Origin of the sequence: Janthinobacterium sp. SUN176, from assembly GCF_030587335.1 — a bacterium.
Lineage (GTDB): Bacteria > Pseudomonadota > Gammaproteobacteria > Burkholderiales > Burkholderiaceae_D > Janthinobacterium > Janthinobacterium kumbetense.
The window spans coordinates 453,795-511,465 of sequence record NZ_JAPWIA010000001.1 but is presented as its reverse complement, the minus strand read 5'-3'; the positions used below and the strand labels follow the sequence as shown (position 1 = coordinate 511,465).

General features: G+C 63.3%; 48 protein-coding genes and 4 tRNA genes (2 of these 52 cut by a window edge). 20 read left to right on the top strand and 32 right to left on the bottom strand.

Features of this window, described 5'->3' with window-relative positions:
• The 3 genes in view from O3299_RS02445 to O3299_RS02435 are tightly spaced (at most 28 nt apart) and all read left to right on the top strand, a layout consistent with a single transcriptional unit that may run on beyond the window.
• A protein-coding gene (locus tag O3299_RS02445; RefSeq protein ID WP_305053346.1) for a TolC family protein crosses the window boundary here: on the top strand, nt 1-672 show its 3' portion. The gene continues 597 nt to the left of window position 1, outside the view; only the last 672 of its 1,269 coding nucleotides appear in the window; its start codon lies beyond the left edge, outside the window; it ends in the stop codon at nt 670-672.
• Between the two features lie 28 nt (nt 673-700).
• Nucleotides 701-2,848 (top strand): ATP-binding cassette domain-containing protein, encoded by a 2,148-nt coding sequence (locus O3299_RS02440; protein ID WP_305061411.1) that lies wholly within the window; start codon nt 701-703, stop codon nt 2,846-2,848.
• Nucleotides 2,845-4,014: an HlyD family type I secretion periplasmic adaptor subunit gene (locus tag O3299_RS02435; protein ID WP_305061410.1), complete on the top strand. Its 1,170-nt coding sequence runs from the start codon at nt 2,845-2,847 to the stop codon at nt 4,012-4,014. The genes O3299_RS02440 and O3299_RS02435 overlap by 4 nt, the downstream gene beginning before the upstream one ends.
• Before the next feature lie 27 nt (nt 4,015-4,041).
• On the opposite strand, the gene udk is transcribed toward O3299_RS02435, so the two are convergent.
• Together udk and O3299_RS02425 are read right to left on the bottom strand one after the other, a co-directional pair.
• A complete protein-coding gene (gene udk / locus O3299_RS02430; protein WP_305061409.1) occupies nt 4,042-4,686 on the bottom strand; it encodes a uridine kinase in 645 nt (214 codons plus the stop codon).
• 59 nt (nt 4,687-4,745) lie between these two features.
• Nucleotides 4,746-5,249, bottom strand: a complete 504-nt coding sequence (locus O3299_RS02425; protein WP_305061408.1) for a DUF2199 domain-containing protein — start codon at nt 5,247-5,249, stop codon at nt 4,746-4,748.
• Nucleotides 5,250-5,441: 192 nt separating this feature from the next.
• Between O3299_RS02425 and O3299_RS02420 the strand changes: the two genes are divergently transcribed.
• Together O3299_RS02420 and O3299_RS02415 are read left to right on the top strand one after the other, a co-directional pair.
• A complete protein-coding gene (locus O3299_RS02420; protein WP_305061407.1) occupies nt 5,442-5,891 on the top strand; it encodes a DUF4240 domain-containing protein in 450 nt (149 codons plus the stop codon).
• 7 nt (nt 5,892-5,898) lie between these two features.
• Nucleotides 5,899-6,267 carry a tetratricopeptide repeat protein gene (locus O3299_RS02415; protein ID WP_305061406.1) on the top strand — a complete coding sequence of 123 codons (369 nt, stop codon included), beginning with the start codon at nt 5,899-5,901 and terminating at the stop codon, nt 6,265-6,267.
• A 16-nt stretch (nt 6,268-6,283) separates the two neighbouring features.
• Here O3299_RS02415 and O3299_RS02410 read toward each other — a convergent pair whose 3' ends face one another.
• The 4 genes from O3299_RS02410 to rnr form a co-directional block, all read right to left on the bottom strand.
• Nucleotides 6,284-6,982, bottom strand: a complete 699-nt coding sequence (locus O3299_RS02410) for a YceH family protein (RefSeq protein WP_070260269.1) — start codon at nt 6,980-6,982, stop codon at nt 6,284-6,286.
• Between the two features lie 10 nt (nt 6,983-6,992).
• Nucleotides 6,993-7,742 carry a serine O-acetyltransferase gene (gene cysE, locus O3299_RS02405; RefSeq protein ID WP_099664693.1) on the bottom strand — a complete coding sequence of 250 codons (750 nt, stop codon included), beginning with the start codon at nt 7,740-7,742 and terminating at the stop codon, nt 6,993-6,995.
• A 132-nt stretch (nt 7,743-7,874) separates the two neighbouring features.
• Nucleotides 7,875-8,618, bottom strand: a complete 744-nt coding sequence (gene rlmB / locus O3299_RS02400) for a 23S rRNA (guanosine(2251)-2'-O)-methyltransferase RlmB (RefSeq protein WP_034756912.1) — start codon at nt 8,616-8,618, stop codon at nt 7,875-7,877.
• A 3-nt stretch (nt 8,619-8,621) separates the two neighbouring features.
• Entirely contained in the window at nt 8,622-11,192 is a 2,571-nt protein-coding gene (gene rnr, locus O3299_RS02395; protein WP_289916005.1) for a ribonuclease R, read from the bottom strand.
• A gap of 409 nt (nt 11,193-11,601) precedes the next feature.
• Between rnr and O3299_RS02390 the strand changes: the two genes are divergently transcribed.
• The 4 genes from O3299_RS02390 to O3299_RS02375 all read left to right on the top strand — a co-directional run bounded on the left by O3299_RS02390 (nt 11,602) and on the right by O3299_RS02375 (nt 12,404).
• A tRNA-Leu gene (locus tag O3299_RS02390) sits at nt 11,602-11,686 on the top strand.
• A gap of 329 nt (nt 11,687-12,015) precedes the next feature.
• A tRNA-Leu gene (locus O3299_RS02385) sits at nt 12,016-12,100 on the top strand.
• 67 nt (nt 12,101-12,167) lie between these two features.
• Nucleotides 12,168-12,252: transfer RNA gene (locus O3299_RS02380), tRNA-Leu, on the top strand.
• Between the two features lie 67 nt (nt 12,253-12,319).
• Nucleotides 12,320-12,404 (top strand) — tRNA-Leu (locus O3299_RS02375).
• 98 nt (nt 12,405-12,502) lie between these two features.
• Here the strand turns inward: O3299_RS02375 and O3299_RS02370 are convergent.
• A complete protein-coding gene (locus O3299_RS02370; protein ID WP_305061405.1) occupies nt 12,503-13,354 on the bottom strand; it encodes an SDR family oxidoreductase in 852 nt (283 codons plus the stop codon).
• Between the two features lie 115 nt (nt 13,355-13,469).
• On the opposite strand from O3299_RS02370, the gene O3299_RS02365 reads away from it, so the two are divergent.
• The 4 genes from O3299_RS02365 to phaP all read left to right on the top strand — a co-directional run bounded on the left by O3299_RS02365 (nt 13,470) and on the right by phaP (nt 17,191).
• The gene (locus O3299_RS02365; protein WP_099664696.1) at nt 13,470-13,898 is read left to right on the top strand and encodes a helix-turn-helix domain-containing protein; all 429 of its coding nucleotides are present in this window, start codon (nt 13,470-13,472) and stop codon (nt 13,896-13,898) included.
• Nucleotides 13,899-13,989: 91 nt separating this feature from the next.
• Nucleotides 13,990-16,230 (top strand): ATP-binding protein, encoded by a 2,241-nt coding sequence (locus O3299_RS02360; protein WP_251351788.1) that lies wholly within the window; start codon nt 13,990-13,992, stop codon nt 16,228-16,230.
• A 47-nt stretch (nt 16,231-16,277) separates the two neighbouring features.
• Entirely contained in the window at nt 16,278-16,472 is a 195-nt protein-coding gene (locus O3299_RS02355) for a hypothetical protein (protein ID WP_099664698.1), read from the top strand.
• Between the two features lie 107 nt (nt 16,473-16,579).
• Entirely contained in the window at nt 16,580-17,191 is a 612-nt protein-coding gene (gene phaP, locus O3299_RS02350; protein WP_077402186.1) for a TIGR01841 family phasin, read from the top strand.
• Nucleotides 17,192-17,232: 41 nt separating this feature from the next.
• Here phaP and O3299_RS02345 read toward each other — a convergent pair whose 3' ends face one another.
• Both O3299_RS02345 and O3299_RS02340 read right to left on the bottom strand, forming a co-directional pair.
• Entirely contained in the window at nt 17,233-17,859 is a 627-nt protein-coding gene (locus O3299_RS02345) for a metalloregulator ArsR/SmtB family transcription factor (RefSeq protein ID WP_289906636.1), read from the bottom strand.
• A complete protein-coding gene (locus O3299_RS02340; protein ID WP_305061404.1) occupies nt 17,856-19,073 on the bottom strand; it encodes an MFS transporter in 1,218 nt (405 codons plus the stop codon). The genes O3299_RS02345 and O3299_RS02340 overlap by 4 nt, the downstream gene beginning before the upstream one ends.
• A gap of 160 nt (nt 19,074-19,233) precedes the next feature.
• Between O3299_RS02340 and O3299_RS02335 the strand changes: the two genes are divergently transcribed.
• The 3 genes from O3299_RS02335 to O3299_RS02325 all read left to right on the top strand — a co-directional run bounded on the left by O3299_RS02335 (nt 19,234) and on the right by O3299_RS02325 (nt 23,940).
• Nucleotides 19,234-19,938, top strand: a complete 705-nt coding sequence (locus O3299_RS02335; RefSeq protein ID WP_305061403.1) for an SMI1/KNR4 family protein — start codon at nt 19,234-19,236, stop codon at nt 19,936-19,938.
• A gap of 85 nt (nt 19,939-20,023) precedes the next feature.
• Nucleotides 20,024-21,676: a VRR-NUC domain-containing protein gene (locus tag O3299_RS02330; RefSeq protein ID WP_305061402.1), complete on the top strand. Its 1,653-nt coding sequence runs from the start codon at nt 20,024-20,026 to the stop codon at nt 21,674-21,676.
• On the top strand, nt 21,673-23,940 hold the full coding sequence (locus O3299_RS02325; protein WP_305061401.1) for an ATP-dependent DNA helicase: 2,268 nt from the start codon (nt 21,673-21,675) through the stop codon (nt 23,938-23,940). The genes O3299_RS02330 and O3299_RS02325 overlap by 4 nt, the downstream gene beginning before the upstream one ends.
• A gap of 155 nt (nt 23,941-24,095) precedes the next feature.
• Here O3299_RS02325 and O3299_RS02320 read toward each other — a convergent pair whose 3' ends face one another.
• From O3299_RS02320 to pstS, 14 genes are all read right to left on the bottom strand, one after another.
• Complete coding sequence (locus O3299_RS02320; protein WP_305053592.1) at nt 24,096-24,824, bottom strand: LytTR family DNA-binding domain-containing protein; 729 nt, start codon at nt 24,822-24,824, stop codon at nt 24,096-24,098.
• Between the two features lie 11 nt (nt 24,825-24,835).
• Entirely contained in the window at nt 24,836-25,912 is a 1,077-nt protein-coding gene (locus tag O3299_RS02315) for a sensor histidine kinase (protein WP_305061400.1), read from the bottom strand.
• Between the two features lie 6 nt (nt 25,913-25,918).
• The gene (locus O3299_RS02310) at nt 25,919-26,734 is read right to left on the bottom strand and encodes a LiaI-LiaF-like domain-containing protein (protein WP_251351797.1); all 816 of its coding nucleotides are present in this window, start codon (nt 26,732-26,734) and stop codon (nt 25,919-25,921) included.
• Entirely contained in the window at nt 26,724-27,107 is a 384-nt protein-coding gene (locus O3299_RS02305) for a LiaI-LiaF-like domain-containing protein (protein ID WP_099668154.1), read from the bottom strand. The genes O3299_RS02310 and O3299_RS02305 overlap by 11 nt, the downstream gene beginning before the upstream one ends.
• A gap of 382 nt (nt 27,108-27,489) precedes the next feature.
• The gene (locus tag O3299_RS02300; protein ID WP_305061399.1) at nt 27,490-28,404 is read right to left on the bottom strand and encodes an NAD-dependent epimerase/dehydratase family protein; all 915 of its coding nucleotides are present in this window, start codon (nt 28,402-28,404) and stop codon (nt 27,490-27,492) included.
• A 94-nt stretch (nt 28,405-28,498) separates the two neighbouring features.
• A complete protein-coding gene (locus O3299_RS02295; protein WP_305061398.1) occupies nt 28,499-30,445 on the bottom strand; it encodes a UvrD-helicase domain-containing protein in 1,947 nt (648 codons plus the stop codon).
• Between the two features lie 40 nt (nt 30,446-30,485).
• The gene (gene senA / locus O3299_RS02290) at nt 30,486-31,682 is read right to left on the bottom strand and encodes a selenoneine synthase SenA (RefSeq protein WP_305061397.1); all 1,197 of its coding nucleotides are present in this window, start codon (nt 31,680-31,682) and stop codon (nt 30,486-30,488) included.
• A 72-nt stretch (nt 31,683-31,754) separates the two neighbouring features.
• Complete coding sequence (gene phoR / locus O3299_RS02285; protein ID WP_034778134.1) at nt 31,755-33,071, bottom strand: phosphate regulon sensor histidine kinase PhoR; 1,317 nt, start codon at nt 33,069-33,071, stop codon at nt 31,755-31,757.
• Between the two features lie 11 nt (nt 33,072-33,082).
• Nucleotides 33,083-33,772 (bottom strand): response regulator, encoded by a 690-nt coding sequence (locus O3299_RS02280; RefSeq protein WP_034755074.1) that lies wholly within the window; start codon nt 33,770-33,772, stop codon nt 33,083-33,085.
• Nucleotides 33,773-33,777: 5 nt separating this feature from the next.
• The gene (phoU, locus tag O3299_RS02275; RefSeq protein ID WP_034778131.1) at nt 33,778-34,488 is read right to left on the bottom strand and encodes a phosphate signaling complex protein PhoU; all 711 of its coding nucleotides are present in this window, start codon (nt 34,486-34,488) and stop codon (nt 33,778-33,780) included.
• A 42-nt stretch (nt 34,489-34,530) separates the two neighbouring features.
• Complete coding sequence (pstB, locus tag O3299_RS02270) at nt 34,531-35,313, bottom strand: phosphate ABC transporter ATP-binding protein PstB (RefSeq protein ID WP_010396817.1); 783 nt, start codon at nt 35,311-35,313, stop codon at nt 34,531-34,533.
• Nucleotides 35,314-35,351: 38 nt separating this feature from the next.
• A complete protein-coding gene (gene pstA, locus O3299_RS02265) occupies nt 35,352-36,239 on the bottom strand; it encodes a phosphate ABC transporter permease PstA (protein WP_077402151.1) in 888 nt (295 codons plus the stop codon).
• Nucleotides 36,236-37,207: a phosphate ABC transporter permease subunit PstC gene (pstC, locus tag O3299_RS02260; RefSeq protein ID WP_099664709.1), complete on the bottom strand. Its 972-nt coding sequence runs from the start codon at nt 37,205-37,207 to the stop codon at nt 36,236-36,238. Before pstC ends, pstA begins: the two co-directional genes overlap by 4 nt.
• 229 nt (nt 37,208-37,436) lie before the next feature.
• On the bottom strand, nt 37,437-38,486 hold the full coding sequence (pstS, locus tag O3299_RS02255; protein WP_099664710.1) for a phosphate ABC transporter substrate-binding protein PstS: 1,050 nt from the start codon (nt 38,484-38,486) through the stop codon (nt 37,437-37,439).
• A gap of 271 nt (nt 38,487-38,757) precedes the next feature.
• Here pstS and ppk1 point away from each other — a divergent pair, with 271 nt between their 5' ends.
• The 3 genes from ppk1 (at nt 38,758) to O3299_RS02240 (ending at nt 41,759) form a co-directional block, all read left to right on the top strand.
• On the top strand, nt 38,758-40,851 hold the full coding sequence (gene ppk1 / locus O3299_RS02250; protein WP_099664711.1) for a polyphosphate kinase 1: 2,094 nt from the start codon (nt 38,758-38,760) through the stop codon (nt 40,849-40,851).
• A 25-nt stretch (nt 40,852-40,876) separates the two neighbouring features.
• Nucleotides 40,877-41,335 (top strand): phosphohistidine phosphatase SixA, encoded by a 459-nt coding sequence (gene sixA / locus O3299_RS02245; protein WP_070254143.1) that lies wholly within the window; start codon nt 40,877-40,879, stop codon nt 41,333-41,335.
• Between the two features lie 298 nt (nt 41,336-41,633).
• Nucleotides 41,634-41,759, top strand: a complete 126-nt coding sequence (locus O3299_RS02240) for a hypothetical protein (RefSeq protein WP_257218666.1) — start codon at nt 41,634-41,636, stop codon at nt 41,757-41,759.
• 83 nt (nt 41,760-41,842) lie between these two features.
• On the opposite strand, the gene O3299_RS02235 is transcribed toward O3299_RS02240, so the two are convergent.
• The 9 genes from O3299_RS02235 to O3299_RS02195 all read right to left on the bottom strand — a co-directional run bounded on the left by O3299_RS02235 (nt 41,843) and on the right by O3299_RS02195 (nt 56,313).
• Entirely contained in the window at nt 41,843-42,964 is a 1,122-nt protein-coding gene (locus tag O3299_RS02235) for a polyamine ABC transporter substrate-binding protein (RefSeq protein ID WP_077402136.1), read from the bottom strand.
• 114 nt (nt 42,965-43,078) lie between these two features.
• Nucleotides 43,079-45,685 (bottom strand): ATP-dependent chaperone ClpB, encoded by a 2,607-nt coding sequence (gene clpB / locus O3299_RS02230; protein WP_305061396.1) that lies wholly within the window; start codon nt 45,683-45,685, stop codon nt 43,079-43,081.
• A 121-nt stretch (nt 45,686-45,806) separates the two neighbouring features.
• On the bottom strand, nt 45,807-46,280 hold the full coding sequence (moaE, locus tag O3299_RS02225; RefSeq protein WP_289906625.1) for a molybdopterin synthase catalytic subunit MoaE: 474 nt from the start codon (nt 46,278-46,280) through the stop codon (nt 45,807-45,809).
• Nucleotides 46,277-48,856 (bottom strand): DUF349 domain-containing protein, encoded by a 2,580-nt coding sequence (locus O3299_RS02220; protein WP_305061395.1) that lies wholly within the window; start codon nt 48,854-48,856, stop codon nt 46,277-46,279. Before O3299_RS02220 ends, moaE begins: the two co-directional genes overlap by 4 nt.
• Before the next feature lie 214 nt (nt 48,857-49,070).
• Complete coding sequence (locus O3299_RS02215; RefSeq protein WP_289899117.1) at nt 49,071-49,724, bottom strand: hypothetical protein; 654 nt, start codon at nt 49,722-49,724, stop codon at nt 49,071-49,073.
• A gap of 116 nt (nt 49,725-49,840) precedes the next feature.
• Nucleotides 49,841-52,507 carry a bifunctional acetate--CoA ligase family protein/GNAT family N-acetyltransferase gene (locus O3299_RS02210; RefSeq protein ID WP_305061394.1) on the bottom strand — a complete coding sequence of 889 codons (2,667 nt, stop codon included), beginning with the start codon at nt 52,505-52,507 and terminating at the stop codon, nt 49,841-49,843.
• Between the two features lie 118 nt (nt 52,508-52,625).
• The gene (locus O3299_RS02205) at nt 52,626-53,618 is read right to left on the bottom strand and encodes a DUF2804 domain-containing protein (RefSeq protein WP_305053367.1); all 993 of its coding nucleotides are present in this window, start codon (nt 53,616-53,618) and stop codon (nt 52,626-52,628) included.
• Nucleotides 53,615-54,898, bottom strand: coding sequence for a winged helix-turn-helix domain-containing protein (locus O3299_RS02200; RefSeq protein ID WP_305061393.1), 1,284 nt, complete (start codon nt 54,896-54,898; stop codon nt 53,615-53,617). The genes O3299_RS02205 and O3299_RS02200 overlap by 4 nt, the downstream gene beginning before the upstream one ends.
• Before the next feature lie 62 nt (nt 54,899-54,960).
• Nucleotides 54,961-56,313: an ATP-binding protein gene (locus tag O3299_RS02195; protein WP_305061392.1), complete on the bottom strand. Its 1,353-nt coding sequence runs from the start codon at nt 56,311-56,313 to the stop codon at nt 54,961-54,963.
• Nucleotides 56,314-56,478: 165 nt separating this feature from the next.
• Between O3299_RS02195 and O3299_RS02190 the strand changes: the two genes are divergently transcribed.
• Nucleotides 56,479-57,671 carry the 5' portion of a TonB-dependent receptor domain-containing protein gene (locus tag O3299_RS02190; RefSeq protein WP_305061391.1) on the top strand. The gene runs 952 nt beyond the window's last position, so 1,193 of the gene's 2,145 nt are visible here — the first part of the coding sequence; it begins with the start codon at nt 56,479-56,481; the stop codon falls past the right edge of the window.

The window sequence follows — 57,671 nt, the reverse complement described above, 5'->3', positions numbered from 1 at the left end:
CAGCTGTCGCAACTGGCGGGCAAGCCCGTGCGCCTCGTCAGCACCACCGGCATCGGCGTGGGCGAACCGCTGCCCGACGCCAGCCTGGAACGGGTCATGCGCCAGGCCATCGACTATTCCCCCACCCTGCATCGCCTCGATTTCGAGGCGCAGGCCGCCGATTCCGAAATCGCCATGCAGCGCTCGGCCTACATGCCGAAAGTCGTGCTGCGCATGGAAAAGCCGACGGGCGGCATCAATGCCGACAACCGCACGCGCGCCATGCTGGTGCTGCAGGCGCAGCCGGGCGCCGGCCTGTCGGCCAAGGCTGGCGTGGATGCCGCCGTGGCCCGCCGCGAAGGCGCGCGCGCCGCGCACGACGTGGCCGAACGCGAGGTGCGCGAGCGTTTCACGCTGGACTGGAACGAGGCCGAGGCGAGCCGCCAGCGCCTGGGCAACGCGGGCGAGGCCAGCACCACCTCGACGCAGGTATTCGAATCGTATGCGCGCCAGTACGTGATCGGCCGCAAGAGCTGGAACGACGTGCTCAACGCCGTGCGCGAAGCGACCCAGGCGCAATTTTCGCTGGAAGACACGCGCGCGCAGGCGATCGCCGCCAGCCTGCGCCTGGCCGCGCAAACGGGCACCCTGGCCGGGCGCACGGCGCCGGCCGCGTCGGTGCGCGCCAATTGACCGCCACAGAACACGAACAGGAGACAGCGTGGATACCTCCATCAAACATGGCTTGCTGACACTCATCGAGCGGGCCGCCCGCCTGACGGGACAGCACGTACCCGCCGCCCGCCTGGCCGACCTGCAACGCCAGCTCGATGACGTCGACGACAACGGCGCCCCCGGCGTGGTGTTGACCGCCATCTGGCAAGCGGCCGGGCTGGAAGGCGCGGCGCGCGCGCTGCACGAGCCGACGCCGGGCGAGCTGCCGTTCGCCGTCTACAGCGCCAGCACGGGCTGGGGCTTGCTGCAGTCGCGCGGTGCCGACGGCGCCTGGCGCGGCGAAGGCATCGACGGGCGCGCCCTGCAACTGGCCTCGCTGGCCGGCCTGGCTTGCGTGGGGCTGCCGCGCCGCAGCGAAAAAAGCGGCGCCCGCCCCGGCGCCCTGGGCCTGGTGCGCAACGCCCTGTGGTTGAAGAAAAGCGTGTTTGTCGACGCCGTGCTGGCCACCGCGCTGGTGACCCTGCTGACCATGGCCACCTCGCTGTTTTCCATGCAGGTGTACGACCGCGTGATCCCGAACCAGAGCTTCAGCACCCTGTGGGTACTGGTGGTGGGCGTGGCCCTGTCGATCGGCCTGGAATTCATCCTCAAGCAGGTGCGCAGCCGCATCGTCGACCACTCGTGCAATGACGTCGACCATGAACTGTCCGAGTGGTTTTTCCAGCGCATGCTGGGCATCCGCATGGAGGCGCGCCCCGCTTCCGTCGGCACCCTGGCGGCGCAGGTGAAAGGCTTTGAGATGGTGCGCGGCGTGCTCACGTCGACATCGCTGTTCGTGCTGACGGACGTGCCCTTCGCCGTGATTTTTCTCGCCATGATCACCATCATCGGCGGCTGGCTGGTGGTGGTGCCGCTGGTGGCCCTGCCGCTGGCCCTCGCGTGCGGGCTGATGTTCCAGCGCGCCATCGAAAGCCATACGCGCAAGAACCTCAACGCCAGCAACCGCAAGGCCGGCTTGCTGGTGGAAGCCGTCGACGGCGTCGAAACGCTCAAGGGCAGCAGCGCCGAATGGATGATGCAGGCGCGCTGGGCCGAACTGGTGGCCGAGAGCAGCCACGCGGAGCAGAATATCCGCGACTATGCGGCCCTGTCGCAAAACATCACGGCCGCCTTCCAGCAACTGACCAATGTGGCGCTGATCTCCATGGGCGCCTGGTTCGTGGCCGAAAACCAGATGACCATGGGCGCCCTGATGGCCTGCACCATCATCAGCAACCGCGCCCTGATGCCCATCGTGCAGCTGCCCGCCGTGATGGTGCAATGGGCGCATGCGCGCGCTTCGATCGACGGCCTGGAACAGGTCATCAGCCTGCCCAACGAAGCCGACAATGCGCAATTCGCGCTGACGCCGCGCAGCCTCGACACGGGCTTGCGCTTCGAACGCATCCGCTTTACGTATGGCGGCGCGCAAAAGGTGGCGCTGGAAGTGGAAAACCTCGCCATCCGCCCCGGCGAGCGCGTCGGCCTGGTGGGCGCCATCGGCTCGGGCAAGAGCACCCTGCTGAAACTGGCCTCGGGCCTGTACCTGCCTGCCGAGGGAAAAGCCTACCTGGGCGACGTCGACATGGCCCTGCTGGCGCCGGCCGTGGTGCGCGAAATGGTCGGCTACCTGCCGCAGGAAACGCGGCTGTTCAGCGGCACCCTGCGCGACAACCTGTTATTGGGACTGGCCGACCCGGGCGAGGAAGCGATCCTGGCCGCCGCCAAACGCACGGGCCTGATCGAGCTGATACTGGGCCAGCCACGGGGCCTCGCACTGGGCATCACCGAAGGCGGACGGGGCGTGTCGGGCGGCCAGCGGCAATTGATCGCCGTCACGCGCCTGCTGCTGGCCAAGCCGCGCATCTGGCTGCTCGACGAGCCGACGGGCGCCATGGATGCGAAGACGGAAGCGCGCATCGTCGGGCTATTGGGCGAACTGGCGGCCGAAGGCGTGACCATGGTCGCCACCACGCACAAGAATGCCCTCCTGCCCCTGCTCGACCGCCTGGTGGTGCTGCAGGCGGGACGGCTGCTGCTGGACGGCCCGCGCGATGCCGTGCTGGCCAAGCTGTCGGGCAAACCGCAAGCCGTTCCCGCTTCCGCGCCCGCGCCGGTGGTCCAGGCAGCGGCAGCGCAAGGAGCCGTCGCATGAAACTGGCCAAGGTCGAAACGAGGGAGGAAGCGAAACGGGGCCGGGTGCTGATCTGGAGCTGCACGGCGGCGCTGGCGGGCGTCATCGCCTGGGCTTCGTGGGCGGAGCTGGACCAGGTCACGCGCGCCAACGGCCAGGTGATCGCCAGCTCGCGCAACCAGATCATCCAGGTGGCCGATGGCGGCGTGCTGGCCGAGTTGCGCGTGCATGAAGGCAGCGTCGTGAAAAAGGGCGAATTGCTGGCCCGTTTCGACCGCACGCGGGCCGAGACGAGCTACCTGGAAAGCACGGCCAAGGCGGCGGGGCTGAAGGCGGCGGTGGCGCGCCTGCAGGCGGAAGTGTTTGGCGGCGCGCCGAAGTTCCCGCCCGAACTGCAGGCGTTTCCGGAATTTCGCGCCAACCAGCTGGCCCTGTTCAGCAAGCGCCAGGGCGCCGTGCAGGCGGAAGTGAGTTCGCTGGAAAGCGCCATGAAACTGATCAAGGAAGAGCTGGAAATGAATCTGCCGCTGCTGGAAACGGGTGACGTCAGCCGCGCAGAAGTGCTGAAACTGCGGCGGCAAGTGGTCGACATCCAGGCGCAGATCACCAACCGCCGCAACAAATACCTGCAAGACAGCCAGACGGACCTGGTGAAAGCCCAGGAAGACCTGGCCGGCGTGCTGCAAACGGTGACCCAGCGCAAGGAGCAGCTGGGTTCGACGGACATTTACGCGCCCACCGACGGCATCGTGCGCAACGTGCGCCTCACTACCCTGGGCGGCATAGCCAAGCCGGGCGAGGAAATCCTGCAGATCGTGCCCACGGACGATGACCTGATCATCGAAGCGAAAGTCAAACCGGCCGACATCGCCTTCATCAAGCCCGGCCTGCCCACGGCCGTGAAACTGGACGCCTATGACTACGGCATCTACGGCCGCCTGCGCGGCACCGTCAGCTACATCAGCGCGGACACTTTAAGCGAAGACAACAAGGGCAACGAGCAGCCGTACTACCGCGTGCAGATCAAGACCAGCGGGCGCAACCTGATGGGCAAGAATGGCGAGCCGATTCTGATCCAGCCCGGCATGACGGCCACCGTGGAAATCAACACGGGCCGCAAGACGGTGTTGCGCTACCTGACGAAACCGATCACCAAGACATTCTCGGAGTCGATGGGAGAGCGGTGACGCAGCGGGCTGCGTCACCGGCAGGCTTCAAACGGCCGGCTTCAATCGACCGATGACGCTGGCCACCTTGGCCGTGATCATGTCGACCGCGGGGCCATTGGCGCCGTGCGGCAAAATGACGTCGGCATTGCGCTTGGTTGGTTCGATGAATTGCTTGTGCATCGGGCGCACGGTTTCCAGGTATTGCTCGATGACGCTTTCCACCGAACGGCCACGTTCCGTGATATCGCGTTGCATGCGGCGGATGAAGCGCACGTCGGAGGCCGTGTCGACAAAGATCTTCAGCGACATCATGTCGCGCAAGTCTTCGTCATACAGGGCAAACAGGCCTTCGATGACGATCACCGGCGCCGGCTTGACCAAGATGGTCCTGTCGGAGCGGTTGTGCAGCGTGAAGTCGTACTCGGGCATCTCGATCGATTCGCCATTGCGCAAGGCCTGGATGTGCTGCACCAGCAATGGCCACTCGAACGCCTGCGGATGGTCGTAATTCTGCTGCCTGCGCACTTCAGGGGAGAGATGGGTTTGGTCGCAGTAGTAATCGTCCTGCATCACGACCGAGACCATGTCGGCGCCGAACGACGCCAGCACTTGTTGGGATACGGTGGACTTGCCACTGCCGCTTCCGCCAGCGACACCAATAACAAACGGTTGGAAGGAAATAGTATTCATGCCGAATGATACCGGAAACATGAGCGGTCCGACAGGGAGCGGCTGCAACGCCGGGCCTGTCACGCGCCATGCATCAGTCGCGCATACAGCTCGGCCACCCGCTCTGCCGTGATGCCGTCGCGCTGTTCCACGGCCAGCGGGTGATCCGTCGGTTCCAGCTCGATGGACGGACGTATGCCATCGTCGCGCAGGTGCACGCGGGTTTTCAGGTTCAGGGTGTCCGGATACACGGGAAGCTGCGTGCTGAGCCAGCCGAAGAAAGGGCCGATGTGCGCCCGTTTGGCATCGTTGAAGCAGGCGTCCCAGGCGTCGAAGCTGTCTCCGCTCAGCGATATCCACACGCCCCAGCTGAACGGCTCGTCAAAGCCATGCACGGGGATGTCGATGGTGGCGCGCACGAAGCAGTGCGCTTCGTCGACGATGCAGGCGTCGCTGTCGAGCTGGCAGCGTGCTGCGCGTTCGGCGGGCGTCATCTGCTCGTACAGCCACGGCGCATCGGCGCCGAAGCTGGGCATGCCCGTATGGGTCTCGCCGCAGGAGCGGCACAGGAAGAAAAAAGTCATGTGGGAGGTACGCTTGGTCGAATTGTTTGTGGTGTTGCATGCAAAAAGTTACGTGGGGAAACTGTGCGCTTGGCATTCTGGCAAGATGATATTCTAAACAAGCCCAAGATGCACAGACGGGACGCATCGCGCCACGGGCATTGCATGCCTGGCCTCTTTCAGTATCGATGGACTATTTACCTGGAATGAACAATGAACGAAGAAAAATTTTGGCAGCTGATAGAGCAAATCGACCGTGAAGCCCTGCAAGACGGCGACGCCGATGCTGCGGTGGAACCATTGACGGAAGCCCTCGCCGAGTTGCCGGTCAAGGACATCAAGGGCTTCGAAGAGTGCCTGGCGCAGGCACTGTACCAGCTTGATGGCAAGGTGTTTGCGGAGCAGGCCGGTGATTCAGGGAAGTCGGATGACAGTTTCCTGTATGCGCGCTGTTTCGTCGTCGGCTCGGGCAAGGCCACGTATGACAGCGTTCTGGCCGACCCCACACTGATGCCCGATCAAACGGACGCGTGGCTGGGGGAACTGCTGAGCGTCGCTCCCGAGGCCTGGTCCGAGAAGACAGGGCGTGACACCGATGAATGGGATTTTACCGCCAGCGTCGATTATGAAACCGGAAGCAATTCCGCCGCCTGGCCTGGCTAGGGCGGCAATGGACGCCATCGCCGCAAGCAGGGCGCATATCCAGTTGGCCGAAGGCGATGCCGGGCACTGGGAGGCGCACATGGCGGCGGCTGAAGCCGTGTTGCGCAGCGCCTTGCAAGCGGCCCGGCAAGACACGGCCCTGATCACCTGCCTGGGCGCCGTGCTGTGCGACCAGGGCAAGTACAGGGACGCCGTCAACGTACTGGAAACAGCGCTCAAGCTGGGCTCGACGGACAGCCATACCCATTACAACCTGGGGGTGGCCCTGGCGGGACTGGCAAAGCCGCGCAAGGCCATCGCGCAATTTGGCAAGGCGCAGGGTCTTGCCGCTTCCAGCCTGACCTGGACCGCCTATTTCGACCCGCAGGCCCAATAGGCGCGTGCCCTGAAAACTATTCGAACTGCTTGCGGAATGCCTCGAACTGCGCCGCCAGGCCATCGAAGTCGCTGCGCAATTGCAGCACTTCCTGTTCCAGCTGGGCCACCCTGCTGCCCTGCTGCGGCGCGCTGACGGCGCCAGCGAAACCGGCCGCCGTCTCGATCTGCGCCAGCGCCTCTTCGCCGCCCAGCAGATGGCCGTAGCGCGGTTCCTTGGCGCCGGGCGCGACGGCCAGCTTGGCCACCAGCGGCGGGTATTTGTCGATCAAGAATTGCAGACCGGCCTCCACTTCCGCCACGGACTTGAATTCATGTACCCTGCCGCTGCGGCTGCGGATCTCGCCTGCCGTCTGCAAGCCGCGCAGCATCAAGATCGTCAGGATGGCCAATTTATCCTGTTCCAGCGACCACTTGATGCGCATGCGGTGTTCGTACTTGGCGACGCGTGCACCCGCCTGCGTGATGCCGTTGACGAATTTGCGCTGCATCAAACGCTGCAACACGTCGTAGACGGTTTCTTCGGACAGGGCCATGACGGGGTCGCGGCTGGACAGCTGGTTGCAGCCGTTCGTCAGCGCGTTCAGCGACAGCGGGTAGCTGTCCGGCGTCAGCGCTTCCTTTTCGGCCAGCACGGCCAGCACGCGGATCTCGAAGGGGTCGAGCAGATTCGGATTGTCGCTGCTTTTCTCTGCTGCGTTTGCGTCTGTAGTCATGCCTGTATCCTTAATCAACCAGCTTGTTCATTTGCTCGGAATCAAATTTATCACACTCGGGCACGCCCTGGCAGCAGATGCCTGCCGCCTTCAGGGTGGCAAGGATGGTCTCGATGCGCTGTTCCTGCGCCACGGCGTGCGTGATCAAGCCTTGCAGGGCTTTCGACAGGGGATCGTCGCCGTTGGGCGTGACGCCATACGCGGCGAACAAATGGGCCGTGCTGCCCTCGCGCAGGGCGCTGACATCCTTTTGCACGATGTGCGCGGGGTTGCCGACGGCCGTGGCGCCGGACGGCACGGGTTTCAGCAGCACGGCGTTCGAGCCCACCTTGGCGTACTCGCCCACCGTGAAGCTGCCCAGCACCTGCGCGCCGGCGCCGACGATGACGCCCCGTTCCAGGGTCGGATGGCGTTTGCTGCCGCTGTGCAGCGAGGTGCCGCCCAGGGTCACGCCCTGGTAGATGGTGCAATCGTCGCCGACGACGGCCGTCTCGCCGATCACCACGCCGAAACCATGGTCGATGAAGACGCGCCGGCCGATGACGGCGCCCGGATGGATCTCGATGCCCGTGATGATGCGGCCGATATACGAAATGAAGCGCCCTACCCACTTCATGTGCCGCGTCCAGCACCAGTGCGCCCAGCCGTGCATGACGATGGCGTGCAAGCCCGGATAACAGGTCAGCACCTCCCAGCCATTGCGGGCGGCGGGGTCACGTTCAATGATGCTGTTGATATCTTCGCGCAGGTGGTGGAACATAATGACAATGAATAAGGTGGAACGCAAATGGTAGCGTATTCGGCGGGGGAATGCTGGAGGGGAAAGCAAATCGGCCGCCAGCACCAGGGCGGCGGCCGATCATGGAAGCGCTACAAAACGTTCAGGACGTTCTTAAGCTTCCAAAGCAATCCGCTGGCGGCGGGCTTCGTACAGACAGACGCCGGAAGCGACCGACACGTTCAAGCTCTCGACGGAGCCGAACATCGGAATGCTGACGAGGATATCGCAGGTGTCGCGCGTCAAACGGCGCATGCCTTCGCCTTCGGAACCCATGACGAGGGCCGTCGGGCCCGTGAAATCGGCTTCGTACAAGCCTTTTTCGCCGTCGTCCGACGTACCGATCAGCCAGATGCCGCGTTCCTTGAGTTCACGCATGGTACGCGCCAGATTCGTCACGGTGATGTACGGAACGGTTTCGGCGGCGCCGCTGGCGACCTTGGCGGCCGTGGCGTTCAGGCCCACGGCGCGGTCCTTCGGCACGATGACGGCATGTGCGCCGACGCCGTCGGCCACGCGCAGGCAGGCGCCCAGGTTGTGCGGGTCGGTGATGCCGTCGAGAATCAACAGCAGCGGCGGGCCGTCGATAGCGTCCAGCAACTCATCGAGATTGCGCGCCAGCGACAGTTGCGAGGCAAACGCGATCACGCCCTGGTGGCGGCGCGTGCCGACGATCTTGTCCAGACGCGACGAGTCGACAGGCATGACGCGCACGTTGGCAGCCTTGGCGGCGGCGATCATATCCTTCATGCGGCCGTCGACGCGGCTGGCATCGACAAAAATTTCTTCCACGGACGACGCTTCATGACGCAGACGCGAGGTGACGGCGTGGAAGCCGAAAATCATTTTATTCTTCATTATTTATCGTTTCTTCTTGCTTGTTTTTGATACAGATACAGTTTTTGCTGCTCGTGGTGCCGCCGCAGCGGGTGCCGCGGCTGGTTTCTTGCTGCGTTTCGGCGCGGCGGCCTTGGGCGCCGCCGCCTTCGGGGTTTCCTTCAGCGCGGCCTTGGCTGCAGGCTTGGCTTGCGCCTTGGCGCCGTTGGCACGGCCGCCGGAACCATTGCCGGGTTTGCCACCGTTGTTGACGCTGGTTTTGATCTCATGGCGCTGCTCGGTCGCTGGACCGGGCTTGACCATCGATTTCTTTTCGCCCTTGCGCTTGCCGCTGCCGTTCGGCTTGGCTGGCGCTTCTTCGCCCGCCAGTTCCGCATCGGTGACCAGGCGCAGGTCGATCTTGCGCGTTTCCAGGTCGACACGCGCCACTTGCACCGTCAGACGGTCGGTCAATTGATAACGCTTGCCCGTGCGTTCGCCGCGCAATTCATGGCGCGCGTCGTCGTACTGGAAGTAATCGGTGCCCAGCTCGGTGACGTGCACCAGGCCTTCGACAAACAGGGTATCGAGTTGCACGAACACGCCAAACGTGGTCACGCCCGTGATGGTGCCGGTAAACTCTTCGCCCAGCTTGTCCTGCATGAAGTAGCACTTCAGCCAGGCTTCCACGTCGCGCGACGCTTCGTCGGCGCGGCGCTCGTTGGCCGAGCAATGCACGCCCAGCGCGTCCCAGATGGTCAAATCCGTCTTCTTCGGCTTGCCGTCGGCCTTGTCCTTCGCCTGCTGCTTGCGCGTGGCGTTCGACACGTTCGTGTTCAGCACGGTCTTTTCGGACAGCTTCGGCTCGTATTTCTTGCCTTGCAGAATGGCCTTGATGGCGCGGTGCGTCAGCAGGTCGGGATAGCGGCGGATCGGGCTGGTGAAGTGGGCATACGCCTCGTAGGCCAGACCGAAGTGGCCGATATTGTCCGGGCTGTAGACGGCTTGCTGCATCGAGCGCAGCAGCATCGTTTGCAGCAGGGCCGCGTCGGGACGCGCCTTGATCTGCTGCATCAGGGTCTGGTAATCGGATGCCGATGGCGTGTCGCCGCCCGTCAGGTTCAGGCCCACTTGCTTGAGGAAGGTGCGCACTTGCGTGAGCTTTTCCTTGGTCGGGCTGGCATGGATGCGGTAGGTGCCTGGATGCTTGTTGCGCAGCAACAAATCGGCCGCGCAAACGTTGGCCGCCAGCATGCACTCTTCGATGATCTTGTGCGCTTCGTTGCGCGTGCGGGGGATGATCTTTTCGATCTTGCCGGCGCTATTGCAGACGATATACGTTTCCGTCGTCTCGAAATCGATGGCGCCCCGCTCCGTGCGTGCTTTCAGCAAGGCGCGGTAGACGGCTTCCAGGTTCTGCAGGTGCGGCAGGATGTCCGCGCGGCGTGCCGCTTCAGGTCCCTTGGTATTGCCCAGCACGGCAGCGACTTCGTCGTAGGTCAGGCGCGCGGCCGAATGGATGACAGCCGGATAGAACTGGTACGCCTTCAGCTCGCCCTTGTCGCTGACGACGGCGTCGCACACGAGGGTCAAACGGTCGACGGCCGGGTTCAGCGAGCACAGGCCATTCGACAGCTTTTCCGGCAGCATCGGGATGACGCGGCGCGGGAAGTAGACGGACGTGCTGCGCTCCAACGCGTCGATATCGAGCGCGTCGTTCGGTTTCACGTAATGGCTGACGTCGGCAATCGCCACGATCAGGCGGAAGCAGTTGGCGCGGCCGATCTTGACGGGTTCGCAATACACGGCATCGTCGAAATCGCGCGCATCCTCGCCATCGATGGTTACCAAAGGCACGTCGCGCAGGTCGACGCGGTCTTTCAGGTCGGCGGCGCGCACTTCGAATGGCAGCTTTTCAGCTTGTTTGAGGGCGGCGGCGGAAAAGACGTGCGGCACGTTGAATTTACGCACGGCAATCTCGATTTCCATGCCGGGATCGTCAAGCGCACCGAGCACTTCGACGATCTTGCCGACCGGCTGCTTGAAGCGCATCGGTTGCTCGGTCAGCTCGACGCTGACGATCTGGCCCGCTTTCGCCTTGCCCACCGAACCGGTGACCAAAATGTCCTGGCCGATGCGCTGGTCTTCCGGCGCCACGACCCAGGTACCGTTTTCCTGGATCAGGCGGCCGATGACGTGGGTATTGGCGCGGTAGGTGACTTCGACGATCGTGCCTTCCGGACGACCGCGGCGGTCCGTGCCGACGATGCGGGCCATGACCTTGTCGCCATGCAGTACTTTCTGCATTTCTTTCTCAGGCAGGAACAGGTCGGCGCTGGCGTCGTCGGGAATGACAAAGCCGAAACCGTCGCGGTGGCTGGTGACGCGACCGGCGACAAGCGCGCTCTGGTCGGCCAGGCTGAAAACACCGCTGGCGTCAGACTTGAGCTGGCCGTCGCGCTCCATCGCCTTCAGGCGACGGACCAGGACATCCATGGAATCGGCATGCACTTGCAGCGTTTTCCCGAGAGACTGCGGGTCGAGAGGCGCGCTGACGCTGCGGAATATGCCGAGAATGTCCTCCCGGCTGGGGATGGTGTGGGTATTTTGGCTCAAAAGTATTTCTATAGTTGTTATTGACAGTGATCAAACGGAAGACAAAGACCGATGACATCACCGTCAATATTGACACGGTGATGTCCGGTAGTGTACCGGAGGACGCCTTGGTTTGCCTAACGGACAGCGTAGCGGAAACCGAACAAGTGCCCCGCCGATGAAAAAAAGGAGAAAAGCTGCGCAATGCATTTGACTTCGGCAAATATTGCTCTATAATCTTGGTCTCTTGCAGCGACAAACCTTCACGGGAATGCAGTTGCAGGAAAGCGGTACAGGGTTGATGTGCAGTATGGAGCGAAAGCTCATCTGGCGCAAAACTCTTCAAGTCGCTATAATAGCAGAATTGTTGTGAAGTTATTTTTCAACAAGTACTCGAGCAGTAAAAGTAATAAGTCACAGCAGCATCAGTGCCCACGTGGCGGAATTGGTAGACGCGCATGGTTCAGGTCCATGTGCCTTCGGGTGTAGGGGTTCGAGTCCCTTCGTGGGCACCATTACCTAATTCGCAAAAAAGCCGCAAACTTTCACGAGTTTGCGGCTTTTTTCATTTCCGAAACGAAAATCCCCCCCCCACGCCGCAGTCGCCACGCACCCGCCAGGCGATGACATTCACTCCCCGCACTCCAGCGAACGCCATGCGTCATCAAAAACGCTGAAAAAAGAGGCAGATTCAGCCTTTTTTCATAGGGAAAAGCCCTTTTCAGGCGAAAAAACATGTTTCTTGCAGAAAAGTGCAAAATGTTGATTGACCGAATGCGCGCCAGCCCTTATGATTTTGTCCTCGCTGCAGAACATGCAGCGACAAGCAGCAAGCAGTAACAATGCCCACGTGGCGGAATTGGTAGACGCGCATGGTTCAGGTCCATGTGCCTTCGGGTGTAGGGGTTCGAGTCCCTTCGTGGGCACCACCAGCAACAAGTTGTTCATTGTTGTGATCCGCAGTAAAGTAGTCGATAGCAGTAAAAGCAGCACAATGCCCACGTGGCGGAATTGGTAGACGCGCATGGTTCAGGTCCATGTGCCTTCGGGTGTAGGGGTTCGAGTCCCTTCGTGGGCACCACCAGCAACGAGTCGTTTTCGTTGTAATCCGCAGTACAGTAGTGAGATATAGCAGTAGCAGCATCAGTGCCCACGTGGCGGAATTGGTAGACGCGCATGGTTCAGGTCCATGTGCCTTCGGGTGTAGGGGTTCGAGTCCCTTCGTGGGCACCATTACCTAATTCGCAAAAAAGCCGCAAACTTTCACGAGTTTGCGGCTTTTTTCATTCCAGAATGATTCCAGAATGCCGCATCCCTGCGGCACCCTCCCCTTATTTGGCCAGCGCCGCCTTCACGGCGTCATGCAGACTCGTCGTCGGACGGCCAATCAGCGCGCTCAATTGCTTGCCATGGTCTTCCAGGCCGCCCTTGGCCGCGCCCGCATCGGAATCGGCCAGCAAGTCGGCAAAGCCTTCCGGCACGCCCACGCCCACCAGCGCCGCCTTGAAGTCCGCCTGCGGCATATCCTTGTACGCGATCGCCTTGCCCGACTGGCGCGCCACTTCGGCCGCATATTCCGCCAGGGTAAAGCCTTGGTCGCCCGCCAGTTCATAGATGGCTTGCGGCTGGGCCGCCGTCAGCACGGCAGCGGCGGCCGCCGCATAGTCGAGACGCGCGGCCGACGAGAAACGCCCGTTTTGCGCCGCGCCCAGCACGACGCCATGCTCGAGCACGGGCGCCAGGTGTTCCGTATGGTTTTCCAGGTACCAGCCGTTGCGCAGGAAAGTGTATGGCAGGCCGGATGCGCGGATGGCCGCTTCCGTGACGACGTGCTCGGCGGCCAGGCCCAGCGGAGACGTGTCGGCGCGCAAGACGCTGGTATAGGCCAGCAGGGCCACGCCGGCGCGCCTGGCCGCATCGATGACGTTCTGGTGCTGCTGCGCGCGCTGGCCCACTTCGCTCGACGAGATCAGCAGGATTTTCGTTGCACCCTTGAACGCCGCATCGAGGCTGGCGCCATCGTTGTAATCGGCCTGGCGCACTTGCACGCCCAGTGCAGCCAGGCTGGCGGCCTTGGCCGGGTTGCGCACGGCGGCGATGATGTTGGCTGCAGGGACGGATTTGAGCAGGCTGGCAATGACGTGCTGGCCCAGGTTGCCTGTGGCGCCGGTGATGACGATCATGATTTCTCCTTGGTACGTGGGTGGTAAAACCCTATAATAGGACTATTACTTACTTATTGTAAGTACGTACCTTTTGGTAAGTATAAATAAAATCTCATTAACGAGGCCAACTATCATGTCCACAGACACTCCCGGCGCCAGCCTGCGCGCCGCCCTCGCCCGCCAAAACCAGGGCGCGCACCTGCTGGCGGCGGCCTGCCCGTCGCGCGCCGTGCTCAGCCACCTGACCAGCCGCTGGGCCGTGCTGGTGCTGGTACTGCTGCTGAGCGGCACGCGGCGCTTCAGCGAACTGCGCCGCGAAGTGGGCGGCGTCAGCGAAAAAATGCTGGCGCAAACCCTGGAAGCGCTGGCGGGCGACGGCTTCGTGCTGCGCCAGGCGTACCTGGTGATCCCGCCCAAGGTGGAGTACAGCCTCACGCCGCTGGGACGCGAGGCAGCCGAACGCCTGGCCGTGCTGGTCGACTGGATCGAGGATAATTATCCGCGCATCGAACAGGCACGCGCCGACCTGGAAGCGGCACCAGCAGCGCTAAATGCGGCTTGAACAGGTTGCTTTTAGTCATCAAGAATTATCGTTTACTCCTACTTGCCTTGATGTAATACTAGGCCCATGAAACGCGTAAGGGCGCGACACCATGAACCAGTTGATTTCTTCCATCACTGACCGGGCCAATGTGCTGCTGGTCAGCAATTCGCCGAACGATGTGCGCGAACTGCTGTATGTGCTGGACCGGCATAACCTGGGTACGGGGCTGGCGGGCGATATCGACGAAGGCGTGGAACTGGCGGCCGGCGGCACGGACCTGATCCTGCTCGACGCGGCCCTGGCGGGCACGAATATCGGCGCCACCTGCATGCGCCTGCGCAATGCGGGCGGACGCCACGGCGTGCCCCTGCTGCTGATGTCAGCCACCCCCAGCGCCGAAGAGCAAGGCCGCAGCGTGGGCGCCGGCGCTTCCGACTACATCAAGATGCCCTTCAATGCGCGCGACGTGGCGGAAAAAATCCTCATGGAACTGGCGCTGCACAAGGCCGAGGCGCCCGCGCCGCGCGCCGCCACGCCGCCGCGCCCCCTGCATCCGCAAACGCTGGAAGTCAATTACCACTCCATCCTGGCCGGTTCGCCCGACGCCGTGCTGCTGTTCGATATCGACAACCGCCTGCTGATCGATGCCAACCACCTGGCCGAAGAATTGTTCGGCATGCCGCTGGCCGAGCTGCTGCAAGGCGGCATGGAGCCGCTGTTCCCCAGGCACCAGGGCGATGGCCGCGCCTCGCCGCAACTGCTGGAAGAAAAGATCCGCGATACCTTGCAAGGCAAGATCGTCGTCTTCCGCGCCAGTTGCTGCCACCGCGACAGCCACCCGATCGCCTGCGAAATCCGCCTGATGCGCCTGTCCGTGCCCGGCCGCCAGCTGGTGCATGCGCGCATCATCGACTTGACCGAACGCAACCTCGCCGAAGCGATGCGCTCGGGCCAGAGCGCCCTGCTGGAAATGGTCGCCAAGGGCGCGCCGCTGATCCCCACCCTGAACCACTTGCTGCTGCTGATCGAAGGCCAGTCGCGCGGCGTACTGTGCTCCATCATGCTGCTCGACGACGACGGCATCCACATGCATAGCGCGGCCGGCCCCAGCCTGCCGGCCGAATACATGGCCCTGCTCGAAGGCGTGGCCATCGGCCCCGGCGTGGGCTCCTGCGGCACGGCCATGTTCCTGCGCGAACCGGTGGTCGTCACCGACATCATGCGCGATCCGCTGTGGGCGCCCTACCGCGAGCTGGCGGCGCCATTCGGCTTGCGCGCCTGCTGGTCGCGCCCCATCTTCGGCCAGGATGGCACCGTGCTCGGTTCCTTCGCCATGTACTACCGCGAAGTGCGCCAGCCCGACGCGCGCGACCTGGAGCTGATCGACACGGCCACCGACCTGGCCGGCATCGCGATTGGCCGCATGCGCCACGAACGCGAGCTGCAGCGCCACCGCGCCCACCTGGAAGAGCTGGTGGCCGAACGCACGGCGGCGCTGACCCAGGCCAAGGAACACTCGGAGCAGATGAACCTCGAATTGGCCGCCGCGCTGGAAAACCTGTCCATCACGCAAGAAGAACTGGTGCGCCGCGACAAGCTGGCCGCGCTGGGCGCGCTGGTGGCCGGCATCGCGCACGAACTCAATACGCCGATCGGCAACGGCCTGGTGGTGGCCACCACCATGGCCGAGCGCACGCGCGAAATCCAGGCCAGCTTCCTCGACGGCTTGCGCCGCTCCGAACTGGGCGCCTACCTGACCCAGGCCAGCGAGGCGGACGCCATCATGCTGCGCAACCTGCAGCGCGCCGCCGACCTGGTCTCGAGCTTCAAGCAGATCGCCGTCGACCGCGCCAGCTCGCAGCGCCGCCACTTCCTGCTGCGCCAGTTCATCGCCGAATTGATGCTGCCCATGTCGACGCCGCTCAAGGCCGCCGGCCTGAGCCTGACGCAGGACGTGCCCGAAGGCCTGGCCATGGACAGCTATCCGGGTCCGCTGGGCCAGGTCCTGAGCAACCTGCTGGAAAACTGCCTGCGCCACGCCTTCGAGGGCCGCAGCGGCGGCACCATCGCCATCGCCGCGCGCGGCAGCGACGACGGGCAGACGATCACCCTGTCCATCGCCGACACGGGCGTGGGCATCGCCGCCGATGACCTCGTGCATGTCTACGACCCCTTCTTCACGACCAAGCTCGGTTCCGGCGGGTCGGGCCTGGGCCTGCATGTGGCGCACAACATCGTCACGGGCGTGCTGGGCGGCCATATCCATGTTGCCAGCAGCACCGGCGACGGCAGCGGCACCACCTTCACCCTGCAGCTGCCCGCCGCCGCGCCGCAAGCGCCCGCCCCCTGACGGGCAAGCGCGCTACAATGCCAGCAAGCATTTCTTTCGGAGCACCCATGAAATACCTTATCGCCACTGCCCTGCTGGCAGTTTGCGCTGGCGCAATGGCCGGACCTGCCCCCTGGTACAAATGGCGCAGCAAGATCGACGGCACCCTGTCGTGCGCCCAATCGACCCTGGGATTTGGCTGGGAACTGGCCTCGGGACCGTACAAAGATAGCCGTTGCGAAAAACCGGCGCTTGTTAAATAATGGGGCCATGACCACACGGGGCACCGGCTTGAGAGCAAGCGATGGCAATGCGGCGTCGAAAGAGTATGGAACGATAAGAACGTATCTATTCAAACCGAGGAGACCACATGTTTACGAATCCCGAACAATTCGCAACGGCCACCAAGGCCCTGTTTGAATTCCAGCTGATGACCTTCAACACCCTCACTTCCAAGGCCGTGCAAGGCGTGGAACAGGTCTTGGCGCTGAACATGGCCACCGCCAAGTCCGGCATCGAGGATGGCCTGGCCGCCAGCAAGGAAATCAGCCAGGCCAAGGATCCGAAGGCCGCCATGGCCGCCGCCGCCGCCCAGCTGCAACCTGGCGTGGCCGGCGCGAAAGCGTATAAACAGCAACTCGACGACATCATCAAGGAAATCCACACGGAATTCACGACGGCCGCCGAAGCCCATGTGGCCGAAGCGAAAAGCAATTTGAGCGCCCTGATCTACGACGTGACGAAAAACGTGCCGCCAGGCTCGGAAAACGCCGTCGCCATCGTCAAGGCCGCCATCGACAATGCCTTCCTCGGCTACGAACAAGTGACCAAGGCCACGAAACAGGCCGTGAAAACGGTGGAAGAGCAGATCGCCAAGGCCAGCGCACAAGTGGCGCAGGCCACGGAAAAGGCGACGGGCGGCGCCACCGCCGCGGCTGAAAAAGCGGCGCCTGCCGCCAAGCCGAAGGCTGCCAAGAAGTAATTTGACAAGAAGTCCGTTCGCAGCTATCGGGGCCTGATTCCTCAGGTCCCGATAGGTATGATCCGGTACACGCAGCGCCGCCCCCCTTCCAGCAGATATTCGCTGCGTTCCACCGTGCAATCGTCCCCCAATACCCGCTGAAAGATGGCCAGCTCGGCGCGGCAAAAATTCTGGCACGCCTTGGCGGCCGCACAGATCGGGCAATGGTTTTCCACCAGCAAGACACTGCCATCGTCCTGCGGTTCCGCATGGGCCATGTAACCTTCGCCATCGCGCGCCCGTGCCAGGCTGTCCACCCGTTGCGCCAGATCAAGCCCAGGGTCGACCAGCTTGCCGTAGGCGGCTTCGCTGCTGCGCTCGCGCGCGCCGATCAGTCTATCCAGCCCCTCGTCGCCGAACAGGGTTTTCACTTGCGCGATCAATTCCAGGGTCAGGTCGGCATGGCGGTCGGGAAAGCGCGCGTGGCCCGCTGGCGTCAGCTGCCAGCGCCGCGACGGGCGCCCCACCTTGTCGGCCACGTCCCCGCAAGCCACCAGGCCCTTGTCCTGCGCCGCTTCCAGCTGGCGCCGCGCGCCCATGGAGGTGATATCGAGCAAGGCCGCCAGTTGCTGCGCCGTCTGCGGCCCGCGCATCTTCAGCAAGAACAGCGTCTGCTCGGACGTATTCATGCCACCACCTCGGCATCGACGGCGCCGGCCAGCTGGCGGCGCCAGGCGGCCATGCGCCACGCGGCCCAGGCAGCAGAACAGGCGCCCGCGACGAGGATCAGCCGCGTATCGATCAGGGTCAGCACGGAGCCGCTGAGGGCGACGACGATGTTGGCGATGCAAAAGGTGGTGGCCAGCAAGCCCATCACGGCGCCCTGGCCGTGCGCGCTGAAGCGCTCGGCGCACCAGCCCTGGATCACCGTGTTGTACAGCGCATTCGGAATGCCGAACAGCACGATGGCGGCGATGCCCACCCAGATATTGCCCAGTGCCAAGATTCCCACTGCCAGCGCCACGCCGCACGCATACCAGCTGGCGCGCAGCAGCGGTGCATGGCGGCTGGGACCGCCCGCCAGTAGCGAGGTGATGGTCATCGTGCCGCACAGGCCCACATTCACCCAGGCAATCTCTTGCGCATGGTAATTGGCCGTCTCGACCAGCCACAGCGGATAGAACTCGTAAAAGCTGGCCACGCCGCAAGTCAGCGCCAGCTGCACGATGAACAGGGTGCGCAGCTCGTCATGACGCAGCAAATTGAGCGAATGGCGGTCGCGCGCCACTTGCCACCATGACGTTGTCAGCAGGGATGGCGTTTCGCGCGGCAAGCCCACGGCCACCAGCACGGCGACGAGCAGCAGGGCGGCGGCGGCGATCCAGAACGGCACCGTCACGCCCCAATGCAGGGTGGCGCCCGCCAGGATGGGCCCCACCAGCCAGCCCAGGTAAAACGCGCCATTCAGCCAGGACATGGCGCGCAGGCGCAGCGGCCCCGTCAGCTGGTCGGCCAGCATGGCGCGCGCCACGGCGCCGTTACCTTCCAGCAAACCGGTGATGAAACGGGCGACGATGAACAGGGGGTAGGACTGGATCACCAGCGCCCAGGCCGTGAAGGCGTGGCCGATGGCGGCGCCCACGGCCGTGCGCATCAGCAAGGGGCGGCGGCCATAGCGGTCCGACAGCGGCCCCAGCAAAGCCGAGCCGATCAGCAAGCCCAGCGGGTTGATGGTCAGCGCCAGGCCGAACAGCAGTTTCGATGGCAAGCCGAGGAAATTGTTAAAAGCATTCGGCGCCTCGGCCGCGAACAGGGGCGGCAGGATCGGGTACGGCAGGGAGGCGCCTATGGTCGACAGCAATGCCAGCAAACAGGCGGCGGAAATCAGGATGATGTTTTTCATGCGGGCTCGATGGAGATGGTCTGGCCAGACTACGTGAGCACTCCAAATAAGTAAACTAAAATGTTTATTAATTATGCGCATCATTGTCGCCGTGGGGCCAGCCGTGCGCGCCACCGCCTCGGCTATCATTGCCGCATGACTCACGTTGAACAGGGAAAACATGACACTGGCAGAAATTGAACAGCAACACGGCTTCACTTATCCTGCGCTGTACCGGCAGCTGGACCGCGACGGCATGCTGGCCGTGGGCGAATACGGCCCCGACTGGTACAAGCTGGTCTATCCCACCTTGACCGAGCGGCCCACCCTGCTGCTGCATGCGGACGATTTCGAGTTGCTGAGCGTCAAAGCCGCAGCGGCTGCCATGGAAGAACTGGCCGATCCCGACGATTACCGGCAGATCGATCCTGCCTTTCGCTTCATCCCGTTCGCGCAAACGGGCGCGGGCGACCACTACTGCTTTTTCGCGTCTGGCCAGCAAGACGGCGACATGCCCGTCGTGCTGCTGTGGCATGACCAGGATGAAGCCCAATACCTGGCAAAGAACCTGCAGGATTTCCTGTTTCACATGTTGTTGAACAGCATGGCCGACCAGGACACGTACAACGACGTCAGCGACGGGGAATTCAAGGAACAACTGGCAAACACCCTCGGCACGCATGCGCGCTACCTGACGGCGCGCCAGGCCGAAGTGATGCAAGCGCTGCTGGCCAGGGACATCATCGATTACGACGTGCTGTTGCCGAAGGGACGCAAGGAAGCGCACCGGGGCTTGCTGAGCGATACCGAACTGGCCGGCCTGCGCGCGGAACTGATTCCCTACGAAAAGTTCGACAGCTGTTTTGCCTACAGCACGGCTGGCTGAACATAAAATCGCTGGGCAAGCGGCGGCTGAAGGTTTAAACTGTATATAAACACAGTAAAACCGATCACCTTGCCCTATTGCACCCATGTTGAGAGTCCTGGAAAATCCCCTGTACTATCTGGATAATTTCCAGGACGTGCTGAGCTGGATCAGCGCGCGTTACGCCGATCTGCTGAGTGTTGAGGAAACGCAGTTCATCGCTGCATTCGGCGCACTGCCGCAGCCGTCGCGCGCCCTGTTCGTGCGCCTCGTCATGCGCAAGGGTTGCTTGTTTCGCGCAAGCAAGCTCAATTACCCGGAAATCGGCGACACGCGCGCGGCCGCCCTGCCCCTGCTGGCCACCGGCTGGGTGGCAGCCGATCCCGCCATTTCGCTCGATGAGCTGTTCGAGCTGCTGCTGAAAGCGGAAATCGCCCAGGCCTTCGACCTCGCCGCGCCCCTGAAGGCGGCGCGCAAGGCGGAACAATTGGATGCCTTGCGCGAACAGCATGTGAATGAGAAGCCGTTTTCCGCCTGGCATCCCGCCTCCGGCGACGTGCTGTACCGCCTCGGCCTGCAAGCCCTGTGCGACCGTTTGCGCCTGATTTACTTTGGCAACTATCACCAGGACTGGTCGGAATTCGTGCTGTCCGACCTGGGCGTGTACCAGTATGAAAAAGTGGAATTCTCGCCCGCTTCGCGCGGTTTTCGCACGCGCCAGGATATCGAGCACTATGAAGTGCTGCACCAGTGCCGCGAACGCTACAACGACAGTGCGCCGGCGGACGAAGTGCTGCAGGAACTGGCGGCGCTGCCCTTGTCGCAGGACAATACCTGGCTGGCCAGCCGGCGCGACAAGCTGCGCTTCCAGATCGCCCAGCACCTGGAAAAATGCCAGGACTGGCCGGCCGCCTACCGCGCCTACGCCGATTGCCGCTATCCGGGCGCGCGTGGCCGCGCCATCCGCGTGCTGGAAAAGGATGAGCAGCCGCAAGCGGCCTACGAGCGCCTGACGATCGCCCTGGCCGCGCCGGAAAGCGAAGCGGAACAACAATTACTTTTGCGCATGGCCCCCCGTTTGCGGCGCAAGCTGGGCCATGCGAAGCAGGCGGCCAGCGCGGCCGCAACAGTGGAGCGCATCGACCTGCTGCTGCCCTGCCCGGAACAGGCGTGCTACGTGGAAGGGGTGGTGCAGCAACACCTGATGCGGGATGACGCGCCCGTGTACTACGTGGAAAACACCCTGATCAACTCGCTGTTCGGCCTGCTGTGCTGGCCCGCCATCTTCAAGGCCATGCCGGGCGCCTTCTTCCACCCGTTCCACCGTGGTCCGGCCGACTTGCACAGCGCCGACTTTTACCAGCGCCGCAGCATCGACTTTGCCGCTTGCCTGGCGCAACTGGACGACGGCAGCTACCACGCCGCCATCCGCGCCACGCTTGCCGCCAAGCACGGTATCGTCTCGCCCTTCGTCAGCTGGGACGTGCTGGGCGACGGCTTGCTGGACCTGGCGCTGGCCTGCATCCCGGCCATCCACCTGAAGAAGGCGTTCGAGCGCATCTTGCTCGACATCAAAAGCAACCGCAGCGGCTTTCCCGATTTAATCCAGTTCTGGCCGACCGAACGGCGCTACCGCATGATCGAAGTCAAGGGGCCGGGCGACCGCCTGCAAGACAACCAGCTGCGCTGGATCGCGTATTGCGCCGAGCACGCCATGCCCGTCAGCGTGTGCTACCTGCAGTGGGAGGCGGCCGCATGAGCGTCAAGCGGTACACGATCGCCGTGCGCGCCCTGTGCGAATTCACGGCCAAGGCAGGCGACCTGGACTTGCGCTTCACCCCGTCCCCCACGGCGCAGGAAGGCATGGCCGGGCACGCCACCGTCACTGGCCGGCGCGACGACGATTACCAGCGAGAAATCAGCCTGTCCGGCGACTTCGGCCCCCTGCACGTGCGGGGCCGCGCCGACGGCTACGACCCGGCGCGGCGCCAGCTGGAAGAGATCAAGACTTACCGGGGCGAACTGGACGCCATGCCCGCCAACCACCGCCAGCTGCACTGGGCGCAGGCGCGCATCTACGGCCATTTGCTGTGCCAGCAGCTGAACCTGCCCATGCTGCGCGTGGCGCTCGTGTATTTCGATATCGCCAGCCAGAAGGAAACGGTCATGCACGAGGAGTGCACGGCCGAGGCGTTGCGCCTTTTCTTCGAACAGCATTGCGCCCTCTTCCTCGACTGGGCCGAGCAGGAACTGGCGCACCGCGCCAGCCGCGATGCACAGCTGACCAGGATGGCGTTTCCCCATGCCAACTTCCGCCCGGGGCAGCGCCAGCTGGCCGAAGCCATGTACAAGGCCAGCAGCCGTGGCTGCGGCTTGCTGGCGCAGGCGCCGACCGGCATCGGCAAGACGGTGGGCAGCCTGTTTCCCATGTTGAAGGCGACGGCTGCGCATAGCCTGGATAAACTGTTTTTCCTCGCCGCCAAGGTGCCGGGACGCCAGATGGCGCTCGATGCCTGCGCCATCCTCAAGGATAGCGCGCCCCTGCTGCCGCTGCGCGTGCTGGAACTGAGCGCCAAGAGCAGCGCCTGCGAACATCCTGACAAAGCCTGTCATGGCCAGTCGTGTCCGCTGGCCAAGGGTTTTTACAACCGCTTGCCGCTGGCGCGCGAGGTGGCGCTGGCCAGCGGTTTGATCCTGGACAAGGAAGCCGTGCGCGCCATCGCCTTGCAGCAAGGTATTTGCCCGTATTACCTGGGCATGGAGCTGGCCCGCTGGAGCGACGTCGTCATCGGCGACTACAATTATTACTTCGACCTCAGCGCGATGCTGTACAGCATGACCCTGGCCCACGACTGGAAAGTCAATGTGCTGGTCGACGAAGCGCACAATATGGTGTCGCGCGCGCGCAGCATGTATTCGGCCGAGCTGGCGCAGATCGACCTGAAAATGCTGCGCAAGTTCGCGCCGGAGGGCTTGAAAAAGCCGCTGGACCGCCTCTCGCGCCAGTGGACGGCCTTACTGAAAGAACAAGATGGCGATTACCACGTGCATGCGGCGTTGCCGGACAAATTCTTTGGCGCCCTGCAAGGCGTGGCGACGGCCATCGGCGACTACCTGGCCGAGCATGCGGCCGCGCTGGACGAGGACTTGCAGCGCTTTTACTTTGACGTGCTGCTGATCAACCGCCTGGCGGAAAGCTTTGGCGAGCATTCGCTGTTCGACGTCAGCAAGACGGACACCGGTTCCACCGTGTGCCTCCGCAACATCGTCCCGGCACCGTTTCTCAAGGAACGCTTCGCGGCCAGCCACAGCACGGCCCTGTTTTCCGCCACCCTGAGTCCGTGGAATTACTACAGCGACACTTTGGGCATGCCGGAAAACACGGCCTGGGTCGACGTGGAATCGCCGTTCCAGGCGGAGCAATTGTCCGTGCGCGTGGCCGACAGCATTTCCACGCGCTACCAGCACCGCGCCGCCTCGCTGCTGCCCATCGCCCAGCTGATGGCGAAGCAATACGCAGAAACGCCGGGCAATTACCTGGCCTTCTTCAGCAGCTTCGACTACATGGAAAAGACGGCCCACTTGTTCGCCCAGCATTACCCGGACGTGCCACTCTGGCAACAGCCGCGCCGCATGGACGACGCTGCCCGCGCACAATTTTTGGGCCGTTTCGGCCTGGACACGCGCGGCATCGGCTTTGCCGTGCTCGGCGGCGCGTTCGGCGAAGGCATCGACTTGCCCGGCGCGCGCCTGATCGGCGCCTTCATCGCCACCCTCGGTTTGCCGCAGATCAATCCCGTCAACGAACAGATCCGACAACGCATGGGCGACATCTTCGGCGCCGGCTACGACTACACGTACTTGTATCCGGGCATGCAAAAGGTGGTGCAGGCGGCAGGCAGGGTCATCCGCACGCAATCGGACAAGGGCGTCGTCTACCTGATCGACGACCGCTTTTCCCGTCCGGAAATCCGCCAGCTGCTGCCCACGTGGTGGGATGTGCAGCTAAGTACCCCCCAATAAATTATTGTGATTTCTGACTTCCATAACCGGCGCCCTGCAAGGTGGCCGACGAGGCTTGCCCGCTGCTAGCAGTGCTCGCACTGCGTCGCACCGGGCGCCTTGCATAGCATCCGGTTCTGTTCGTCATAATTTCACAATAATTTCCTGAGGATTACTTAGCCAACCATTAACCTCAGCTTCTGATACCCCGCCTTGCTCACGGGTATCCTCGTGTCATCGCGCAGGATGGCCACGTGGCTGTCTTTCGTTGCCGCCTCGATGCGGCGGATGCCGTCGATATTGAGCAGATACGAGCGGTGCACGCGCAGGAATTTGGCGGGGTCGAGCTGGGTTTCCAGCTCGCTCAGGCGCTGGCTTTTCAGGTAGGACTTGCCCTCGGAACGGATGCTGATGTAGTCATCCTGCGCCTCGATGTAATCGATGCGCGCGCTGGCGATGACGTGGACCTTGGCGCCGTCGCGTATCAGCACGCGGTCCAGTGGCGCGGCGCGCGTGGCCGCTTCGCGCGCCACCGTCAGCACCGTCTCGGGCGTGCTGCGGCTGGCGCGCGCATGGGCAAGCGCCTGGTCGAAGCGCTGTTCGCTGAACGGTTTCAGCAGGTAGTCCAGCGCATGGCATTCGAAGGCCTTCAAGGCGTACTGGTCATAGGCCGTGACAAAGATCAAGCGCGTCTTTGCGCCGATCAGTTCCGCCACTTCAAAACCGTCCAGGCGCGGCATCTGGATGTCGAGAAACACCAGTTCCGGTTCCAGCTCCGCGATGGCCTTGACGGCCTCGAAGCCGTTGGCGCACTCGGCCACGATGTCGATATCGTCGTGGCGCGCCAGGTATTCGCGCAACACGCTGCGCGCCAGCAACTCATCGTCAACGATGGCGACCCGCATTCTTGCCTGCATCATGCTTCCTCCGTGTCGCCGGTCTGCGCCGGCATGGAAATCATCACTTCGAACTGGCCGTCGCGCCGGCCCCAGTGCACGCTGGCTTCGTGGCCATACGCGCCGGCCAGGCGCTGGCGCACATTCTCCAGGCCCACGCCATTGCCGCGAACAGGCCCTTGATCTGCATCAACCGGATTGCGCACGGCGATCTGCAGCAGGCTGCCTGCGCGCCGGGCCTCGATGGCGATCAGGCCGCCCTCCGTCAAGCCGCAGATACCATGCTTGACGGCATTTTCCACCAGCGGCTGTATCAGCATGGGCGGCAGCAGACACGCCAGCGCGGCAGCGTCGATGCTTTCCGCCACTTGCAGGCGTTCGCCAAAACGCACGTGCTCGATGGCAAGAAAATGGCGGATCAACACCAGTTCCTGTTCCACGGTGATGTGCTTGTGCGCTTCCAGGCTCAGGCTCTGGCGAAAGAAACTGGCCAGTTGCACCGTCATCTGGCGCGCGCCCGCCACATCGATAGACGTCAAGGCGCTGATGGAGTTCAAGCTGTTGAACAGGAAATGTGGATCGATTTGCGTGCGCAGCATGCGCAATTGCGCTTCCTGCGCCGTCAGCTGCGCTTCCAGCCCCCGCTGCTCGGCCATTCTGGCGCGCACGAATTCCAGCAACAGATAATGCACTGCAGCAGCAAGACAATACAGCAGCACGCCCAGGCCGAAGAACAGGGCCAGCAGCGATTGCGTCAGGTTCACGCCCAGCCAGCGCAGCTCCAGCAACAGGCTGACGCTATTCAGAAATTGCAGCAGGGTGGCCCACAGCAAGCCCGCAAACAGGGCCGCCACGCCCACCACGCCGGCGATGGCGAGCGGATGGCGGGCATGCAAGGGGTAGGCGCGGCACAGGTAAAACGCGGAAAACCCCGAGCCGATCGCATACACGAGCGTGGCAGGCACCACCAGCACGACGGCATTGAGCCAGGGCGCGTGCGCCACCCTGGCCAGAATAAAGGCCAGGGCCAGACCCAGCGCGATGCAGACCAGGAACACCACCACGGCGCTGCGCCGCTTCGACAAGGGCCCCGACATGCGCGCCTAGTTGCGGATTTCCAGGCCGCCCATGATGGCGTAGCCCGTCACATACAGACGCTTGTTCTGGTTCGGCGGCACGATGGTCTTTTCTTCGAAGCCGCCGAGGATGGGCGTGCCCTGCAGCACGACGCTCCAGTCGGGCGGAATCTTGATGGTGACGCCGCCGCACAGGGCAAATACGTTGAGCACAGCTTCGCCTTCGATCGACGCCTGGCGCAAGTCGATTTCGCAGCCGGCCATGATGACATTGATATCGCCGCCCTTGAAGCGCTGCGACGACACGCGCCGCACATAGCCGCCGAGGATGGCCGTCACCTCGATGATGCTGTCATCGTCCGCCTGGCCGCCAGCGCCGGGCGCCGCAGTGGCATCGGCGGCATCCTTGTCCAGCGACACGGCGCCATTCCTGGCCTGGCCGAACGAGTCGGGCGCAGCGCTTCCATCTTGTTGTGCGGCAAAGCGCCGGCGGCGCTGGCGCTGCTGCGCGCCGGGCAGGGACTTCGACACCACGGCCACGCCCAGGCCGATGATCAGCAGGGGCCACAGCAAGTCCCAGTTCATGTAGAAGATGCCCATGTGCTTGAGGGTCCAGGCCACGCCCAGCAGCACCAGCATGCCGCCCAATAAATAACCGTTCGCGCTGCGGCTTTGCGACAGTTTCAGCAGGCCAAACACGATCAGCGCCGTGGGCCAGAAACGGAAGGTGTAGCGCACATCGATGAAACCGAGGTTATCGAGCAGGAACAACAGTCCCAGGCCGATGACGATGACACCCAGCACGATCTGCGATGGCGAGTGCAGCGGCGGTTTATTTTTCATGCTCGGACTCCCGGTAGGCAATAAAATGTTTGTTCAACAGCGGCTCCAGCACGAGGCCCACGCCCCAGGCGATCAGCAAGGCGGGCCAGCTGTTATAAAAACTCAAGTTCCACAGTTCTTCATACGATACATACCACCAGGCGGCGAAAAAGATCAGCCACAGACCGCTCAATACCTGCTTGGCGGACACTGGCGTGAGCAGCTTGTTCAAGCCGAAAACGACCAGTATCACCGGCCAATAATGCCATAGTGAATAGTAATCGTGGAGATAGATCATATCGAGCCGGTCCAGCAGGATGATGGCGCCGGTGGCGATCAGCAGCACGCCCCACAGCAGCTGGGTACGGCGGCAATAAGCTGGTTCAGGTTTCACGGTCACCCCTTGAAGTTGGTTGATCGTAAAGATACGCGGATTTCGGACGGGGGAAAACACCGCTTCGGCGAATGGCGGAAAGACAGCGGTGAATGGCGCGGCGGCGGAAACAACGGGCAAAAAAAAGACCGGCTAGAGCCGGCCTTGAAGGGGTTCGCAGTCCACACCGCGACCTGGAGTTGCAGTGCACAGCCGCATGGCGCACGCGCGCCGGCGACGGAAATCTGGTGCCGATCCTTGAGGCGACCGGCTGACCTGCTGGAAGATCGAACATGCCGCCAACTTCACGGCAGTGCGTCTCAACCAAGCAAAGCCATCATACTCCCGATCGCCACAAAGCACCGTTCGCTAGCGCACACTGATGAGGTTTTGCTGAGCTGCATCAAACGGTGCTGGCATGCGGCGGGTGCAGCATGTCGTTCTTGATCCATGCCAGCACGGACGGTCCCTGCGGCTGCCAGCCCAGCAGCTTGCGCGCCCGCTCGCCGCGCACGCGGCTGTTGGAACCGAGGCCGTAGGAAGCCATCTCGTAGCCCCATTCGGCTATCGCCTCGGGCAGCGGCCAATCCTGCGCGGGCCCCAGGTCCAGTGCCGTGGCAATGGCAGCCGTCATGTCGCGGAAGGCCGCTTCGCCCGATTCGACAAAGTAAAACGTGCCGGCGGGCGACTTTTCCAGCGCCAGCAAATACAGGCTGACGACGTCGTCGATATGCACGTTCGACCAGATGTTGCGGCCCGGTCCCACGTGGCGCACGATGCCGCTCTTGCGTGCCTGCTTGAGCAGACGGGGCAGTTGCACGCTGTCGCGCGGCAAGGCGCCATGGCCGTAGATCAGGGTGTTGCACAGCACACTGGCGCGCACGCCCTTGCCTGCGCTGGCCAGCACCAGGTCGTCGATGGCGACGCGGGCCGCCTTGTCGGCCGTGGGCGCCGGCAACTTGTCTTCATAATAGATCTGCTGCGTGCCCTCGCCACCCGAAGCGTCGCCCACGATGGACGAACCGCTGGTATGGAGGAAAGGCTTGTTGCTGCCAGTCAGCGCGTCGAGGATCGCCTCGACGGCGCCCCGGTGGTCGCTGCTGGCCGCGTTGATGACGGCGTCCGCCGCCCTCGCCTGCTCGATGAGCAATGCGCGGTCGTTCAACTCGCCCTGCACGCCCAACACGCCGATCTTGGCCAGTTCGGCCACCTGTTCCGGTTTGCGCACGAGGCCCGTGACCTGATGGCCGGCGCGCACGAGGCCCGCCGCGATGGAACTGCCGATGAAACCTGCTGCGCCTGTCAAAAATACTTTCATATCCTGCTCCCTGTCTGGTTAGATTGCTGTGAATCACACCAGTCCAGTATGCCCGCTTTCGTCTTTCGCAAAAAGCAGCCGCAGGGCAAAAGATCTATGACTTGGGCGCAACAATCTTCTGTTTGAGCTGCAAGGCGGCGATGTAGCGGCTCTGGTAAGCAGGGTCTTGCGGCGTCAGCAAGGTGAGCCTGTCGCGCGCGCGGGTGGCGGCCACATAGAAACGGTTTTCCTCTTCCAGCGGGTCGGTCTTGCTGCGCGGGAATTCGTCGACGGCCAGGTAGGGCAAAATCACGTGGTTGTATTCGAGGCCCTTGATCTGGTCGATGCAGGCGATGACGAGTTTGGCCTTGCCGGTCGAAACCGTCACGGCGTCTTCCATCTCGCCCAGCCAGCCGGCAAAGCCGCCCAGCGCCACGCCCGCTTCGCGGCACACGGCAATGAAACCGTGCAGGGAACGGGCGACGACCCGCGCCTGCGCCGGGTCGACATAGATGCGGCGCGCCGTCTGTTCCAGCTGCATCAAGTCAAAAATGTGCTGCAAGGCATCGCCCGCCAGGGCGTCGGGAGGCAGTGCGCGCAGGTAGTCGACGGCGGCCAGGGTCAGCGCCGCCTTGTCCTGGTTCTGCGACTTGGCCAGCTGGTTCGTCAGGAAACCTTCCAACAAGTCGGGATAGTTGGCCACGTCGGCCTTGGCTTGCTGCAATTCCGTGCGCGTAAACGGGATTTCCGCGAAGGCCACGAGGGCTTCGAGGATTTCGCCGCGGCGGGGGCCGCTCTTGATCGCGTGCAAGTCCTTGCGGGCGATGGCGACCATGCCGCGCAGCATCAGCACCTCCAGGCTCAGCAGATAGCTGTTCATGTCCACCAGGCCATACGCGATGCCGCTCTGGAACAGCGCCGTTTCCACGCGGATCGCCTGGTCGCGGTCGCGCAGCAAGATGGCCGTCGTGCCCGCATGCGCGTGCTCGAGCGCGGCGATCAGCTGGGCGCTGCACGCTTGCGGCTGCGCATGGTCGTACTCGAGCAGCTCGATGTGGGTGGCGCGCGACAGGGCCGAGACGCTGGCCTTGTTTTTCAGCACACCCACGGCGTGCGCCAGCTGCGGGCCGTAGCGGTAGGAGGCCGTCAGCGGCAAGCGCTGCAAGGCGGGGAATTCCTGTTCGAAGCGCTGGCGCAGGAAGCGGTGGTCGGCGCCCGACCACGTGTAGATGACCTGGTCCTTGTCGCCCGCGCCGCAGAAAAACGCGTTGCCGCGGCGTATCAGCATGGTCAGCAGCCGGAACGACGCTTCGTTCAAATCGTGCAATTCATCGGCGACGATGATCTGGAAGGCGGGCAATTGCTGGCGCAGCGGCTCATCGCCGTCGAGCATGCGCACGAGGTCGTAGGTGGCGTCGAACGGGGCGCGGAACTGGATATCGCCCGTGTCGGCGCCGCGCAAGCCTTCGTATTCGCGCAGCCACAGATAATGCGTGCGCGACATGCCCAGCAGCTCCAGGTTGTCATCCAGGGAATTGCTCTCGAAGTCGGGATTCTGGAAATCCAGGCGCGCCTTGGTGCGCAATTGCAGTTTCAAAAACTCGGCGATCGCCCCGTTGGTCGTATTGATTTCCAGCGGATAACGGTGAGCATACTTTTCCGACACGACTTCCAGTGCTTCCCAGGCAACCGGGCGCAACTCTTCATCGCTGCGCATGGCTGCCACCTGCATGTTTTCCAGCTGCAACAGCACCTTGGCGGCAAAGGCGTCGAAGGTGTCGATGGTCAGGCGCTTGACGACACCCAGCGGCACGCCCACTTCCAGCAAGCGCTGGCGCAGGGCCACGCGCGCCGCCTCGGTGAATACGAGGGCCAGCATGCGTTCGGGCGCGCGCCCCCGGTGCAGCGCCTCGGCCAGGCGCAGGGCCAGGGTCGTCGTCTTGGCCGCGCCGGCATTGGCGTCGATCAGCACCACTTTCTTTTGCGCCGTCTGGATGGCGACCTGTTCCGGCGTGGGCGTGATGCGTTTGGGAATGAACTGCGGGGCGTTATCTGTACTCAAAAGTATTCCTGAAAAGGGTAGCGGCTGGCTGTCCCGGGACTTACCAGGCGCAGGTGCGCAGGCCGGCAAAGACGTCGCCCCGCTCGGGCGCGTGGAAGGCGCGCATGCGGGCCGAATGCAGGCGCGGCGGCGTGGCGAAGGCGGCGCCACGCAGCACCTGGTGCTGCATGAAATACGGCGCGGAATATTCGCGCCAGGCATCCACCGCAAAGCCCGGATACGGCTCGAACGGCGTCGCCGTCCACTCCCACACCTGGCCCCAGTGAAAGCGCGGATGGCCGGACAACGCAGCATACTCCCATTCCGCCTCGGTCGCCAGGCGGCGCCCCGCCCAGGCGCAGTACGCCTGCGCTTCAAACAGGTTGATGTGGCGCACGGCTTCGTTCGGCGGCAAGGTCGTGCGCTGGCCGAAACGCATGGTGCGCCACTGTGTCGCTTCGCGCAGCCAGTACAGGGGCGACGAGCGCTCCTGCTGCATCAGCCAGGCGCTGCCGGCAGCGCTCCAGAACTGGCGGTTCTGGTAGCCGCCGTCCGCGACAAAATCGGCATACTGGGCGTTGGATACGGCGCAGGCATCGATGGAAAACGGCGCCACGTAGCAACTGTAGGGCGGCGATTCATTGTCGAAGGCAAAACCGGTCCCGCGCGGCGAGCCCAGTTCGATGGTGCCCCCAGGAAACGCGATCTCGCCCGCGCCCGGCGGCAAGGCCGGGCTGGCCGACAGGGACTCCGGTGCTTCCAGGCCCAGCCATTGCAAACCTGCCAGCATTTCTTCGCCGCACAAGTCTTCATGCGCCAGAGCCAGCCGGTACGGCGCCAGGGCGCTGTCGACATTGGCTTCGCGCGAGAGTTTGTCCAGCACCCGGTCGAGTACTTCGCGGCAATACGTCTTCACGGCGCCCGGACTGGGCAGTTCCAGCTTCCAGCGCGCGCGGTGCTCCACCATGTTCGCGTCGAACAAGTCGTCGCCACGCGTCAGCAGGGAGTTATAAATGGCGTCGGCCGGGTGGCTGGTAGCGGCTTCGCGCAGGATGAACCACTCGGCAAACCAGGCGATCTGCGCGAGTTGCCACAAGGGCGGCGTGAGCCGCGAGTGGCGCGGCATGCCGGCCACCACGTCCAGGCCGGCAGTAACATAACAGTCGAACAGGGAAAGCGTATCCTGGCGCGCGGCCTGCAGCGACTGGGCCAGTTGCTGCGCGCCGGCGTGGCGAAAAGAGGCGTTGATTAAAGTCATGGCCTGATTGTAACGACTTATGCCAACCTTGCACTAGTCGCGCAGGAAACATGGGGGGCCATGCCCCCCAGCCTACTTGACCAGCAGCTCGCCCTGCAGCGGCGTGACGACCGATTTTGGCATGCTGACAATAAAACTGCTGCCCTTGTCGGCCACGGACTGGATGGCCAGGGTCCCGCCGTGGCGCAGCAGCACGTGCTTGACGATGGCCAGGCCCAGGCCCGTGCCCTGGGTTTCGCGCGAACGGCTCTTGTCGACGCGGTAGAAACGTTCCGTCAGGCGCGAAATATGTTCCTGGCTGATGCCGATGCCCGTATCTTGCGCGATGAATTGCGGACCGGCCGGACCATCCTGCCAGCGCAGGGTGATGGTGCCGCCGGCCGGCGTGTAGCGCACGGCGTTCGACGCCAGGTTGCCAAACGCGCTATACAGCTCGTCGTAGCTGCCCAGCACGTCGGGACCGTTGCATTCCATGGTCACTTCATGCTTGCCGGCCGACAAACCTTTGGCGTCGCGCAAGACTTGCTGCATGAGTTTCTTGATATCCACCGGTTCGGGACGCAGCGGATAGTCGACCGATTCCAGGCGCGACAGGGTCAGCATGTCCTCGATCAGATGCTGCATGCGGTGGCCCTGCTCCGTCATCAGCTTGAGGTGGGCGGCGCGCGTGGCGGCGTCCAGGTCCAGCTCGGCGGAAGCGATTTCCAGGAAGCCCACGATGACGGTGAGCGGCGTGCGCAGCTCATGCGAGGCGTTGGCGATGAAGTCGCGGCGCATCATTTCGATGCGTTCCGTCTCCGTCACATCGTGCGTGACGAGAATCTGGCGGCGGTTTTCGAATGGAATGATCTGCACGATCAGCTTACGGTTGCGGAAGGTGATCGTCAGCGGCTGGTCGTAGCGGCCCAGGATGATGTAATCCATGAACTCGGGGCTGCGGATCAGGTTCGTCACGCGCATGCCCTTGTCGCGCTCGTGCGTGAGGCCCAGGTGTTTCTCGGCGGCAGGATTGCACCATTCGAGGAACAGCACGTCATCCATGATGACGACGCCGTCGGGCAGCAGGTGCATGGCCTGGCGGAAACGCGCCAGCCATTCCGTCAGCTCTGCCTGGTTTTTCTCGTCGTCGCGGCGCATGCGGTACAGGCGCGCGAAAATGCTGGTCCAGGCGCCCCAGCCGTCGGGCAGCTTGGCGCTTTGCGGATTGTCCAGCCAGTTACTCAGCTGGAACAGATACGACAGCTGCACGAACACCATCATGGCCATCAGCACGAAGGCGATGCCCAGCGCATATGTGGCGCCAAACAGATACCAGACGACGGCCACGCCCAGCAGCGCCAGCACCATGCGCAGGGCGGCCGGTACCCAGAACAGCAATTTCGGATTCATAGAGTCAAACTTTACTTTTCAGACAACATGTAGCCGACGCTGCGCACCGTCTTGATCAGGCTTTCCGCCTCTTTCAAGGCTTTGCGCAAGCGCAATACGTGGACATCGACCGTGCGTTCCTCGATCACCACATGGTCGCCCCACACCTTGTCGAGCAGCTGGCTGCGCGAAAACACGCGTTCCGGATGGGCCAGCAGGAATTTCAGCAGCTTGTATTCGGCATGGCCGATATCGATCTTCTGTTCATCCATCATCACGGTGCAGCTGACGGGGTCCAGGGCCACGTTGCCGGCGCGCATGGGCGCCTGCGCGTGTTCCGGACTCTTGCGTCGCAGCAATGCCTTGGCGCGGGCCAGCAGCTCGCGCGGCGAGAACGGCTTGGTGACGTAATCGTCGGCCCCGCTGTTCAAGCCGGCCAGCTTGTCTTCTTCCATGCTCTTGGCGGTGAGCATGATGACGGGGATGGCGGCGAAATTGCGGTCGGCGCGGATGCGCGACAGCAGGCGCAAGCCCGTCTGATCCGGCAGCATCCAGTCCAGCAGGATCAGGTGCGGCGTGCGGTGCTGGATGAATTCCCAGGCATCGGCGACGTTTTGTACAGAACAGCAATTCCAGCCGGATTCGCGCAGCGAATAGGTCACCAGTTCAACGATGGCCGGCTCATCTTCAACAATCAATACCGTGGTTTTATCAGATGCCATAAAGCTTACTCAGGGAGCTCCTCGGAAATGGCGGGAGCAGCCACCTTGGTGTGGCGGATGTCCTTGCCTTCAACCACGTAAATCACGTATTCGGCGATGTTTTTCGCATGGTCGCCGATCCGTTCGATGGCCTTGGCCACCCACAGGGTATCGAGCGCCGCCGAAATCGTGCGCGGGTCTTCCATCATAAAGGTTATCAAGTTGCGCATGATAGACCGAAACTCATGGTCGATGATGGCATCTTGTGCAATTAATTGTAAGGCTTGCTTGCCATCGTTGCGCGCGAACGCGTCCAGCGCATCGTGCAGCATGTCGGTAGCCGTGTTGGCAATGCCGCGCACCATTTCGTAATGGTTGACGACGCCGTTGCCGCGCTTGTGCAGATTCTTCGCCACGCGGGCGATTTTCGTCGCCTCGTCGCCTACGCGCTCGAGGTCGGTAATCACCTTGATGGTGGCCATGATGGTGCGCAAATCGTTGGCGGCCGGCTGGCGGCGCACGATCAGATGGCTGCAGGCGTCGTCCAGCGACACTTCCAGCTGGTTGACGACGTCGTCTTCGCGCATCACGCGGTCGGCGCGTTCCGGATTGCCGATGCGGAAGCACGTCATCGCGTCGAGGAACTGGGTTTCAACGATGCCGCCCATCAGGAGCACTTTCGAGCGGATCGCTTCGAGTTCGTTGTCGTATTGCTTGGATGAATGTTCGCCTATCATGCTGTCTCTCCGTATTCAGTTGTTGTGTATGCGCGGGGCGGATCAGCCGAAGCGGCCCGTGATGTAATCCTGCGTTTCCTTGCGGGCCGGATTCATGAAGATCTGGTCCGTTTCGCCGAATTCCACCAGCTCGCCCAGATACATATAGGCCGTGTAGTCGGAGCAGCGCGCCGCCTGCTGCATATTGTGCGTCACGATGGCGATCGTGTAATCCTGTTTCAATTCGCTGATCAGCTCTTCCACTTTCGACGTCGAGATCGGGTCCAGCGCCGAGGTCGGCTCGTCGAGCAGCAAGACGTCCGGCTTCACGGCCACGCCGCGCGCGATGCACAAACGCTGCTGCTGGCCGCCCGACAGCGACAGGCCGCTCTTGCTCAGCTTATCCTTGACTTCGCCCCACAGCGCGGCCTTTTTCAGGGCCCACTCGACGCGCTCGTCCATCTCGCCCTTCGACAGGTCTTCATACAAGCGCACGCCGAAAGCGATGTTGTCGTACACGGACATGGGGAACGGCGTCGGCTTCTGGAACACCATGCCGACCTTGGCGCGCAGCATGTTGACGTCCTGGTCGGCGTCGAGCACGTTGCGGCCGCGGTACAGGATCGAGCCTTCCGCGCGCTGACCCGGGTACAGGTCGTACATGCGGTTCAGGGTGCGCAGCAGGGTTGATTTACCGCAACCGGACGGGCCGATGAAAGCGGTAACCTTCTTTTCGTGGATGTCCAGGTTGACGTTATGCAAGCTTTGCGTTTTGCCGTAAAAAAAGTTCAGGCCCGAAATTTCGATGGTTTTTTTCTTTGGTGCCAGGTCTTGTGCTGGATTCATTTGCGTATTCATATGGGTTCGCTTCGCTCGGTATCTGTTTAATTAGGGACTTTTTGGCTGAACACGGTGCGCGACAGGATATTCAGGGCCAGCACGCTGAAGGTGATCAGCAGTGCGCCGCCCCAGGCCAGCGAGCGCCAGTTGTCGTACGGGCTCATCGCAAACGATGCGATGACGGACGGCAAGTTGGCCATCGGCGCATTCATGTTGAAGCTTTGGAACTGGTTATTCAGGGCCGTGAACAGCAGCGGTGCCGTTTCGCCGGCGATGCGGGCCAATGCCAGCAGTACGCCGGTGATGACGCCGGCCTTGACGGCGCGCAAGCGCACCAGGGTGGCGACCTTCCAGCGCGGCGCGCCCAGGGCAAACGCGGCTTCCAGCAGGCTGTTCGGCACCAGACGCAGCATATTGTCCGTCGTGCGCACCACCACCGGCACGGCGATCAGCGACAGCGCGATGGCGCCCGCGTAGCCGGAGAAGTGTTTCACGTGGGCCACGTACAGCGCATACACGAACAGGCCGATGACGATCGATGGTGCCGACAGCATGATGTCCGTCACAAAACGCGTCACTTGCGCCAGCTTGTTTTCTTCGCCGTATTCGGCCAGGTAGATGCCGGCCAGGATGCCGATCGGGGTGCTGACGACGGTTGCCAGGCCCACCATCAGGGCGCTGCCGACGATGGCATTGATCAGGCCGCCGCCTTCGCTGCCGGGAGCCGGCGTCGTTTGCGTGAACAGGTCGACGGACAAGGCGCCGAAACCCTTGATCACCAGGGTGAACAGGATCCACACGAGCACGGCCAGGCCCAGGGCCATGGCGGCCACCGACAGGGCGATGCCGACACGATGCATCAGCAGGCGCTTGCGGTAGACGGGGTTCATGGCCGGCTTGGCCGGAACGTCGAGAGTGCTTACTTGGCTCATTTCGTGCCTTCCTTGCGGGACATGCCAGCCAGCATCAGCTTGGCGGCGGATAAGACGATAAAGGTGATGACAAACAGGATCAGTGCCAGCGAGAACAGCGAGGACACGTGCAGCGCCGATTGCGCTTCGCCGAATTCGTTCGCCAGCAGCGAGGTGATGCTGTTACCGGCGGCAAACAGCGACCACGACAGCTTGTTCGCGTTGCCGATGACGAAGGTGACGGCCATGGTCTCGCCCAGCGCGCGGCCCAGGCCCAGCATGACGCCGCCGACGACGCCGGTCTTGGTGTAAGGCAAGACAATCTTGCGCACCACTTCCCAGCGCGTGCAACCCAGGCCGTAGGCGGATTCCTTCAGCACGGCAGGCACGATCTCGAACACGTCGCGCATCACGGAAGCGATGAAGGGGATGATCATGATGGCCAGCACCAGGCCGGCCGTCAGCAAGCCGATGCCCATCATGGGGCCGCTGAACAGCTGGCCGATGACGGGGACGTTGCCCAGGGTGGCTTTCAGCAAAGGCTGGACGTGGTCGGCGAACAGGGGCGCGAAGACGAACAGGCCCCAGATGCCGTAGATGATCGATGGCACGCCGGCCAGCAGCTCGACAGCCGTGCCCAGCGGGCGACGCAGCCAGGCCGGGCAAATTTCCGTGAGGAACAGGGCGATGCCGAAGCTGACGGGAAAGGCGATCAGCAAGGCGATGACGGACGTCACCAGGGTGCCGATGATGGGGATCAGGGCGCCGTACTGGTCATTGACAGGATCCCATTCCGCGGACACGATGAAATGCAGGCCGAAGGTCTGGAAGGCCGGTATCGATTCCATGATCAGCGAAATGATGATGCCGACCAGGACGATCAGCACCGACAGGGCGAACAGCATCGTCACCTTGTGGAACAGAAAATCCTGGATGCGCTGCTTGCGCATGGTGGAAAGCATTTGCGCGTGACTGATGGAATCGGTCATGGTGCCGCCTGGCATGGGGATCGTGGAGGAGGTAGATTGTGCGCTCATATTGTGCCAGATGTGGGTGGTACTGCCGGTGTCGCTATTTTGAACTCTTGTTTTATTGTTGCTTCTTTAGCCAGGACCGTCTGCAAGGGCTTGCGGGCGGTCCTGGCTAACTCCCTGCCCCGCCGCCGTGCTGCTGGCGGGGGCAAGGATGGGTACTTAGTCAGGCATGCAGACTATCGGATCAGTAGATCGACTTGCCCGATGCGTCTTTCAGGTTGGCTTTCCACGACTCTTGCACCAGTTTCACGACCGATGCCGGCATTGGCACGTAGTCCAGTTCGACGGCAGCTGGGCCGCCGTTTTTGTAGGCCCAGTCGAAGAATTTCAGGACTTCCTTGGCCTTGGCTGCATCAGCCTGGACCTTGTGCATCAGGATGAACGACACGCCGGTGATCGGCCAGCTGTTCTTGCCAGCTTGGTCGGTCAGAACCACGCCGAAGCCCGGGGTTTGCGTCCAAGGTGCCGAAGCGGCTGCTGCCTTGAAGTTTTCGTCGTCAGGTTGCAGGTAGTTGCCATCCTTGTTTTGCAGCTGGGTGTGCGACATCTTGTTTTTCTTGGCGTAAGCCCACTCGACGTAGCCGATCGAACCCTTGATACGCTGCACGTTGGCGGCGACGCCTTCGTTACCCTTGCCGCCCACGCCCACGGCCCATTTCACAGCCGAGCCAGCACCGATTTTCGATTTGAATTCCGGGTTGGTTTTCGACAGGAAGTCGGTGAACAGGAAAGACGTGCCCGAACCGTCGGCGCGGTGTACCACGGTAATTTCCGTGTCCGGCAGCTTGACGCCCGTGTTCAGTGCGGCGATTTCCGGCGCGCTCCACTTGGTGATCTTGCCCAGGTAGATGTCGCCAACGACTTTACCCGTCATTTTCAGCTGGCCTGGGGTTACGCCGTCCAGGTTGACGATGGTGACCACGCCGCCCATGATGGCCGGGAACTGCATCAGGCCCGCTTCTTCCAGCTCTTCTGCCTTCAAAGGCATGTCCGAGGCGCCGAATTCAACAGTCTTGGCCTTGATTTGCTTGATGCCGGCGCCGGAACCGACGGACTGGTAGTTCAGGCCGTTGCCGGTGTTGGCTTTGTACGTCTCAGCCCATTTGGCGTAGATAGGGTACGGGAAGGTTGCGCCAGCACCTGTCATATCTGCCGCCATGACGGAAGCGGAAGAAAATGCCATCGCTGCCGAAGCACCCACGACGATAAATTTGAACATTTGCTTCATTTGCATATCAAGTCCTCAGGGTTGTTAGGGCTCAAAGTCCCGGTTGAATGCTGCGCAGTCTAGCAAGCGAATATGACAGCTTTATGACATGGGTAAAAAATCCTGAAATAATTGGCTACGCCCCGAGAATATCCCTTTTCGGCATGAAAAATGACAGGCCGGGCGACGCTTTATGACAGCTTATGTCACGCTTACGTCATATTTCATGATTACACTCACAGCGCGTCATACATGATGAAATACGGCTAGAATTAACTATCTGCAAAGACAAAAGAATATGAAACCTGAACTGCACACGGAAGTGACCAAATCGGGCATCCTGCTTGACCGCGAGCTGTCGCAACTGACTTTCAACCGGCGCGTGATGGCCCAGGCGGAAGACCCGAACATTCCGCTGCTCGAGCGCCTGCGCTACCTGTGCATCGTCAGCAGTAATATGGATGAGTTTTTCGAGGTGCGCGTGGCCAGCCTGCTGGCGGCCGGCAGCATCGGCGGTTCGCTGGCCGGCCACCCTGCCCTGGCGGCCAACCTGGAGCGCATCGGCAAGGAATGCCATGCGCTGGTGGAACGCCAGTACGAGATATTAAATAACGACGTCTTGCCGGCCCTGCGCGAAGCGGGCGTGCATTTGCTGCGCGACAGCGACCGCAACGAGGCGCAGCGCGCGTGGGTGAAGGAATATTTCGACCGCGAAGTGCGTCCCCTGCTGACGCCGATCGGCCTCGACCCGGCCCACCCGTTCCCGCAGGTCGTCAACAAGAGTCTCAATTTCATCGTCTCGCTGAGCGGCAAGGATGCGTTCGGCCGCGGCACGGCGATCGCCATCGTCAAGGCGCCCCGCGTCTTGCCACGCGTCATCAAGCTGCCGGACGAGATTTCCGGCGATGGCGTGTCCTTCTGTTTATTATCCTCCGTCATCCATGCGCATATCTCGGACTTGTTCGCCGGACGCGAAGTGATTGCCTATTCGCAATTCCGGGTCACGCGCGACAGCGACCTGTGGGTCGACGAGGATGAAGTCAAGAATTTGCGCCAGGCACTGAAAGGCGAGCTGGTGGGTCGCCAGTTCGGCACCTCCGTGCGCCTGGAAGTGGCGCGTAATTGCCCGCCAGAATTGTCGCAGTTCCTGCTCGACCAGTTTAATCTGGATCAAAGCCGCTTGTACCGCGTCAACGGCCCCGTGAACCTGGTGCGCCTGTCGGAAATGATCGACCACGTCAAGCAGCCCGAGCTGCGCTTCCCGCCGTTCTTCCCCGGCCTCGCGCACAAAGCCATCGGCAACGACATCTTTGCCGCGCTGACCAAGCACGACATCCTGCTGCACCACCCCTACCAGTCGTTCCAGACGGTCATCGACTTCATCCGCAGCGCCGCCTACGACCCGTCCGTCGTCGCCATCAAGCAAACGATTTACCGCACGGGCATGAACTCGGACCTGATGGAGTCGCTCATTACGGCGGCGAAGATGGGCAAGGAAGTGACCGTCATCGTGGAATTGATGGCGCGTTTCGACGAAGAAGCCAATATCAACTGGGCCGACAAGCTCGAGCAAGCCGGCGCGCAAGTCGTGTACGGCGTCGTGGGCCTGAAAACCCATGCCAAGGTGGCGCTCGTCATCCGCCGCGAAGAAGGCTCCTTGCGCTTCTACGCCCACTTGGGTACCGGCAACTACCATCCCACGACAACCAAGCTGTACACGGACTTCGGCTTGCTGACGGCCAACCAGGACCTGGCCGTGGAAGTCAATGAAGTCTTCATCCACCTGACCAGCCTGACCAAGCCGCACAACCTGAACCATTTGTGGCTGGCCCCGTTCGGCCTGCAAAGCGAGATCATCAAGGCCATCCGCAACGAGGCGAAGATCGCCCGTTCGGGCCGGCGCGGGCGCATCATCGTGAAAGTCAACGCGCTGGTGGATGAATCCGTGATCCGCGCCCTGTATGCGGCCTCGACCGATGGCGTGAAGATCGACCTGATCGTGCGCGGCGCCTGCACCCTGAAGCCGGGCGTGCCTGGCCTGTCGGAAAACATCAAGGTGCGCTCCGTGATCGGCCGTTTCCTCGAACACAGCCGCATTTACTACTTCCGCAACGACCTGGCGCACGATGTCTACCTGGCCAGCGCCGACTGGATGAGCCGCAACCTGTTCCGCAGGGTGGAAGTGGCCTTCCCCGTGCTGGACCGGGCGCTGAAGCGGCGCGTGATCGCCGAGGGCCTGAATCCGTATTTGAAGGATAATACCAATGCATGGGAACTGGAGCCGACGGGCCATTACGCGCGCCGCAAGCCGCGCGGCAAGCAAACGCCGTTCAGTGCCCAGCAGTATTTGATGCATTCACTGGGCACGCCGGGCGCGGAGGTCGGCGAATAGGCAATTCTACACAGAGGAGCACAGCATGGATCTCATCTTGTGGCGACACGCAGAAGCCGAGCCGGGCGTCCCCGACCTCGAACGCGCCCTGACCGTCAAAGGCCAGAAACAGGCGCGCCGCATGGGGGAATGGCTGGCCTCGCAACTACCGGAAAATTGCCGTATCCTCGTCAGCCCCGCCCTGCGCACCCTGCAAACGGCGGAAGCGCTGGGGCGCAAGTTCAAGCTGATGCCGGAACTGGCGCCCGGCGCCGAGGCGGAGGATATCCTGAAGGCGGCCAACTGGCCCGGCGGCAAGGAAACCGTGCTCATCGTCGGCCACCAGCCCACCCTGGGCCAGGCCGCCGCCCTGCTATTGACGGGAGAAGAGCAGGAATGGGAACTGCGCAAGGCCAGCGCGTGGTGGTTCTCCCAGCGCGAACCAGGCGACCCGATCAGTGTTTATTTGAAAGCCGTGATGGCGCATGATCTGGTGGTGAAATAACGGTGCTCGAGCAGGGAACTGCGCAAGGCCAGCGCAAGGATGGACGGGTTCTCGCAGCGCGCACCAGGCGCCCCCATCAGTGTATATCTGAAGGCCGTGATGGCGCACGATCTGGTGGTGAAATAGAGAAAATGCGCAAAAAGTGCGCTGGGACAAATACTAGCAGGAATTACAACTCGGCGGCCTTGTAAAGCGCTGCCGATCTGCTAGAGTTTAATTGCATCAACTACGTGTTGGAGCGCTGCTCTGGCACATTGAGCAACCCAGCGGACAGCCGTCCAACGGCGGCTGAAAGACCATGTTAACCTTCGTCGTTTTTCTCTTCATCGCCATCTTCGCCGCCATCATCGGCTTCGTCGCCTTTGAACTGATCGAAGAAATGCGCGGCAGTCACCACAAGCTGATGGATCGCTACCACGAGTAGTGTTCGCCTCGGCAATATCGCATGGCGCCAGCGACGGCCTACAGGCCCGTCCCTCGCGCCATCCTTGTTTTTACACTCCCGCCTTACACTCCCGTCTTGAACTTCGTATAGATACGCGTCATCAAGCGGCGGATATCTGCCGTGGTCGCTTCCGGTGCGGCCATGCGCTGCTTGTCGGCGTCCGACAGGAAGATGGCCTTGTTTTCACCGATGTCCTTGCGCACATATTTGATGCTGGCCGGATTCGGATTCGCGTAGAACACCTTGTTGCTCAGGCTGGCATGCACTTGCGGGCGCAAAATATAGTTAATGAACAGGTGCGCGTTGCTCGGATGGGGCGCGTCGGCGGGGATGGCCATGGTATCGAACATCAGGGCGGCCGTCTTCGGCACCAGCACCTGGATCACATTGCCGTTTTTCGCATCGATGGCGCGCTGGCGCGCAATATTGATGTCGCCCGACCAGCCCAGCGCGACGCAGACGGAACCGTTGGCCATGTCGTTGATGTAGCCGGATGAGCTGAACAGGGTCACGTAGGGACGGATCGCCTGCAGCACCTTGCCCGCTTCCTGGTAATCGGCGGCCGCTTTCGAGTACGCGGGCTTGCCCAGGTATTGCAACGCGGCCGGCAGCACTTCCGACGGCGAATCGAGGAAGGACACGCCGCACGATTTCAGCTTCGCCGCGTATTTCGGGTCGAAGATCAGGTCCCAGGCGTTGTCAGGCATGGGCATGCCGCCCAGCGCCGCCTTGACCTTGTTGACGTTGATGCCCACCGTCGTATAGCCCCACAGCCAGTCGACCAGGTAATCGTTGTTCGGGTCGATCTTCGACAGCTTGGCCTGCAGGTTCTGGTCCAGGTTGCCCAAATTCGTCAACTTGCTCTTGTCGAGCTTGCGCAACAGGCCCGCATCGATCTGCAGGCGTGCCCACTGGGCCGTCGGCACGACGATGTCGTAGCCAGACTTGCCCGCCACCAGTTTCGCATTGAGGATTTCGTTATTGTCGAAAACGTCGTAGCGTACCTTGATGCCCGTTTCCTTCTCAAAATTCTTGATCGTATCGTCGCCGATATAGTCTGACCAGTTATAGATGTTCAGGACCTTTTCTTCCTGAGCCTGAGCTTGGCCAGGCAAGGCCAGTACGGCCGCCGCCAAGGCCAATCCCACTCCAATGCGCCGCCCTGCTTGCCATGTGTTTGCCATCGTACCGCCTCCGGAATTAGTCAGAAAATAGTGCCGATCATAACAAGAAGGGCGGCATCAGGTCTAGCCTGATACCGCCCTGCTTTCACTGCCGGGGTCAGACCCCAAGCAACATTACACCTTGTCCAGCCCCACTTGCGCCCCCGTAAATACGAGGTTGCCGTTCTGGGCGTCGATGCGGATTTCGTCTTTCGGGCCGAACTTGCCTTCCAGAATCAGCTTCGACAGCGGATTTTCGATCTGCTGCTGGATCGCCCGCTTCAGCGGACGGGCGCCATACACCGGGTCGTAGCCCGCCTCGGCGATCTGCTGCAAGGCCGCGTCCGTCAAGCTCAGCGCCATGTCCATGCGCGCAAGGCGTTCTTCGAGGATCTTCAGCTGGATCTTCGCGATCGCGCCGATGTTTTTCTCGTCGAGGCCGTGGAACACGACGATTTCGTCGATACGGTTGACGAACTCGGGACGGAAGTGCGAGCGTACCTCGGCCATCACGGCCAGCTTCACGACACCGGGATCATCGCTTTCCATGGCCTGGATTTTATGCGAACCCAGGTTCGAGGTCATGATGATGACGGTATTCTTGAAGTCCACCGTGCGGCCCTGGCCATCCGTCATGCGTCCATCGTCGAGCACTTGCAGCAGCACGTTGAAGACGTCGGCATGCGCCTTTTCCACTTCGTCGAGCAGGATCACGCTGTACGGCTTGCGGCGCACGGCTTCCGTCAGGTAGCCGCCCTCGTCGTAGCCCACGTAGCCCGGTGGCGCGCCGATCAAGCGGGCCACGGAATGCTTCTCCATGAACTCGCTCATGTCGATGCGGATCATCGATTCTTCCGTATCGAACAGGAAAGTCGCCAGCGCCTTGCTCAGCTCGGTCTTGCCGACACCCGTCGGTCCCAGGAACATGAAGGAACCATATGGACGGTTCGGGTCGGAGAGGCCGGCGCGCGAACGGCGGATGGCGTCAGCCACGGCCGTGATCGCTTCATCCTGGCCCACGACGCGCTCATGCAGCTTCTCTTCGATGTGCAGCAGCTTGTCGCGCTCGCCCTGCATCATGCGCGACACGGGGATACCCGTCGCGCGCGACACCACTTCGGCGATTTCCTCGGCGCCCACTTCCGTGCGCAGCAGTTTCGGCTGGTCAGGGTCGAGTTTCGGGATGCCGCTGTCAGCCTGCTTGAGCTGGGCTTCCAGCTGCGGCAGCTTGCCGTATTGCAATTCCGACACTTTCTGCCAATTGCTCTCGCGCGTGGCTTGCTCCATCTGCAGCTTGAGGTGCTCGATCTCTTCCTTGATGTGCGTGCTGCCCTGCACCACGGCTTTTTCCGCCTTCAGGATTTCCTCGAAGTCATTGTATTCGCGCTGCAGCTTGACGATCTCTTCCTCGATCAAGGCCAGGCGGCGCAACGACGCTTCGTCCTTTTCCTTCTTGACAGCTTCGCGCTCGATCTTGAGCTGGATCAAACGGCGTTCCAGCTTGTCCATCACTTCCGGCTTCGAATCGATCTCGATCTTGATCTTCGCCGCCGCTTCATCGATCAGGTCGATCGCCTTGTCGGGCAGGAAACGGTCCGTGATATAGCGGTGCGACAGCTCGGCGGCGGCAATGATGGCCGCGTCCGTGATTTCCACCTTGTGGTGCAGCGCATATTTATCCTGCAAGCCGCGCAGGATGGCGATGGTCGCCTCCACGGTCGGTTCGTCGACGAGCACTTTCTGGAAGCGGCGTTCCAGCGCGGCATCCTTCTCGATGTACTTGCGGTACTCGTCCAGGGTGGTCGCGCCCACACAGTGCAGTTCGCCGCGCGCCAGCGCCGGTTTCAGCATATTGCCGGCATCCATCGCGCCTTCGGCCTTGCCCGCGCCCACCATGGTGTGCATTTCATCGATGAAGACGATGGTTTGCCCTTCATCCATGGCCAGTTCCTTCAGCACGGATTTCAGGCGCTCCTCGAATTCGCCGCGGAATTTCGCGCCAGCCAGCAAGGCGGCCATGTCCAGCGACAGTACGCGCTTGCCTTTCAGCGATTCCGGCACTTCGCCGTTGACGATGCGCTGCGCCAGGCCTTCGACGATGGCCGTCTTGCCCACGCCCGGTTCGCCGATCAGCACGGGGTTGTTCTTGCTGCGGCGCTGCAGGATCTGGATGGTGCGGCGGATTTCATCGTCGCGGCCAATCACAGGGTCGAGCTTGCCCTTGCGCGCCCGCTCCGTCAGGTCCAGCGTGTATTTTTTCAAGGCTTCGCGCTGGCCTTCGGCTTCTTGCGAATCGACCTTGTTGCCGCCGCGCACAGCCTCGATGGCCGCTTCCAGCGCCTTGCGGGTCAGGCCGTTTTCGCGCGCCAGCTTGCCGCAGTCGGACTTGTCGTCCGTCATCGCCAGCAAGACCATTTCGCTGGACACGAACTGGTCGCCCGCCTTTTGCGATTCCTTGTCGGCCAGGTTCAGCAGAGCCACGAATTCGCGGCTGACCTGCACGTCGCCGCCCGTGCCCGACACCTTCGGCAAGCGTTCGATGGACGCGCCCAGGGCCTTGGACAGGCCGCCCACGTTGACGCCGGCCCGCTGCAAGAGCGAACGGGCGCCGCCGTCGTCCTGGTTCAACAGGGCCGTCAGCAGGTGGACTGGTTCGATATAGGGATTGTCGTTGCCCACGGCCAAGCTTTGCGCATCGGCCAGGGCTTCCTGTAATTTGGTAGTGAGTTTGTCTTGTCGCATGAAAAGCGCTCCCGGTTAATTAGTTGTTAACCAAATTGGGGTGAGGCAGTACTTTTCAAGCATACACAAAGCAGAAAACCGCTGCATTTGGGCAAATGCTAGCGTGCGCGGCAGATACGATTCAAATGGTGCTTGCTTTTGTCGCCCATTTGTCCAGCGCCGTCTCATCGCTGTCGCGCGCATCGACCCAGCGCGCGCCTTCCGGCGTATCTTCCTTCTTCCAGAACGGCGCTTCCGTCTTCAGGTAGTCGATGATGAACTCGCAGGCGGCGAACGCCTCGCCCCGGTGGGCGGACGAGACGGCCACCAGCACGATCTGCTCCTGCGGCAACAACGGCCCCACGCGGTGGATCACCAGCGCGCCGGACAGGGGCCAGCGCGCGCGCGCCTGCTCGACGATGGCTTCGATGGACTTTTCCGTCATGCCCGGATAATGCTCGAGCTCCATGGCGGCCACGTCCAGCCCCTCGTTCATGTCGCGCACCGTGCCGACAAAGCCGACGACGGCGCCCACCTTGGGGTTGCCTGCACGCAATTGTGCGATTTCTTGACTCAAGTCAAAATCAGCTTGCTGGACGCGGACGCTGGTACTCATTTGGCATGCCCTCCGATACGGCGCAGCAGGGTTTCGATGCGGCTGGCCGTGCGCGCATCGGTAGCGGCGGCAATCGCGCACAGCTGCATCAGCTGCGACACTTGCGTGAGCGGCTTCTGGCCCGATTTCAGCGACGATTGCAGCACTTCCACCTGCATTTTCAGGCGGTCGCGGGCAAATTCGGCGCCGCTGTCGACGCCGGCGACGATTTCCAGGCGCAAGACCTCCTCGAGCAAGCGGGCCTCGTTGGCCTGCAATTGCTGCACGTAGGCGCAAGCGCCCTCGCCCAGCGCGGCCTGGGCGGCGGCAAAGCGCTGCAGCAGGCTGCGTTCGTATTGCGTATCGAGCGGCGGCAAGGCGCTCCAGCGCTCGCTCCACGCTGGCGCGTCGACATCGGCGCCGCCATCGGCCAGCGACGCTTCCAGCGATTGCACCAGGCGCAGCTTGTCGCGCAAGGCGTTGGCCTGGGCCGCGCCGGCCCGTTCGGCGATGGCGTCCGCTTGCGCCTGCACGCCGGCGACGGCCGCGTGGTAGCGCTGCTCGATCTTCGCTTCGCTGGCGCGCGGCACGGGGCCCGTGGCGTTCCAGGCGGCGCGCGTGTCGCGCAGCAAGTGATGGATGAAGGCCGTGCGGGACTTGTCGTCGCCCTCGGGCACGACGGCCGTTTCCAGCGTGGCGCACAGCGCTTCGCGCGCATGCAGGTGTTCGCGGCGCTCGTGGTCGGCCGCGTGGGCCGTTTCCTTGCGCTTGGCAAAGATATCGTCGCAGGCGGCGCGGAAACGCTGCCACAGCGCCTGTTCCGCGCGGCGTTCCAGCGGCAGGGCTTTCGCCAGTTCCTGCCATTTATCCTGCAAGGCTTTCAGCATGTCGACCGTGTTGCGCTCCGATGGCTTGAGCAGACCCACTTCGACGATCAATTGTTCGCGCCGCGCCGTCTCGATCTGGCGCTGCGTGTCCAGCGGCTTCGACAGGGCGTCCAGCGCGGCACCGAATTCCGTATCCAGGCGTTTCTTTTCCTTGCGGTCGATGGTGCCCAGGCGCGTCCAGGCCTGGCGCAGGCGCTGCGAGGCGGAGGCGACATGTTTCCAGTCGGTGCTTTCTTCGGCCGCCAGGGCCGCCGTTTCCGCGATCAGTTCCTGGGCCTTGGCCGCGTTGCCGTGGCGCTCTTCGGCCAATTGCTTGAAATGCTGGGCCGCCGGCGCATACGCGAGGCTGCAGGCGGCGTCGAAACGTTCCCACAGGGATTTCGGCGCCGGGCCGGACAAGGTATCGAGCGACTTCCAGCGCTCGCGCAGGCTGCCCACTTTCTTGGCCAACTCGGCCATTGGAAGTTCCTGTGCCGGCAATTCCTCGCCCGCCTTGACCAATTCCTCGCGCGACACATTGCCGCCCCAGCGCGCCCAGTCGGCCAGGCGCTTGAATTCTCCGCGCACATGGGCCAGGCGGTCCGCTTGCGCAGGTGTCAAACGGCCGTGCTTGCTATCGCGCAGGGTCTTGTCATGCTCGGAAGCCACGTGCAGCAAGCCATCCTGCAGGGCCGCCTCCATGGCGTCGAGCACCTTGAAGAACTGTTCCGTCGCTTCTTTCGACACGGGCGCGTGTTCCGCGCGCGGCTTGCGCGGCGCCGGGTCCGCATGGGCCGGTGAGGCCTCTGGCGTTGCCGCCTGCACGGGCGCCGGCGCGCTGGCCAGCACGGCCGCAAATTGCTGCTGCAAGCTGTCGGACAAGGGCGACTCGGGCAGGCGCGGCAGGGCTTGCCATGCGCGCTTCAGGGCATCCACGTCGAGCGTGGCGGCGTCCTGCGCCTGCCATTCGGCCAGCGCGACCTGGCGCGCGTCGAACACGGCCTGGTGTTGCTGCAAGGCTTGCAGGGCGGACTGCGCCTGCTCGCGCGCCTGGGCGAAGTCGCTTTCCAGGTGTTTCGGCAAGGAGCCGCGCTCGGGCGATTGCGCATGCTGCGCATGTTCCCCGTCCAGGCGGGCCAGCGCCTGCGCCAGCTCGCCGGCGGACTGGCCATTGCTGGCCAGCGCGCGTGCAGCGGCGACGGCGTCGATCACGGCGCGCTGCAGCACCACTTGCGCTTCCAGGCGGGCGGCCAGGGCGGCGCGCGCGGCAGCAAAGGCGGTCGCCAGTTCCGGCGCGGCCTTGATGACTTGCCATTGGCGGTCCAGTTCGGCTACCTGGTTGGGGCTGAGCTTTTCATCGTTCAACAGGCGCTGGGCCGTGTCGATGCTGGCCTGGGCGCGTTGCGTCTCGGCAGCCTGATGACGGATCAGGTCGATACGGCCCTGCATCAGCTTGGCCACGCGGCGGTCCGTGTTGCGCATGGCGTGGTGGACTTTTTCCAGCAGGGGCAAGGCGTGGACGTGTTCGGCCGCGATCAGACGGGCATCGGCAAATTCGCTGGACACGATGAATTCAAAGGCGGCAGCCTCGTCGCCAGCCACGGCATGGGCACGCGCCACCTGTTCGGCGCGGCGCGATGCGCTCTGCGCCGAGGCGGCGGCCTGTTCTGCCACGACAGGGTCGGGTACGGCAGTCTTGCTGGCAGAACGCTTGAAGAGAAATTCGAACATGACGGGTTTCGCGTGGATCAAAACCACCATCATAACAAAGCCCGGGGTATTGCATCGGACAGGACTGAACAAGTTATCAAATGAATAAAGCGAATCTTTTCCGAATCTTTTCCGAATCTTTCCCCTGGATTTTTGCCCTAAGACGGTGCGCCGGCCGCCCTCACGAAAACGCCTCCGGCAGACACCGCCTGCGGGGTGTGCGCTCGCTACCCGTTCAAGCCTGCGCACGCAGCGGCTGTGCCGGCGCGGGCGGCGCGGACGCGGCGCCATCCGCCAGCGTTTCAGCGCCGCCAGCTGCAGGCAAGGGCGCCGGCAAAGGCGCTGGCAAAACAAAGGGCAGCACCTGCGCCTTGCCACGGCGCGCTTCCTGTGCGCGCGCATCGTGGGCGAGGAACTGGTAGGCGATGGCAAACCACGCTTCGCCGACGATGACCTTGCGCGCCAGCGCAAACAGCTCGCGCTCTTCCTTTTCCAGGCGCTGCAGCAAGGCCGCACAAAAGGCGTCGATGGCGGCGCACAGCTGCTCGGCCTGTAATTCGGAATGGTCGATGGCGGCACCCGCGCGCTGCTGCACGACATTGATGCTTTCCAGCGCCGCGTGGTTCAAACCGTTCAACTCGTCCAGCAAGCCGTCCACATGGGGCGCGGCCTGGCGGATGGCGGGAATCAGGTACATCTCCACCTTGCGCCAATAGCTCCCTTGGTACAGCCGGTTCAGCCAGTCGCCCGTGTACTGCAGTTGCGCCAAACTGAGCCTGCTTTGCTGGCGCAGCTGCACCTGCATGTATTTCTGAAAAGCTAACAAGCTCATGCGGATGCTGGCCTGTTCCACCGACAGGGAAACCAATATATATGTTGCAGTAAGCATGCACTCACTCCCGAAAACGCGCTGGATATGTCATCCTGGAAGTGAAAGTGTAAAGACTACCGACAGGGGCCGGTTTGATCCTGCACAAACCCGCGGCTGGCCAGCCGCGCTTTCTTTTACGGCGCGCGCAAGCCGATATGCAGGTTGACGACGCCCGGCTCTTCCGACGGCGTGACTTCGCCGCCAAAGCTTTTCACCAGCCGCTGCATGCCCTTGTTGCGCGCCATCGCCTCGCCCACCAGCGCTTCCGTGCCCCGGCTGCGGAAGTAGTCGACCAGCTTCTCGAACAGGATGTGTCCCAGTCCCTTGCCTTTCAACGCCGAGCGCACGGCGATGGCGAAATCGGCGTGGATATTGTCCGGGTCGGCCACGGCGCGCACCACGCCCAGGGTTTCCGGCTTGCCGTCCGGGCCCGTGTGCGTGGCGATGAAGGCCATGGCGCGGTCATAATCGATCTGCGTCAGGCGCGCCAGCTGCGACACGGGCAGCTCGCGCATGGACGTGAAGAAGCGCAGGCGCACGTCGTCCGGGTCCAGCGCGTGGAACAGGTCCATGTGCTGCGGCGCGTCCTCGGGGCGGATGGGGCGCAGCAGGATGGATTGGTCCATCCACGTCACCTGCTCTTCCAGCTCCTGCGGATACGGGCGGATGGCCAGGCGGTCGCGCTTCTGGCCCGGCTGCAGGCGGATGCGCGCGTCGAGGGCGATCACGCCATCCGCATCGGCCACCAGGGGGTTGATGTCGAGTTCGGCCAGCTCGCCGATGTCGGCCACCAGCTCGGCCACCTGGATCAGGGTGTAGCAGATGGCGTCGATGTCGGCCGGCGGCTGGTTGCGGTAGCCGGCCAGCAGCTTCGACACGCGCGTGCGCGCCAGCATGTCGCGCGCCAGCACCATGTTCAGCGGCGGCAAGCCGATGGCGTGATCGGCCGTCACTTCCACGGCGATGCCGCCCTGCCCTACCAATATCACGGGGCCGAAGGCGGCGTCCGTCGTCACGCCGACGATCAATTCATGCGATTGCGGCCGGCGCGCCATCTGCTGCACGGTAAAACCGTCGATCAGCGCGTCGGGACGCATGCGGCGCACGCGCTTGAGCATGGCGGCGGCGGCCGTGCGCAGGATGTCGGGCGTATCGAGGTCGAGCGCCACGCCGCCCACGTCGGATTTGTGGGCGATGTCGGGCGAGTGGATTTTCAACGCGACGGGATAGCCGATGTCGGCCGCCACGGCCAGCGCCTCTTCCACGTCGGCCGCCATGCGCGTGGTGGCGACGGGAATGCCGTAGGCGGCCAGGATTTCCTTCGAGCGGCATTCGCCCAGCACCGTCTGGCCGGCCGCCAGCGCGGCGGCGACGATTTCGCGCACGCGCGCGCGGCGCGGCGTGGCCGACATGGGCAGCTGCGCCGGCACCTGCATCAGGGTTTCCTGGTTGCGCCGGTACTGCACGATCTGCATGAAGCCATGCACGGCCTTTTCCGGCGTGTCGTAGGTGGGAATGCCGGCCCGGTTGAAGACCTGGCGCGCAGGCGCCACGGTGGTACCGCCCAGCAGGCACGACAGCACCGTGCGCGAGGTGGCCTTGATCAGCGGCGTGACGGCTTCGGCGATGTCGATCGACGACACCATGGCCGTGGGCGCGTGCAGCAGCAGCAAGGCGTCCGCCTGCGGCTCGTCGAGCAGCGGCTTGATGGCGTCGGCATAGCGCTGCACGGCCGCGTCGCCGGGCAAGCCCACGGGGTTGTCGTGCGACCAGCCCCGTGGCAGCGCCTTTTCCAGCGCGATGACGGTATCGGGCGACAGCTCGGCCAGCTTGCCGCCGCTGCTCACCAGCGCATCGGTGGCCATCACGCCCAGGCCGCCGCCATTGCACAGGATCGCCAGGCGCTCGCCGCGCTGCGAACGGATATGCGTGAGGGTTTCCACGGCGTCGAACAATTCCTCGGCCGAATACACGCGCAGCATGCCGGCGCGGCGGATGGCCGCGTCATACACGGCGTCGGAACCGGCCAGCGCGCCCGTGTGCCAGGCCGCCATGGCCGCGCCTTCCGCCTCGCGCCCCGCCTTCAGGACGATGACGGGCTTGCTGCGCGCGGCCGCCCGCGCCGCCGACATGAACTTGCGCGCCGCCTGGATGTCTTCCATGTACAGCAGGATGGCGGCCGTGTCGATGTCGCCGGCCAGGTAGTCGAGCAGATCGCCGAAATCGATATCGTAGCTGGCGCCCAGCGAAATGAACTTGGAAAAGCCCACGCCATGCGCGTTGGCCCAGTCGAGCACGCCCGACACCAACGCGCCCGATTGCGACACGAAGGCGATCTTGCCGCTGGTCGCGCCCACGTGGGCGAAGCTGGCGTTCAAGCCCAGTTTCGGCACCAGCAAGCCCATGCTGTTGGGGCCGAGGATGCGCAGCAGGTGCGGCTTGGCCGCCTTCAGCATGGCCAGGCGCAGCGACTGCTCGCGCACGGGGTCGAGGCCGGACGTCATGACGATGACCGCGCGCGTGCCCAACGCACCCAGTTCGCGGATCAGGGCCGTGATGGTGGCGGGCGGCGTGCAGATGATGGCCAGGTCCGGCGCCTTGGGCAAGTGCGCCAGCTTGCGGTAGCATTTCAGGCCCATCAGCTCGTCGTACTTGGGATTGACGGGCCAAATGTCTCCCTGGTAGCCGCCACCGAGCAGGTTGTACAGGGCGATGGCGCCCAGCTTGCGTTCGCGCGCCGTGGCGCCGATCAGGGCCACCGAGGCCGGCTTGAACAGCTTGTCGAGATTACGGATACTCATGTTCTGGCCTCATGGATTGCCGGAGCGGGATTGCCGGAGCGGCTACGCGCCAGTGTAAGGGATGCGTTGCCAAAAAAATTTGACCTTGCGCTGCATTTCACGAAAAATCCGCGCGCCCCTACCAGCGCGAGCGGTGGCTTTCCGTCACCCCGGCCAGCTGCGCCACGATGCGCTTGGGAGAGTCCGCGCTGGTACGCACCCAGCCGCTGAAGGTGCCGATGGGCTGGATGTAGCGGCTGGCGGCGATCCACAGATTCTTATCCTCGCGGCGCGCGCCTTCCGGCTTGAAGTGCAGGTCCAGCAAATCGTCGTCCGTCCACACATGCCACGGCGCCAGCGGGTTGTCGGGATTGAAGTCGAAATGCGCGCGGCCCAGCGGATACAGCTGGCCATCGAGCCACAGCGCGTTTTCATGCGCGCCGAAATAGCCGGCCTGCAGGTTGAAACCCAGGTCCAGGCTGTGCGCCGAGGCCCAGCGCCATTCCGTTTCGCGCGCCAGCAAGCCATTCGAATAATCGAAGCTGGCCACGCCGTCGTCCAAGCTGTAGCCCATGGCGCCGCAGCGCACGCTGCCCCACAAGGGCAAGCCGCCCGACTTTTGCGTCGCATGCACGCTGCCGCCCTCGCCCACGGGTCCCACGGCCAGCAAGGTGGGCGCCACGGGCGGGCCGAATTCCGCGTCGATGCCGAAATGGCCGCAATCGAGCAGCAATCGATAGCGCTGCTGGGGCTGGGCCTCGATGGAGATCACTTGCGAGAGGAAGCGGAAACGGCTGCTGGCGCCCGCATGCGGCGCCACCGTGGCGCTCAAGCCCGGCACGCCATCCTGCGAAAAACTGGCCACGATCTTGCCCTTGTGGCGGTCGAAGGCATAGGCGAAGGCCGTGCTGGTCCAGCCCAGGTCGACGATGGCCACGCCGCAGAACAGCGTGGGTGTGGACAGGGCCACGTAATGCCAGCGCTTGTGGTGGAACAGGCGCCAGAGGGCGCCGCGCGCGTGAGGCGGCGCCAGCGCGGCCCAGTCGAAGGCGTTCAATTGGCCCGTGTAGCGGCCAAAGCAGGGGACGCCATCGGCGTCGAGCAGCTGGGGAGGAGCCGGCGGCAGCATCATGCGGCCCGCCTTGCGGCAGCGCCGCCGTCGTGCAGGGCCTGGGCCAGCAGCGCGCCGAAGGCTGCCGGCTGCGTCTGCGCAATATCAATATCCGGGCAGGCATGCCAGAGCGCCAGGCGCTGCACGGCGCCGGCCACGTCCTGCACCAGGCGGGTACTGAGGCGCACGCCGTCTTCCAGCGCCAGCGACTTGATCTCGAAGCGCCCCTGCGCGCGGTGCGCCTTGGCGTCCAGGCGCCCCACCAGCGCGCCGCGGCGCAAGATCGGCAAGGTGAAATAGCCATAGCGGCGCTTTTCGGCCGGCGTGTAGCATTCGAGCCGGTAGTCAAAGCCGAACAATTCCAGGGCGCGGCGCCGGTCCCAGACGACGGGATCGAACGGCGACAGGATCGTCGTCAGGGTGGGCGCCAGCTTGCCGGCCGCCGCGTCGCGCAACAAGTCCCCATGCTCGGCATGCACGTACACGGCATCACTCCAGCCATCGACCGTGCAGCGCAGCAGCGCGCCCTCGTCCACCAGCGCCTGCAGATCGCTCGCCAGGCTGGCACGCGATTGCTTCGTGCGGAAGTAGTCGCTGATCCAGCTGGCCCGCGCCAGCCCCAGCGCCTTCACGCTGGCCAGCAGCAAACGGCGGCGCACCTGCTCCTCGGACGGCAGCAAGCCGTCGTGCCAGCCCGGCAGCACGCGCTCGGCCAGGTCGTAATAGCGCTGGAAATTGTGGCGCTTGGCGATCATCAGCACGCCCGACGTAAACAGCACTTCGAGCGAGCGCTTTTCCGGCTTCCAGCTCCACCAGCCGCCCGCCTGGCCATCCGTGCGCTCGAAGTCGGCCGAACGCGCGGCGCCGTTGGCGCGGATGTGTTCCAGCACCGAAGCGACGGCCTCGCCCTGCTCGGCCATCCATTTGACGGAGTATTTCCAGCCCATGGCGGCCGGATCCAGCATGCGGTGGCGGTACAGGCCATAGTCTTCGATGGGCACGAAGCAAGCCTCGTGCGCCCAGTACTCGAACAGCGCGCCCTCGGCCAGCAGCTGCTCCAGCCACGGCTGCGGATAGTCGCCCAGACGGCTCCACAGCACCAGGTAGGGGCTGCGCGCCACCACGTGGATGGTGTCGATCTGCAACACGCCCATCTGCCGCACGGAGGCCAGCACGTCGGCCTTCACGGCTTTCTTGCGCCGCGCTTGCAGCAAGCCCTGCGCGGCCAGGTGCAGCGCGCGCGCGGCGGCCAGCGATAAAGCGGGGGGATCGAAAAGAATGGGCTGGTGTGGGCTGTGCATAACAGAAAGATACCGCATTCTGCACACGCCTTGTGCGTTTTATCGCTATCGGATCGCGCCCGCTACGTTGCGGGAAACACGACCGTCACCGCCAGCCCCCGGCCCTGCAGTCCGGCGCCGAGGAGGATCTGCGCGCCATGCCGCTCGGCGATGCGGCGCACGATGGACAGGCCCAGCCCGCTGCCGGGAACCTGGCTGCCGCCCAGGCGCACGAAGCGCTCGAACACGCGCGCGTGCCATTGCTCGGCGATGCCCGGTCCCGTATCGGCCACGCGCAGGTAGCTGCGCCCCGCCTCCACGCCGCAGCTGATCTCGACGGCGCCCGGCGCCGGGGTATAGCGCAGCGCATTGTCGACCAGGTTGCGCAGCAACACCTGCAGGCTGTCCGCATGCAGCGCGCAGGGCGCCGGCGCCACGTTGACCGCCAGCGACAACTGGTACGGCGCGGCCAGCGCCTGCCACTGCGCACCCTGCGCTGCCAGCACGTGCGCCAGGTCGCCCGGCGCCAGCGCCGTCTCTGCCTGCGACTGCGGATCGAGCTGCGCCAGCGCCAGCAACTGGTTGACGAGGCGCGTGGCGCGCTCCACGCTGGCGCCCAGGGCGGCGATGAATTCCTCGCGTTCGTCCGCGCTGCGGGCCCGCTGCAGCACTTGCAGATTGGTCTTGATGGCGGCCAGCGGCGTGCGCAGCTCGTGCGCCGCATCGGCCGTGAAGCGCTGTTCGTTGTCGCGGCTGTGCCGCACCCTGCCGAACAGGCGGTTGATTTCCAGCAGCAGCGGATGCAGCTCCGAAGGCGCGCCGTGCACATGCACGTCCGTCAGTTCATCGGGCGTGCGTGCCGACACTTCGTCGGCGGACGCCTGCAGCACGCGAAACACGCGGTGGATGCTCCACCAGATGGCGATGGTGGCCAGCGCCACGAGCAGCAGGCCGAACAGCGCGATGCGGTAAAAGAAACCGCGGCTGATGTCGTCGCGGTGGCTGGTCGGTTCGGCCACCAGCAGCTGCAGGCTGCGCTGCGGGTTCCACAGCGAAAACAGACGCCAGCGCTGGCCGCCGATGCTGGTCCACGACAGGCCGTCCGGCGCGCTGCGCGACAGGGCGATGTCGGACGCCGCGTCGTTGCGATACAGGACGCGCTGCTGCGCGTCGCGCACCTTGAACAGCAAATACTGGTGGGGATTCGGATGGCCGCGCAGCGGCAGGTCGATGGGCCCCGTCAAGCCATGCTCGCGCGCATCCTTTTCCACCAGCGACAGCAGCAAATGGCCCGTCTCGATCAGCGACTGGTCGAACAATTCCTGGCTTTCGCGGCGCGCTTCCACGTACACGATGGCGGCGCTGCCCACCCACAGGGCCAGGGTCAGGCCCAGCAGCACGGCCAGCAGGGTGCGCCGCAGCGACCAGCTTTTCACGCCGCCGCCAGCCGTTAAGAATCTCTTAAGAACTTCTGCGCAAGATCCGGAGCGAAATATTTTTTGGGAAGCCATGCCTGCAATTGTAAATGATTCTTATTGCCTTCATGATTCCCATTACCCAAACAATACAGACCAATAATTCATTCACCCTCAGGAGTTTGCATGTCCAACAGCCCCCGCCGCGCGCACCTGCCGCGTCCCACCACCCTGGCCCTGGCCTTGGCCGCCCTGTCCTGCCTGCCGGCCCACGCCCAGACGGGCACGCCTGCCAGCATGCCGGAAGTGGTGGTTTCCGCCTCCGGTTTCGAGCAGGATATCAAGCAGGCGCCCGCCTCGATCACCGTGCTGACGCGTGAAGAACTGTCGAAGGAACGCTTCGGCAACCTGACGCAGGCGCTGGAAAGCGTGGAAGGCATCGACGTGGGCGCGGCGGGCGACAAGACGGGCGGCATGAACATCAGCATCCGCGGCATGCCCAGCGACTACACCCTGGTGCTGATCGACGGACGCCGCCAGAACGCGGCCGGCAATGTCACGCCGAACGGCTTCGGCGGCACGCAGACGAGCTTCATGCCGCCGCTGGCCGCCATCGAGCGCATCGAGATCATCCGCGGCCCCATGTCGACCCTGTACGGCTCGGACGCCATGGGCGGCGTGATCAACATCATCACGCGCAAGGTGGGCAAGCAGTGGATGGGTTCCATCTCGGCCGACTACACCTTGCAGGAAGAGTCCGATTTCGGCGACGTGAAAAGCGGCCGCTTCTACCTGAGCGGCCCTATCGCCACCGACCTGCTGGGCCTATCCCTGCGCGGCAGCAAGCAGCGCCGCGATGCAGCCCACATCCGCTACAACGACACGGCCGGTGCGGAAAATGTGCCGAACATGGGCGCCAACCCCGTGCGCGCGGACATCGAAAACTTTGGCGCGCGCCTGGCGTTCACACCCAACCGTTTCCATACCGTCATCCTCGACGCGGATGCGGGCCGCCAGACCTACGACAATTCGAAGAAGCAACTGGGTACCTTGGGCTTGCAGGGCGGCTACGGTCCCGAGCAGAAATACAACCGCGACCAGTGGACCCTGTCGCACACGGGCCGCTTCGGCTTCGGCACCCTGGACAGCAGCTACATGGTGAACAAGACGGAAACCCTGGGCCGCACGATTCCGCCAGGCACGCCCGGCGCCGTCGCCGGCAGCGCGCGCACCCTGGAAGTGGAAAGCCAGGTGTTCGACACCAAATTGGTCATGCCGTTGGGCAAACACATGGCCACCGTCGGCGCGCAATGGTGGAAAGCGGAAATGACGGATGGCGTGGCGCCAAAGAAATTCGAATTCACGCAAAAAGCCCTGTT

Bases quoted from the DNA above. Each gene is read 5' to 3' on its own strand.
- phaP (WP_077402186.1), top strand. From the start codon at position 16,580: ATGTTTACGAATCCCGAACAATTCGCAACGGCCACCAAGGCCCTGTTT.
- moaE (WP_289906625.1), bottom strand. From the start codon at position 46,280: ATGAGTACCAGCGTCCGCGTCCAGCAAGCTGATTTTGACTTGAGTCAA.
- pstB (WP_010396817.1), bottom strand. From the start codon at position 35,313: ATGAATCCAGCACAAGACCTGGCACCAAAGAAAAAAACCATCGAAATT.
- rlmB (WP_034756912.1), bottom strand. From the start codon at position 8,618: ATGAAGAATAAAATGATTTTCGGCTTCCACGCCGTCACCTCGCGTCTG.
- O3299_RS02345 (WP_289906636.1), bottom strand. From the start codon at position 17,859: ATGAATACGTCCGAGCAGACGCTGTTCTTGCTGAAGATGCGCGGGCCG.
- O3299_RS02235 (WP_077402136.1), bottom strand. From the start codon at position 42,964: ATGGCAAACACATGGCAAGCAGGGCGGCGCATTGGAGTGGGATTGGCC.
- O3299_RS02310 (WP_251351797.1), bottom strand. From the start codon at position 26,734: ATGAAAAATAAACCGCCGCTGCACTCGCCATCGCAGATCGTGCTGGGT.
- cysE (WP_099664693.1), bottom strand. From the start codon at position 7,742: ATGTTCCACCACCTGCGCGAAGATATCAACAGCATCATTGAACGTGAC.
- pstC (WP_099664709.1), bottom strand. From the start codon at position 37,207: ATGACCGATTCCATCAGTCACGCGCAAATGCTTTCCACCATGCGCAAG.
- O3299_RS02325 (WP_305061401.1), top strand. From the start codon at position 21,673: ATGAGCGTCAAGCGGTACACGATCGCCGTGCGCGCCCTGTGCGAATTC.
- sixA (WP_070254143.1), top strand. From the start codon at position 40,877: ATGGATCTCATCTTGTGGCGACACGCAGAAGCCGAGCCGGGCGTCCCC.
- clpB (WP_305061396.1), bottom strand. From the start codon at position 45,685: ATGCGACAAGACAAACTCACTACCAAATTACAGGAAGCCCTGGCCGAT.
- O3299_RS02280 (WP_034755074.1), bottom strand. From the start codon at position 33,772: ATGGCATCTGATAAAACCACGGTATTGATTGTTGAAGATGAGCCGGCC.
- O3299_RS02340 (WP_305061404.1), bottom strand. From the start codon at position 19,073: ATGAAAAACATCATCCTGATTTCCGCCGCCTGTTTGCTGGCATTGCTG.
- udk (WP_305061409.1), bottom strand. From the start codon at position 4,686: ATGAATACTATTTCCTTCCAACCGTTTGTTATTGGTGTCGCTGGCGGA.
- O3299_RS02215 (WP_289899117.1), bottom strand. From the start codon at position 49,724: ATGCTTACTGCAACATATATATTGGTTTCCCTGTCGGTGGAACAGGCC.
- O3299_RS02220 (WP_305061395.1), bottom strand. From the start codon at position 48,856: ATGTTCGAATTTCTCTTCAAGCGTTCTGCCAGCAAGACTGCCGTACCC.
- phoR (WP_034778134.1), bottom strand. From the start codon at position 33,071: ATGAATCCGAAATTGCTGTTCTGGGTACCGGCCGCCCTGCGCATGGTG.
- O3299_RS02370 (WP_305061405.1), bottom strand. From the start codon at position 13,354: ATGATCGTCATCACCGGCGCCACAGGCAACCTGGGCCAGCACGTCATT.
- O3299_RS02240 (WP_257218666.1), top strand. From the start codon at position 41,634: ATGTTAACCTTCGTCGTTTTTCTCTTCATCGCCATCTTCGCCGCCATC.
- O3299_RS02355 (WP_099664698.1), top strand. From the start codon at position 16,278: ATGAAATACCTTATCGCCACTGCCCTGCTGGCAGTTTGCGCTGGCGCA.
- O3299_RS02435 (WP_305061410.1), top strand. From the start codon at position 2,845: ATGAAACTGGCCAAGGTCGAAACGAGGGAGGAAGCGAAACGGGGCCGG.
- O3299_RS02300 (WP_305061399.1), bottom strand. From the start codon at position 28,404: ATGAAAGTATTTTTGACAGGCGCAGCAGGTTTCATCGGCAGTTCCATC.
- O3299_RS02420 (WP_305061407.1), top strand. From the start codon at position 5,442: ATGAACGAAGAAAAATTTTGGCAGCTGATAGAGCAAATCGACCGTGAA.
- phoU (WP_034778131.1), bottom strand. From the start codon at position 34,488: ATGATAGGCGAACATTCATCCAAGCAATACGACAACGAACTCGAAGCG.
- O3299_RS02415 (WP_305061406.1), top strand. From the start codon at position 5,899: ATGGACGCCATCGCCGCAAGCAGGGCGCATATCCAGTTGGCCGAAGGC.
- senA (WP_305061397.1), bottom strand. From the start codon at position 31,682: ATGACTTTAATCAACGCCTCTTTTCGCCACGCCGGCGCGCAGCAACTG.
- pstA (WP_077402151.1), bottom strand. From the start codon at position 36,239: ATGAGCCAAGTAAGCACTCTCGACGTTCCGGCCAAGCCGGCCATGAAC.
- O3299_RS02365 (WP_099664696.1), top strand. From the start codon at position 13,470: ATGTCCACAGACACTCCCGGCGCCAGCCTGCGCGCCGCCCTCGCCCGC.
- O3299_RS02200 (WP_305061393.1), bottom strand. From the start codon at position 54,898: ATGCACAGCCCACACCAGCCCATTCTTTTCGATCCCCCCGCTTTATCG.
- O3299_RS02210 (WP_305061394.1), bottom strand. From the start codon at position 52,507: ATGAGTATCCGTAATCTCGACAAGCTGTTCAAGCCGGCCTCGGTGGCC.
- O3299_RS02360 (WP_251351788.1), top strand. From the start codon at position 13,990: ATGAACCAGTTGATTTCTTCCATCACTGACCGGGCCAATGTGCTGCTG.
- O3299_RS02335 (WP_305061403.1), top strand. From the start codon at position 19,234: ATGACACTGGCAGAAATTGAACAGCAACACGGCTTCACTTATCCTGCG.
- O3299_RS02205 (WP_305053367.1), bottom strand. From the start codon at position 53,618: ATGATGCTGCCGCCGGCTCCTCCCCAGCTGCTCGACGCCGATGGCGTC.
- pstS (WP_099664710.1), bottom strand. From the start codon at position 38,486: ATGCAAATGAAGCAAATGTTCAAATTTATCGTCGTGGGTGCTTCGGCA.
- O3299_RS02425 (WP_305061408.1), bottom strand. From the start codon at position 5,249: ATGACTTTTTTCTTCCTGTGCCGCTCCTGCGGCGAGACCCATACGGGC.
- ppk1 (WP_099664711.1), top strand. From the start codon at position 38,758: ATGAAACCTGAACTGCACACGGAAGTGACCAAATCGGGCATCCTGCTT.
- O3299_RS02330 (WP_305061402.1), top strand. From the start codon at position 20,024: ATGTTGAGAGTCCTGGAAAATCCCCTGTACTATCTGGATAATTTCCAG.
- O3299_RS02320 (WP_305053592.1), bottom strand. From the start codon at position 24,824: ATGCGGGTCGCCATCGTTGACGATGAGTTGCTGGCGCGCAGCGTGTTG.
- O3299_RS02315 (WP_305061400.1), bottom strand. From the start codon at position 25,912: ATGTCGGGGCCCTTGTCGAAGCGGCGCAGCGCCGTGGTGGTGTTCCTG.
- O3299_RS02410 (WP_070260269.1), bottom strand. From the start codon at position 6,982: ATGACTACAGACGCAAACGCAGCAGAGAAAAGCAGCGACAATCCGAAT.